The 55,278-nt window shown below is 48.9% G+C and carries 57 protein-coding genes, 1 tRNA gene and 1 pseudogene (2 of these 59 cut by a window edge); 36 read left to right on the top strand and 23 right to left on the bottom strand.

Features of this window, described 5'->3' with window-relative positions; all coding sequences use genetic code 11:
* A protein-coding gene (locus tag Q1B04_RS10625) for a tyrosine/phenylalanine carboxypeptidase domain-containing protein (protein ID WP_299758790.1) crosses the window boundary here: on the bottom strand, nucleotides 1-325 show its 5' portion. It extends 1,523 nt beyond the left edge of the window; only the first 325 of its 1,848 coding nucleotides appear in the window; its start codon is at nucleotides 323-325; its stop codon lies off the left edge, out of view.
* Between the two features lie 114 nt (nucleotides 326-439).
* Nucleotides 440-1,240 (bottom strand): N-formylglutamate amidohydrolase, encoded by an 801-nt coding sequence (locus tag Q1B04_RS10630; protein WP_299758791.1) that lies wholly within the window; start codon nucleotides 1,238-1,240, stop codon nucleotides 440-442.
* 127 nt (nucleotides 1,241-1,367) lie between these two features.
* Between Q1B04_RS10630 and Q1B04_RS10635 the strand changes: the two genes are divergently transcribed.
* From Q1B04_RS10635 to Q1B04_RS10645, 3 genes are all read left to right on the top strand, one after another.
* On the top strand, nucleotides 1,368-2,927 hold the full coding sequence (locus Q1B04_RS10635) for a rhomboid family intramembrane serine protease (protein ID WP_299758792.1): 1,560 nt from the start codon (nucleotides 1,368-1,370) through the stop codon (nucleotides 2,925-2,927).
* 159 nt (nucleotides 2,928-3,086) lie between these two features.
* Complete coding sequence (locus tag Q1B04_RS10640; protein WP_299758793.1) at nucleotides 3,087-3,263, top strand: hypothetical protein; 177 nt, start codon at nucleotides 3,087-3,089, stop codon at nucleotides 3,261-3,263.
* Between the two features lie 40 nt (nucleotides 3,264-3,303).
* A complete protein-coding gene (locus Q1B04_RS10645; RefSeq protein ID WP_299758794.1) occupies nucleotides 3,304-3,504 on the top strand; it encodes a zinc-ribbon domain-containing protein in 201 nt (66 codons plus the stop codon).
* Between the two features lie 3 nt (nucleotides 3,505-3,507).
* Here Q1B04_RS10645 and Q1B04_RS10650 read toward each other — a convergent pair whose 3' ends face one another.
* The 4 genes from Q1B04_RS10650 to Q1B04_RS10665 all read right to left on the bottom strand — a co-directional run bounded on the left by Q1B04_RS10650 (nucleotide 3,508) and on the right by Q1B04_RS10665 (nucleotide 6,674).
* A complete protein-coding gene (locus Q1B04_RS10650) occupies nucleotides 3,508-4,230 on the bottom strand; it encodes a LytTR family DNA-binding domain-containing protein (RefSeq protein ID WP_299758795.1) in 723 nt (240 codons plus the stop codon).
* A gap of 2 nt (nucleotides 4,231-4,232) precedes the next feature.
* Nucleotides 4,233-5,282, bottom strand: coding sequence for a histidine kinase (locus Q1B04_RS10655; protein WP_299758796.1), 1,050 nt, complete (start codon nucleotides 5,280-5,282; stop codon nucleotides 4,233-4,235).
* Between the two features lie 81 nt (nucleotides 5,283-5,363).
* On the bottom strand, nucleotides 5,364-5,750 hold the full coding sequence (locus tag Q1B04_RS10660; RefSeq protein ID WP_299758797.1) for a hypothetical protein: 387 nt from the start codon (nucleotides 5,748-5,750) through the stop codon (nucleotides 5,364-5,366).
* Between the two features lie 9 nt (nucleotides 5,751-5,759).
* Nucleotides 5,760-6,674, bottom strand: coding sequence for an alpha/beta hydrolase (locus Q1B04_RS10665; RefSeq protein ID WP_299758798.1), 915 nt, complete (start codon nucleotides 6,672-6,674; stop codon nucleotides 5,760-5,762).
* Nucleotides 6,675-6,840: 166 nt separating this feature from the next.
* On the opposite strand from Q1B04_RS10665, the gene Q1B04_RS10670 reads away from it, so the two are divergent.
* From Q1B04_RS10670 to Q1B04_RS10680, 3 genes are all read left to right on the top strand, one after another.
* Entirely contained in the window at nucleotides 6,841-7,206 is a 366-nt protein-coding gene (locus Q1B04_RS10670; RefSeq protein WP_299758799.1) for a magnesium citrate secondary transporter, read from the top strand.
* Between the two features lie 145 nt (nucleotides 7,207-7,351).
* On the top strand, nucleotides 7,352-8,077 hold the full coding sequence (locus tag Q1B04_RS10675; RefSeq protein WP_299758800.1) for a head GIN domain-containing protein: 726 nt from the start codon (nucleotides 7,352-7,354) through the stop codon (nucleotides 8,075-8,077).
* Between the two features lie 128 nt (nucleotides 8,078-8,205).
* The gene (locus Q1B04_RS10680; RefSeq protein WP_299758801.1) at nucleotides 8,206-8,472 is read left to right on the top strand and encodes a hypothetical protein; all 267 of its coding nucleotides are present in this window, start codon (nucleotides 8,206-8,208) and stop codon (nucleotides 8,470-8,472) included.
* Nucleotides 8,473-8,617: 145 nt separating this feature from the next.
* Here the strand turns inward: Q1B04_RS10680 and Q1B04_RS10685 are convergent, their stop codons facing one another.
* From Q1B04_RS10685 to recF, 5 genes are all read right to left on the bottom strand, one after another.
* On the bottom strand, nucleotides 8,618-10,000 hold the full coding sequence (locus Q1B04_RS10685; RefSeq protein ID WP_299758802.1) for a M28 family metallopeptidase: 1,383 nt from the start codon (nucleotides 9,998-10,000) through the stop codon (nucleotides 8,618-8,620).
* 609 nt (nucleotides 10,001-10,609) lie between these two features.
* The gene (locus tag Q1B04_RS10690; protein WP_299758803.1) at nucleotides 10,610-11,167 is read right to left on the bottom strand and encodes an acyl-CoA thioesterase; all 558 of its coding nucleotides are present in this window, start codon (nucleotides 11,165-11,167) and stop codon (nucleotides 10,610-10,612) included.
* Between the two features lie 56 nt (nucleotides 11,168-11,223).
* Complete coding sequence (locus Q1B04_RS10695) at nucleotides 11,224-11,547, bottom strand: DUF721 domain-containing protein (RefSeq protein ID WP_299758804.1); 324 nt, start codon at nucleotides 11,545-11,547, stop codon at nucleotides 11,224-11,226.
* A 63-nt stretch (nucleotides 11,548-11,610) separates the two neighbouring features.
* The gene (locus Q1B04_RS10700) at nucleotides 11,611-12,534 is read right to left on the bottom strand and encodes an HTH domain-containing protein (protein ID WP_299758805.1); all 924 of its coding nucleotides are present in this window, start codon (nucleotides 12,532-12,534) and stop codon (nucleotides 11,611-11,613) included.
* Nucleotides 12,535-12,578: 44 nt separating this feature from the next.
* Nucleotides 12,579-13,691, bottom strand: coding sequence for a DNA replication/repair protein RecF (gene recF, locus Q1B04_RS10705; RefSeq protein ID WP_299758806.1), 1,113 nt, complete (start codon nucleotides 13,689-13,691; stop codon nucleotides 12,579-12,581).
* A 141-nt stretch (nucleotides 13,692-13,832) separates the two neighbouring features.
* Here recF and pdhA point away from each other — a divergent pair, with 141 nt between their 5' ends.
* The 3 genes from pdhA to ribH all read left to right on the top strand — a co-directional run bounded on the left by pdhA (nucleotide 13,833) and on the right by ribH (nucleotide 16,353).
* Nucleotides 13,833-14,879, top strand: coding sequence for a pyruvate dehydrogenase (acetyl-transferring) E1 component subunit alpha (gene pdhA, locus Q1B04_RS10710; protein ID WP_299758807.1), 1,047 nt, complete (start codon nucleotides 13,833-13,835; stop codon nucleotides 14,877-14,879).
* A gap of 120 nt (nucleotides 14,880-14,999) precedes the next feature.
* Entirely contained in the window at nucleotides 15,000-15,713 is a 714-nt protein-coding gene (locus Q1B04_RS10715; RefSeq protein WP_299758808.1) for a tetratricopeptide repeat protein, read from the top strand.
* Between the two features lie 163 nt (nucleotides 15,714-15,876).
* On the top strand, nucleotides 15,877-16,353 hold the full coding sequence (gene ribH, locus Q1B04_RS10720; RefSeq protein ID WP_299758809.1) for a 6,7-dimethyl-8-ribityllumazine synthase: 477 nt from the start codon (nucleotides 15,877-15,879) through the stop codon (nucleotides 16,351-16,353).
* A gap of 73 nt (nucleotides 16,354-16,426) precedes the next feature.
* On the opposite strand, the gene Q1B04_RS10725 is transcribed toward ribH, so the two are convergent.
* Complete coding sequence (locus Q1B04_RS10725) at nucleotides 16,427-17,020, bottom strand: DUF3575 domain-containing protein (protein ID WP_299758810.1); 594 nt, start codon at nucleotides 17,018-17,020, stop codon at nucleotides 16,427-16,429.
* 347 nt (nucleotides 17,021-17,367) lie between these two features.
* Here Q1B04_RS10725 and Q1B04_RS10730 point away from each other — a divergent pair, with 347 nt between their 5' ends.
* The 11 genes from Q1B04_RS10730 (at nucleotide 17,368) to recJ (ending at nucleotide 30,392) form a co-directional block, all read left to right on the top strand.
* Nucleotides 17,368-17,757 (top strand): TraR/DksA C4-type zinc finger protein, encoded by a 390-nt coding sequence (locus Q1B04_RS10730; protein ID WP_299758811.1) that lies wholly within the window; start codon nucleotides 17,368-17,370, stop codon nucleotides 17,755-17,757.
* An 11-nt stretch (nucleotides 17,758-17,768) separates the two neighbouring features.
* Nucleotides 17,769-18,332 carry an SMC-Scp complex subunit ScpB gene (scpB, locus tag Q1B04_RS10735; protein WP_299758812.1) on the top strand — a complete coding sequence of 188 codons (564 nt, stop codon included), beginning with the start codon at nucleotides 17,769-17,771 and terminating at the stop codon, nucleotides 18,330-18,332.
* Nucleotides 18,333-18,434: 102 nt separating this feature from the next.
* Nucleotides 18,435-20,090: a pseudouridine synthase gene (locus Q1B04_RS10740; RefSeq protein ID WP_299758813.1), complete on the top strand. Its 1,656-nt coding sequence runs from the start codon at nucleotides 18,435-18,437 to the stop codon at nucleotides 20,088-20,090.
* Nucleotides 20,091-20,093: 3 nt separating this feature from the next.
* The gene (locus Q1B04_RS10745; RefSeq protein WP_299758814.1) at nucleotides 20,094-20,813 is read left to right on the top strand and encodes a type III pantothenate kinase; all 720 of its coding nucleotides are present in this window, start codon (nucleotides 20,094-20,096) and stop codon (nucleotides 20,811-20,813) included.
* On the top strand, nucleotides 20,806-22,101 hold the full coding sequence (locus tag Q1B04_RS10750; protein ID WP_299758815.1) for a hypothetical protein: 1,296 nt from the start codon (nucleotides 20,806-20,808) through the stop codon (nucleotides 22,099-22,101). Before Q1B04_RS10745 ends, Q1B04_RS10750 begins: the two co-directional genes overlap by 8 nt.
* A gap of 123 nt (nucleotides 22,102-22,224) precedes the next feature.
* Nucleotides 22,225-22,764 (top strand): LPS export ABC transporter periplasmic protein LptC, encoded by a 540-nt coding sequence (gene lptC / locus Q1B04_RS10755; protein ID WP_299758816.1) that lies wholly within the window; start codon nucleotides 22,225-22,227, stop codon nucleotides 22,762-22,764.
* The gene (locus Q1B04_RS10760) at nucleotides 22,761-22,934 is read left to right on the top strand and encodes a hypothetical protein (RefSeq protein ID WP_299758817.1); all 174 of its coding nucleotides are present in this window, start codon (nucleotides 22,761-22,763) and stop codon (nucleotides 22,932-22,934) included. The genes lptC and Q1B04_RS10760 overlap by 4 nt, the downstream gene beginning before the upstream one ends.
* Before the next feature lie 22 nt (nucleotides 22,935-22,956).
* Nucleotides 22,957-24,258, top strand: a complete 1,302-nt coding sequence (locus tag Q1B04_RS10765) for a hemolysin family protein (RefSeq protein WP_299758818.1) — start codon at nucleotides 22,957-22,959, stop codon at nucleotides 24,256-24,258.
* Between the two features lie 75 nt (nucleotides 24,259-24,333).
* On the top strand, nucleotides 24,334-26,439 hold the full coding sequence (locus tag Q1B04_RS10770; RefSeq protein ID WP_299758819.1) for a SurA N-terminal domain-containing protein: 2,106 nt from the start codon (nucleotides 24,334-24,336) through the stop codon (nucleotides 26,437-26,439).
* Between the two features lie 180 nt (nucleotides 26,440-26,619).
* Nucleotides 26,620-28,440 carry a tetratricopeptide repeat protein gene (locus Q1B04_RS10775; RefSeq protein WP_299758820.1) on the top strand — a complete coding sequence of 607 codons (1,821 nt, stop codon included), beginning with the start codon at nucleotides 26,620-26,622 and terminating at the stop codon, nucleotides 28,438-28,440.
* Nucleotides 28,441-28,685: 245 nt separating this feature from the next.
* Nucleotides 28,686-30,392 (top strand): single-stranded-DNA-specific exonuclease RecJ, encoded by a 1,707-nt coding sequence (gene recJ / locus Q1B04_RS10780; RefSeq protein WP_299758821.1) that lies wholly within the window; start codon nucleotides 28,686-28,688, stop codon nucleotides 30,390-30,392.
* A 251-nt stretch (nucleotides 30,393-30,643) separates the two neighbouring features.
* On the opposite strand, the gene Q1B04_RS10785 is transcribed toward recJ, so the two are convergent.
* On the bottom strand, nucleotides 30,644-31,459 hold the full coding sequence (locus Q1B04_RS10785; protein WP_299758822.1) for a GH25 family lysozyme: 816 nt from the start codon (nucleotides 31,457-31,459) through the stop codon (nucleotides 30,644-30,646).
* Nucleotides 31,460-31,649: 190 nt separating this feature from the next.
* Here Q1B04_RS10785 and lptB point away from each other — a divergent pair, with 190 nt between their 5' ends.
* From lptB to Q1B04_RS10800, 3 genes and pseudogenes are all read left to right on the top strand, one after another.
* Entirely contained in the window at nucleotides 31,650-32,381 is a 732-nt protein-coding gene (gene lptB, locus Q1B04_RS10790) for an LPS export ABC transporter ATP-binding protein (RefSeq protein WP_299758823.1), read from the top strand.
* Between the two features lie 47 nt (nucleotides 32,382-32,428).
* A pseudogene (locus Q1B04_RS10795) lies at nucleotides 32,429-32,809 on the top strand (four helix bundle protein).
* Nucleotides 32,810-32,872: 63 nt separating this feature from the next.
* Complete coding sequence (locus Q1B04_RS10800; RefSeq protein WP_299758824.1) at nucleotides 32,873-34,366, top strand: GH3 auxin-responsive promoter family protein; 1,494 nt, start codon at nucleotides 32,873-32,875, stop codon at nucleotides 34,364-34,366.
* A 265-nt stretch (nucleotides 34,367-34,631) separates the two neighbouring features.
* Here Q1B04_RS10800 and Q1B04_RS10805 read toward each other — a convergent pair whose 3' ends face one another.
* The 3 genes from Q1B04_RS10805 to gltX form a co-directional block, all read right to left on the bottom strand.
* Nucleotides 34,632-35,399: a TIGR00266 family protein gene (locus Q1B04_RS10805; RefSeq protein WP_299758825.1), complete on the bottom strand. Its 768-nt coding sequence runs from the start codon at nucleotides 35,397-35,399 to the stop codon at nucleotides 34,632-34,634.
* Between the two features lie 132 nt (nucleotides 35,400-35,531).
* Complete coding sequence (locus tag Q1B04_RS10810; protein WP_299758826.1) at nucleotides 35,532-35,897, bottom strand: hypothetical protein; 366 nt, start codon at nucleotides 35,895-35,897, stop codon at nucleotides 35,532-35,534.
* Between the two features lie 131 nt (nucleotides 35,898-36,028).
* A complete protein-coding gene (gene gltX / locus Q1B04_RS10815; protein WP_299758827.1) occupies nucleotides 36,029-37,570 on the bottom strand; it encodes a glutamate--tRNA ligase in 1,542 nt (513 codons plus the stop codon).
* A gap of 189 nt (nucleotides 37,571-37,759) precedes the next feature.
* Here gltX and Q1B04_RS10820 point away from each other — a divergent pair, with 189 nt between their 5' ends.
* Entirely contained in the window at nucleotides 37,760-38,779 is a 1,020-nt protein-coding gene (locus Q1B04_RS10820; protein WP_299758828.1) for a YihY/virulence factor BrkB family protein, read from the top strand.
* 275 nt (nucleotides 38,780-39,054) lie between these two features.
* Here Q1B04_RS10820 and Q1B04_RS10825 read toward each other — a convergent pair whose 3' ends face one another.
* Entirely contained in the window at nucleotides 39,055-39,435 is a 381-nt protein-coding gene (locus Q1B04_RS10825) for a RidA family protein (RefSeq protein WP_299758829.1), read from the bottom strand.
* Nucleotides 39,436-39,483: 48 nt separating this feature from the next.
* Between Q1B04_RS10825 and Q1B04_RS10830 the strand changes: the two genes are divergently transcribed.
* Nucleotides 39,484-40,161: a 3-hydroxyacyl-CoA dehydrogenase family protein gene (locus Q1B04_RS10830; RefSeq protein ID WP_299758830.1), complete on the top strand. Its 678-nt coding sequence runs from the start codon at nucleotides 39,484-39,486 to the stop codon at nucleotides 40,159-40,161.
* Nucleotides 40,162-40,520: 359 nt separating this feature from the next.
* Nucleotides 40,521-41,147: a hypothetical protein gene (locus Q1B04_RS10835; protein ID WP_299758831.1), complete on the top strand. Its 627-nt coding sequence runs from the start codon at nucleotides 40,521-40,523 to the stop codon at nucleotides 41,145-41,147.
* Nucleotides 41,148-41,207: 60 nt separating this feature from the next.
* Here Q1B04_RS10835 and glmS read toward each other — a convergent pair whose 3' ends face one another.
* Both glmS and Q1B04_RS10845 read right to left on the bottom strand, forming a co-directional pair.
* Nucleotides 41,208-43,043 carry a glutamine--fructose-6-phosphate transaminase (isomerizing) gene (glmS, locus tag Q1B04_RS10840; protein WP_299758832.1) on the bottom strand — a complete coding sequence of 612 codons (1,836 nt, stop codon included), beginning with the start codon at nucleotides 43,041-43,043 and terminating at the stop codon, nucleotides 41,208-41,210.
* A gap of 294 nt (nucleotides 43,044-43,337) precedes the next feature.
* Nucleotides 43,338-44,150 (bottom strand): glycogen/starch synthase, encoded by an 813-nt coding sequence (locus Q1B04_RS10845; RefSeq protein ID WP_299758833.1) that lies wholly within the window; start codon nucleotides 44,148-44,150, stop codon nucleotides 43,338-43,340.
* Nucleotides 44,151-44,288: 138 nt separating this feature from the next.
* Here Q1B04_RS10845 and panC point away from each other — a divergent pair, with 138 nt between their 5' ends.
* The 7 genes from panC (at nucleotide 44,289) to Q1B04_RS10880 (ending at nucleotide 50,256) form a co-directional block, all read left to right on the top strand.
* On the top strand, nucleotides 44,289-45,143 hold the full coding sequence (gene panC, locus Q1B04_RS10850) for a pantoate--beta-alanine ligase (RefSeq protein ID WP_299758834.1): 855 nt from the start codon (nucleotides 44,289-44,291) through the stop codon (nucleotides 45,141-45,143).
* Between the two features lie 96 nt (nucleotides 45,144-45,239).
* The gene (panD, locus tag Q1B04_RS10855; protein WP_299758905.1) at nucleotides 45,240-45,587 is read left to right on the top strand and encodes an aspartate 1-decarboxylase; all 348 of its coding nucleotides are present in this window, start codon (nucleotides 45,240-45,242) and stop codon (nucleotides 45,585-45,587) included.
* Nucleotides 45,588-45,596: 9 nt separating this feature from the next.
* Nucleotides 45,597-46,640 (top strand): lysylphosphatidylglycerol synthase transmembrane domain-containing protein, encoded by a 1,044-nt coding sequence (locus tag Q1B04_RS10860; protein WP_299758835.1) that lies wholly within the window; start codon nucleotides 45,597-45,599, stop codon nucleotides 46,638-46,640.
* Nucleotides 46,624-47,115, top strand: coding sequence for a D-glycero-beta-D-manno-heptose 1-phosphate adenylyltransferase (gene rfaE2 / locus Q1B04_RS10865; RefSeq protein ID WP_299758836.1), 492 nt, complete (start codon nucleotides 46,624-46,626; stop codon nucleotides 47,113-47,115). The genes Q1B04_RS10860 and rfaE2 overlap by 17 nt, the downstream gene beginning before the upstream one ends.
* Nucleotides 47,116-47,130: 15 nt before the next feature.
* A complete protein-coding gene (locus Q1B04_RS10870) occupies nucleotides 47,131-47,811 on the top strand; it encodes a zinc metallopeptidase (RefSeq protein WP_299758837.1) in 681 nt (226 codons plus the stop codon).
* 219 nt (nucleotides 47,812-48,030) lie between these two features.
* Nucleotides 48,031-49,170, top strand: a complete 1,140-nt coding sequence (locus Q1B04_RS10875; protein ID WP_299758838.1) for an acyl-CoA dehydrogenase — start codon at nucleotides 48,031-48,033, stop codon at nucleotides 49,168-49,170.
* Nucleotides 49,171-49,329: 159 nt separating this feature from the next.
* Nucleotides 49,330-50,256: a helix-turn-helix domain-containing protein gene (locus Q1B04_RS10880; RefSeq protein WP_299758839.1), complete on the top strand. Its 927-nt coding sequence runs from the start codon at nucleotides 49,330-49,332 to the stop codon at nucleotides 50,254-50,256.
* On the opposite strand, the gene Q1B04_RS10885 is transcribed toward Q1B04_RS10880, so the two are convergent.
* The 3 genes from Q1B04_RS10885 to Q1B04_RS10895 are packed head-to-tail and all read right to left on the bottom strand — an operon-like array spanning nucleotide 50,239 to nucleotide 51,996.
* Complete coding sequence (locus tag Q1B04_RS10885) at nucleotides 50,239-51,003, bottom strand: geranylgeranylglyceryl/heptaprenylglyceryl phosphate synthase (protein WP_299758840.1); 765 nt, start codon at nucleotides 51,001-51,003, stop codon at nucleotides 50,239-50,241. The two genes, Q1B04_RS10880 and Q1B04_RS10885, sit on opposite strands and share 18 nt — an antisense overlap.
* Nucleotides 50,993-51,613 (bottom strand): hypothetical protein, encoded by a 621-nt coding sequence (locus Q1B04_RS10890; protein ID WP_299758841.1) that lies wholly within the window; start codon nucleotides 51,611-51,613, stop codon nucleotides 50,993-50,995. The genes Q1B04_RS10885 and Q1B04_RS10890 overlap by 11 nt, the downstream gene beginning before the upstream one ends.
* Nucleotides 51,610-51,996, bottom strand: coding sequence for a phage holin family protein (locus Q1B04_RS10895; protein ID WP_299758842.1), 387 nt, complete (start codon nucleotides 51,994-51,996; stop codon nucleotides 51,610-51,612). The genes Q1B04_RS10890 and Q1B04_RS10895 overlap by 4 nt, the downstream gene beginning before the upstream one ends.
* A gap of 159 nt (nucleotides 51,997-52,155) precedes the next feature.
* On the opposite strand from Q1B04_RS10895, the gene Q1B04_RS10900 reads away from it, so the two are divergent.
* A complete protein-coding gene (locus Q1B04_RS10900; RefSeq protein ID WP_299758843.1) occupies nucleotides 52,156-53,259 on the top strand; it encodes a DnaJ domain-containing protein in 1,104 nt (367 codons plus the stop codon).
* Between the two features lie 276 nt (nucleotides 53,260-53,535).
* Here Q1B04_RS10900 and Q1B04_RS10905 read toward each other — a convergent pair.
* A tRNA-Phe gene (locus tag Q1B04_RS10905) sits at nucleotides 53,536-53,611 on the bottom strand.
* 168 nt (nucleotides 53,612-53,779) lie between these two features.
* On the opposite strand from Q1B04_RS10905, the gene Q1B04_RS10910 reads away from it, so the two are divergent.
* The gene (locus Q1B04_RS10910; protein ID WP_299758844.1) at nucleotides 53,780-55,153 is read left to right on the top strand and encodes a (Fe-S)-binding protein; all 1,374 of its coding nucleotides are present in this window, start codon (nucleotides 53,780-53,782) and stop codon (nucleotides 55,151-55,153) included.
* Between the two features lie 95 nt (nucleotides 55,154-55,248).
* Nucleotides 55,249-55,278, top strand: the start of a protein-coding gene (locus Q1B04_RS10915; protein WP_299758845.1) for a (Fe-S)-binding protein. 789 nt of this gene lie beyond the right edge of the window; only the first 30 of its 819 coding nucleotides appear in the window; it begins with the start codon at nucleotides 55,249-55,251; its stop codon lies beyond the right edge, outside the window.

Raw genomic sequence — 55,278 nt, forward strand, 5'->3', positions numbered from 1 at the left:
CCGTGGCATTGGCAGGCGCAGCCATCAGCTCAATTATCATAAAGGCGCCAAACTTGTCGGCCATGGCCTGGGCTATACTTTGTACTAGCGGGCGCAGTTCTTCTGTGCGTTCCTCATGAGAGATGATGTATGCCGCATTAGCTTTCAGAAAGTCGGCAGTGGGGTGGTCGGGCTGGTTGGCCGGGTGCCGGAAAAGTATAAGGAAGGGCAGGGGGCGGTCTATATACAGCAACCCGCCATCAGGCAGGCGGCGGTGAACCTGCTTTCCCCGCTTCAGGCTCCGGGTAATCTTCTTAACAAAGCTATCAGTTATACTTTCTATCATTGCATATTTAAGTGGATAGACAAAGAACAGGCTGGCAACGGGCAGAAGGTTTTTAGAGCGTCTCCGGATGCCCTACATGTTATTTTACAGCCTGTGTTTTGCCCAAAACTATATTTAACACACCTGCTCCAAAGCTTTGAGTACGGGATGTGTACTCTGCTGCAGCGCCTGCCGTATCTCCTGCACCTGCGCCTGGTCGGGCTCCCCGGTCCACTCATCCATAAAGAATTTTTTAAACTCGATGCTCATCACGCATACGCTGTCGCCAAAGGTGTCGTGGATCCAGCGCATAAAATGCCCTCCCTTAAACTTCACGTTCTCGCGCACATCCAGCTGGCGACCTTGGTAGTTATAACTGCTGAGGCTGTTTATGAAAGCATCCACCACCGGTGCCCACTTTTCGCGGTTCATGTTGCCGGTGCCAATGTTCACTTCCGGGTTTTCGTCTGGGTTGGCAGCTGGCCCGGACTGCCCTTCGCGGCGGTGGTTGTAAGTATGAAGGTCGTAGATAACCAGGCAATCGTGCTTTTCCAGAAGTCCGGTCAGCATTCGCTTTACTTCTTTATAAAATTGGTCATAGCGCTTCATCGATTCCTGCGCCAGTTCCTCCGGAAGTTCGTCCTTCCACACCTGCAGCCCCCAGGCATCCTCTGGCTTGCGGTAAATGGCTTTTTCAGGCGAGCGGTTCAGGTCAAGTTCAAAGCGGGAGTAGTGGCCTACAATCTGGTTATCGGTTACGGCCACCCAATCGGCTGTGAAGGGATCCTCTTCGCGCAGCCGCTCCTCGGCAGTCAGGTTGTACAGGCCTTTAAGGTTGGGGCGCACCTCATGGCCGTTGTGTATGGCAGTGGCTACTAAAGGGCTTTCGCCAGGGGTAATGGTATAGTATGCAGTATCTGTTTTTGTCTGGGTCATAGCTAATATTATTGTGTACCGTTTTACCCTTTCCGGCTGCTGAAGGTTATAAACAAGTAGCATGTGCAGGTTGGGTTTTGCGTATGGCTGCTGCTTTTCTATTTTTGTTGCTCATAAACCATAACACATGAAAACAGACTATGCCGCACAGGCCGAGGCGCTAAGCACAGAAGAACTTCAGAGCCTTTTACTACAGTACAAGGAATATGACGCAGAGGCAGTACTGGCCGTGCTTGATGAGCTGGAGCGCCGCCAGGTGGAGGTGCCGAACAGCGAGCAGCTGAAACACGAACTGCTACAGGCCCAGGAGCCTCCACAACCCGAAACGCTGGCGCAGAAAGCCAAAAACTTCCTGCAGCTCTTTGTGCCGCAGCCCCACTACTTTGTAACGCCTATTTTGCTTAACCTAAACCTGCTGGTATTTGTAGTGGGAGCTCTGCTGGGGCTGCACGTGCTAGACCCTGATGCGGAACGCCTGGTGGACATGGGCGCCAACTTTGGCCCTTACACGCTTACCGGCGAATGGTGGCGACTGTTTACAAGTATGTTTCTGCACGGCGGCCTGCTGCACCTGCTCTTTAATATGCTGGCGCTCGTGAACATCGGTACGCAACTAGAGGCGCTGGTGGGAAAGGTGCAGTATACTATCGCTTATGTATTAACCGGCCTGGCAGGCAGTATTGCCAGCCTCTGGTGGACCAGCCCTGAGATTACAGTATCCGTAGGAGCCTCCGGAGCTATTTTTGGTTTGTTTGGTATGTTGCTGATGGTGTTTCTGCTGGAGCGCGAGATGGACTGGAAAAGCAAGCGCGGTATTTTGGCCAACATGGTTTTCGTGATCGGTATAAACCTGGCTTACGGTATGCGCGGCGGCATCGATAATGCTGCGCATATTGGAGGGCTGGTGGCTGGCTTGCTTTACGGTGGGGTGCTGCTGCTGCGGTCTGGCCGCTACATCACGCAAACGTATGGCACGGTAGGCAATGCCGTTACCGTGGCGGTAGGTGTGCTGGTGCTTTTTATTGGGTTCAGTCAGATCTCGTTTACGGGCACGGCGCGCTATGTGTATACCTGGGAGGTGATCGGGGAGAATGAGCAACAGGCGCTGAAGGCAATGTTTGCCATGGATAAAGCCGGCGACAACCCGGACGTAGAAGAAATAGTGCCGCTCCTGGAGAATGGCATACAGCTGTGGGAGGAGAGCGAAACCTTACTGGAAAGTATAGATGATGCCCCGGAAAGCGAGCAAGCCAGGGTAACCGCTGTGCTGGATTACGTGCGCCTGCGAAAGCTGTCTTACCAGATGCTGCGCGATGATTTACAGGCCGGTCGTCCGCTGCTGCACGAGAAGCAGCAGCAAATGCTAAGCGCTATAAACCATTACGCCGTGCAACTGCAGAAAAATGATTTCTCTGATCCGGCCAGTGCTCCCGTAGATGCTGAAATAGAAAAATCGATGCGGGAGTTTGAGGAAATGGCCCCAGACTCAGCAGCTATGGCGCAGGTGTTTGTTGTGTTAGACGGTGTGGAGGTAGGGAAAATGTCTGAGGATGAGGTGAAGCACAAAATGCAGCAAATCTCGCCTTATTTAATTAAAAGCGTAAAAGTTCTAAAAGGGCCGGAGGCTGTTGCAATTTATGGAGCAAAAGCCGCCGCAGGTGCTATTTTAGTATCCACACAAAAGTAAACCAAGTATAACGGAAAAAGGTGCTTGCACATATGCTTCAACGCTTATCATGCTGAATTTGAGGTATATGTGCAAACATCATTTGTGTGAGATGATTGGATTTGTGTAACTTGTTAGTAGATAATAAAGTATAGGTATTTTATTATACTTGATTTGCCTATGACTAGACTATACAAATCTATACTGTATGCTTTTGGAGTGTTTTTACTTGGGCTGCTGATGTATTGCCTGCGACACGATACCGTAGAAATTTCAGCGATGCAGCTGCTATCGTTGGTGCTACTGTATGCTACAGGGCTGGTGGTGGGCTTGCTTAGCAAGCCTGTGGTAGAGTAAAAAAACGGCTTTTTTTACTTCAGACGCGTATCTTTGTAGCATGGCTACTCCCGAAACCCCTACAACCAAGGTCTGCCCCAACTGCGGAGCTACAGTGCCGCGCAAAACAAAGCAATGCCCCGAGTGCGGACAGCTGCTCGCTACCCCTAAGCCCGAATGGTTTAAAAACCTCACACCTGTCGAAATTTTCCTGCTGGTGCTGGGCGGCATTATGCTGGCAATAGGGTTTGTGGCGCTCTAGCGGCTAAAAGCTCATCAGTTCCTTAAACCGCTGCGCCTGCCGTCTGGAAACTTCTACTTCTTCACCCTCCTGCAGGTATAGCTTCAAGCTGCCGCTGAACCAGGGCTCAATGCGCGATACCTTCTTCAGGTTAACCATGTGCTGCCGGCTAGCCCGGAAAAAAACTTTTGGGTCCAGGCGCTGCTCCATGTAGTTGAGCGTGCGCTGAATCAATGGCTTTTCGGCATCAAAATATACCCGTGTATAGTTGCCGCATACCTCCAGCAGGCGTATCTCCGAAAGCTTTACAAACCAACATTTCTCCCCATCTTTCACAAACACCTGATCGTGCTCTTGCAGGTAATCACGTGGTTGTTCCTGAACGCTTTTACTGTTGGTTTGCTGCTCTTCCAGCTTAGACAAGGCAACTTGCAGGCGCTGGGGCTGTACAGGCTTTAGCAGGTAATCAAGTGCGTTATATTCAAAGGCTTTAATGGCATACGTATCGTAGGCGGTGGTAAAGATAACCTGCGGCACCTGTTCCAGCTGCTCCAGCAGTTCAAAACCGCTTTTGCCAGGCATCTGTATGTCCAGAAAAAGCACGTCAGGCTGTAGCTGCTCTGTTAGCTGCAAAGCTTCTTCGGCATTTTGAGCTTCGCCTACCACCGTCAGGTGCGGGTGCTCCTGCAACAGGCGGCGCAGTTCGTTGCGGGCCAATCGCGAATCATCAACAATAAGAGCTCTCATACTTATACTTGTAGGGCTAAGGGTACAGCAAACGAAGCAGAGACAGTATCCGGGGTTTTGTTAAGGAGCTGCAGGGTGGAGCGGCCAAACAGCAGGCGCAGCCTTTCCGAAGCATTGCGCAGCCCGATACCTATATCCGGCTTCTGTACGGCTGCTAGCTGTCCGGTATTGGTAACCTCTACCTGCAGCTGCCCTTCCTGCACATAGGCTTTTATGTGGATGGTGCCACCTTGTGGCAGCTGTGAGATACCGTGTTTGATCGCGTTCTCTACCAATAGCTGCACCGACATAGGCGGAATCTCCACCTGCAGGGCCTCCTCATCCACCTCAAACGTATACTGCAGCCGCTCCTCCAGTTGTATCGACTCCAGCAGTAAATAACTTTGCACCACCTCCAGCTCACGCTCCAGCGGCACGCGTTCCTGTTGGGTATACTGCAGGCCATAGCGCAGCAGTTCTGACAGGTTGGTGATCATTTGCCGCGCCCTTTCCGGATCTTCGCATACCAGCGAGCGAATGTTGTTGAGGCTATTGAACATGAAGTGTGGGTTAATCTGAGTGCGCAGCGCCTGCAGCTCGGTATCTTTTAAAGATGCCTCTAGTTTCCAACGGTCTACCTCCTGCTGCTGCCGCTGCCTGAACAAAGTTACCGACACATAGAGCGAGGCCCAGAGCAGCAGGATAATGTAACAGTAGAACACATAGCCCCAGTAAGCCACAAAGCTGGTTTGTGCCAGCGTATACAGGTGTACCACATAAACCATAGCCAGCCACATAACCAGCTGCGATGCCATAGCCAGGAGCAGCAGGGAAGGCAGCAAACGTAGCAACAGACCCGATAACGGTAGTGAAAGCCACTGTCGCCGCTTTAATTGGAGGCGCAAGAGGTGCGTGAACAAGATCATCAGGCCAATAAAAATCATGTTAAATAGCAGCAGCTTTAAGTTTAAGGTGCTTGTACCCTGAAATATCCGAGAGATAGTCAGGCTAAATAACCCGTAAAGGCCCCAGCCCGAAAGCTGGCAAATCCAATATACTTTAGTGTTTCTCATGATATGTGGTGTGGCCTGCTGTGCGCTTACTAAAATAAGTATAAAATGTGTATTTATGCAGCCCTGCTACAAACTAAAAGCCTATTTTTGTTGTGGTACCGGATGCCTGAAGAGGAGATGCGCAAAGCAGAGGGCGAAAATCAGGTAAAGTATACTCAGGCACAAAATGGCAACAGACGTGGTGGAGAAGGCTACTTTTAAAAGTATAGCCGCGCCACTAAAGAAATGTGCCAGGTTGCCGATAACGATGGGGCGGTTGTAGATGCCGCCAACCAGGCTGCCCTTGGCCATCCAGTTGGTGGCTGCGGCTGCAAAGTATAAAGCACCCATCAGCTGTAAAACCAGTGCAAGTATGGCCGTCGGAGAAGTATGGAAACAAGCCTGGATTTCCTGCGGAAGGAAAAGCAGGCTTACTCCTGCAGCGGCCATACCTAAGGCGCTGGCCATCATGACAGCTCTGGTAAACATGTATTGCTTTTATTTACCCGTTTTTGCCATAAAACCATCAAGAGCTGAGAAGAAACCTTCCTGGTCATCCCACATGATAAAGTGCTTGGCTTTGTCGTTGATGACCAACTCATAGTTCGGTAGCTTAGCGAGCTGTGCGGTATAGTTAGCTTTAGTGGTCTCGTGCGTGGTGCCGTAGTCTTTATAGGCTACCCAGGCAGCTACAAACATGGCAGGTGTCTTTATATTGGCCATTTCCGGGCGCAGGTCAGTGGTGTAAAGTTCATACATGGCTTTTGCCACAGTGGGTGCGTCAGAGGCAAGGTTCCACTCCAGGGCCTGTGCTATTCTGGCCTCGTCTGAGATCATCATCTTAAGCACTTGTGGCTGAGACTGGCGCAGTTGCTCTGGTGTTTGGCTAAGTATGCCTTGGCGCATTTGTGCAGCCATAGGCTTCATGGTTTCTGGGGTAGCCACAGGCGAGATAAGCGCAGGCAGAAACGGGGCGGCATCTACTACCACCAGCGAGCCAATTAAATCAGGCTCCTTTGCACTGAGCCAAATACCTAAGAATCCACCTAGGCTATGACCTATGACCATCGGTTTTTTGATGTTGTTCTCACGGATGTACTTGGCCAGGTCCAGGCGAACGGTTTCGAGGAAATTATCTGCCTTGATAGCAGGTTGTCCTGCAAAACCTGCCAGCGTGAGCACGTGCAGTTCGTGGTTCTTTTTGTAGCGGTCTACCGTTTCCTGCCACACATCGCCTGAGCAGGAGAGGCCGGGAATCAAAATAATAGGGCTGCCTTTGCCGATAATTTCCACCTTAAAGGCGGTAGGCGTATACTTTGGAGTTGCCTGTGTTTGCAAAAGTACCAGCAGGAGCAGCAGTATACTTGTGGCGGAGGTTTTGATCATACTTCTCATAATTCTAAATTGGCTCATGGTTTTATACTTGTTGTTGATGTACAGTACAAGTATACCATAGCTTTAGGCCCTTGGCCAGGGAATTATGACGAGTGGTAAAAGCGGAGGGCGAGCGGCACATGCAGTCTTATACCAGCTGGCTTTGCGATAATTATATGACAGCCGCGGACGTAAATTCTGAAAAATGCAGACATTCCGAAACCCTGTTTTTATACTTTGCCTCCTGCTGGCCGTTGGCAATCAGGCACTGGAGCTAAGCAAAGTATACATTTGGCCGCTGCACACGCACCTGGATGATCTGCTGGCACTGCCCCTGACACTTACTGTTGCCCTTGCCGCCGAGCGGTTATACTTTAAAAACCCATACTTTGTGCTGCCGAAGCAGTATACTTTGCTGGCGCTGCTGCTGTTTAGTGTGGTGTTTGAGGGCCTGCTGCCCCGGCTGCACAACAAATACACCGCCGATGCGTGGGACGTGCTCGCTTACATGGTTGGCGCATTGATCTTTCAGGTTTGGCTGAATAAACCTTTAGCAAGGCAGCATGTGTAGCAGCAGTTGTTCAGCAGCTTTTGTAAGGTTGAGGATGAACGGAATTGCGCACCTAAAAAGATTTTTGCTTCCTCAGGCAACCTTTCTGAGAAATCGGCATCTTTTGTGTATATCCACAAAAAGTCACTAACTAAAAACTTATACTATGAAGATCAAGAATTTACACACAGCTGCTTTTGGTATTCTGTATTTTGCTTTTCTGCTGATGAATGTATCGGTGGCTGAGGCGCAGAACCTGCGGGGCAACGGCAAAATTACAACACAGAATAGAAGTGTGTCTAACATAAAAGGCATTGATGTGAGTGGTGGTTTTGTAGTAGAACTAACCCAAGGCAGCAACGAAGGCGTGCGCCTGGAGGTAGAGGAAAACCTGATAGACTACGTGAAGACGGAAGTTCGAAACGGCGTGCTGCACATCTATAACGAGAAAAGCATCAGCACAAGCAAAGGAATGAAGGCCTACGTAACGCTGCAGGACCTGGAGAGTATTGACGTGAGCGGTGGCGTAAAAGTGGTAGGCAATTCAACATTCAAGCCTGCTACGCTTAAGATGGATATGAGTGGAGGCTCTAGCATTAAGCTCTCCGTTAACACGAAGCAAGTAAAAGGAGACATGAGCGGCGCCAGCAAAATTGAACTGGTGGGTAAGGCTGATGAAGTGATTATAGATATGTCTGGAGCTTCTAGAGTAGATGCCTCAGGCTTGGAGGCTAACGAGGTAAAGGTGCAGGCGAGCGGTGCCAGCAGCGTAAAAGTGTTTGCCCAGAAGTCGCTGGATATTAATGCTTCCGGTGCCTCAGTGGTGTACTACAAAGGTAGCCCAAGCATTACTTCCGATGTGTCAGCGGCGGCCCGTGTTGGCAAACTTTAGCAGAGAGAATACAACCTAATTTATAGTGAAAAAGCAGCCTCACGATGGGGCTGCTTTTTTGTTGCTTATCCTTAAGGCAAAGCAGCCCGTATAGGTATACTTCAGAAAACAAACCTAAAAGTAAAGCTATGAGCGAATCCAAGAAAACAACAAACCATAAAGAGATACAGGAATGGGCCGAAAAGCATGGCGGCGTGCCCAGCGTGATTAAAGGCACCGAGAACGACGGCAGCGGCGAAGGCGTACTGCGCATCCACTTCCCGAAGAAAAGCGACGATAACGGCAGCTTTGATGAAATCAGTTGGGAAGAGTTTTTCGATGAGTTTGACAACAATAAGTTAGCCTTGCTCCACGATCCGAACGGCAATTTTAACAAGCTCGTTAAAAGAGACTAACAAAAAGCCCTGTACGTTTACGCACAGGGCTTTTTTGTGTATCAAGTATTCTTATGGCTGCTTTTGCTCCTGTGCCAGCAAAGTATAGGCAGGCAAGAGGAGCAGCAATGGCCACAGAAGTCTTTTCATCATCCGCTAAATGGAATTAACGCACCGGCGTTGGCAATACAGGCAAGCTGGCGTGCCCATCCTTATCCACTGATTGTACTGCAAAGAAGTAATTGTCTTTGGAGTAAGGCAGTGTCGCTTTGGTGTCGGTTACGTAGAAGCGTTTCTCCCAGTTAGAGCTATTCGTTTCACGCATCAGTACATAATAGCCAGCTGGTTTGGCTCCTTTAGCGGGAGCGTTCCACTGCAAGTCAGTTTTATTGGTAAGGTTAGAGGTAAGCACACCCACTTTCTCAGGGGCCGCAGGTGCCCAGCCAAGGCTTGCCATACTTGCCAGGTTAACGCCGGTGTTCTTGCGCAGGTACTCAAAATCCATGAACTCGGGTAAATCGCCGTACTGCTTGCCATCTTCTTTGCGCACATCCTGGTGCTGGTGGTCAAAGTCCTCGTTCATCTCGCTCATGCGCACAGCCGTAAAGCCCTGCCTGTTAAATGGCGTATGGTCGCCGCCACGTAGAAAGCGGTCGGTGCGGTGCACGAGTATCACATCAATCTGATCTACATACTTTTCGCCTACCAGCTCCATGTAGCGGGCCAGGTTACGGCTTGGGCTATCGTTTTCGGTGCCAAGGAGCTTACGCATACGCGCCTGCTCCTCGGTTTCGTTGGCAGGCGTGCCTTCGCTGAAGATGCGTACTTTCGTATTATCATGCAGGCCGGTTTCGGCGGAATAAGAGTTGCCTACAATGTCGTTGTTTTGCATGGCAATAAGGTTCCAGCCTTCTTTCTTGGCGCGCTCGGCTAAGTATGTTGAGCCGTACAAGCCTTGTTCCTCACCCTGGAAAGCTACAAATATCAGCGTAGCCGGAAATTGCTTTGGCGCCATTACGCGAGCCATTTCCATCACCATCGCTACGCCAGAGGCATCATCGTTAGCGCCCGGAGCTTTACTTTTAGCGTCCATCACGTCGGTGGCGCGGGAGTCGAGGTGGCCGCCCACAATAATCACGCGGTTGTCGTTCGGGTCAGTGCCTTTCAAGATAGCCATCACGTTTGCCATTTCGGTATCCTGAGGCACGCGGCGGCCGTCGGCTTTTATCACAAAGCGGTCCATTTCCACAGTCATGCGGCCACCGGAAGCTTGGGCATACTTTTCGAATTCAGATTTCACCCACTCGCGGGCCGCGCCAATGCCTTCTTTTTTGCTGGTGGTTGTGCTTAAAGTATGGCGCGTGCCGAAGCTTACCATTTTGCGAACCAGTTGCTCCAGGTTCTCCGCTGAGATCTGGTTTACCATTTTCTTGATATCGTCGTCCTGGCGTACAGTTTCCTGAGCTATACTTTGGGTAGGCGTAAGTATGGGTGCTCCGGCCAGCAGAAACAGCGCCAGCAGGGCTTTAAGGTTAGGTTTGATGGTCATAAGTATGTTTAAGGTATAAAAACGATGTTACAAGTTACAAAGGAAATGGCGGAAATGGGAATTGCGGGTTTCCATAATGCTTCTTTAGCCTCTGCTTTCTTTAGTTGACACAGGCGATACTTTCTAGCTCCAGTTCATCCCTCGCCTTACATTCAGCTTGTTTCATTTCTGGCTTTGGCTCCCTCAAGGCGGGGGTAGGGGCCCTCTTTAAGGGAGGCCTCGTCTTCCCGCATCGCGCTGGGAGCTTTTCCTGCAGGGGTAGGGGCCCTCTCCTCGTGCCTCGGGTTGCCTCACTGCGTTTGTCACCGGAAAAACTCCATAGGCGCTCAACGGAAAGACTGAAAATTATTTTGATAGCTTCCGCTGACGGAGCTTCAACAGAATTCCCCGCCTTGGACTAGTGAGAACGAGAGTTCGAAACTAGCGAGCGTAGCTCTAAGGGGTGGTTGGATGATACAGTTGACAAAGCTTGAACCGAATTTCCTCCCCTGTTTTGGGAATAGGGCCTTGGATAAAAGGGGAGGGCCGGGGTAAATCAGGGGCAGTTAGACCCGGCACTGCAGAAAATCCTGTACATCCACTAATCCTGCAAATCCTGATTCAGGCAATTTAAAAAGCCACCTTGCAACGCTCCTGCTGCAACTGATGGAGTTCCTGCTCTACCTGAAGTATGGTTTTGGAATTGGCGAGTTCGGTTTCGTAACGGCGTGAGAGCTCCCGGCGCCTGATGGCCTCCAGAAAGCGTCGTCCGTCTTCGCGGGTTTCCAGTATTAGGCCTGGCACTTGGGCGGGTTTGTCGTCATCGCCTTTGGCAACCATCGTGATGTAAGAGGTGTTGGTATGCTTTACAAGGCCGGTTTTCACATTTTCGGCAATAACCCGGATGCCCACCATTAAGGAAGTGTTACCCACATAGTTTATCGAAGCCTTCAGGGATACCAGATCGCCCACATCCACGGGTTGCAAAAAGTGAACGCCCTCCACCGAAACCGTCACGCAGTAATTTCCTGCATGCTTGGAGGCGCAGGCATAGGCCACCTTATCCATCAAGGAAAGAAGTATGCCGCCGTGTATTTTACCCCCAAAGTTGGCGTAACTCGGGATCATGAGTTCTGTGAGGGTGGTGCGGGAGTAGGAAACGGGGCGGAAGTTCTGATTATCGGTCATGAGCAAATATAGCTATTCAAGAAAAACTATACTTGTTTTCGGGCCATGCCGTTGCTTTACAGGAAAATGATGTCCTTCACCACATCGGTGCCAGCCTCGGTGTTCAGGATCTCAACCACCTTGCTTTTAGACATGTTAAGCTCATGCTTGAGCGGGGCTGAGGTCAGTTTCACAAACAGTTTTCCGTCCTTAAAGTATAACTGCTGCGTTTTCAGGGCGATGGGTTTGCCCATGATTTTCTCCCAGTTCTGTACTAGTTGCACCTCGCTCAGCTTGCCGTCCAGGCGGTAAGCCTGCATCAGCGCCTTCAGGCTCTCCCCAATGGGTTGAATGTCTGCCTTGCGTTTATCAATCGCCTCTTTCTTCTTGTAATAGCGCATGGGATTTTTTTTGGGTGAGTGGGTGGATTAGTCCGCGTAATAAATAGTACTTAAGCTATCCTATTAGCTACGCTTTATTCTTTTTAATAAGTCTTCAGATTCAAATATTTTATCATATTTTTCCTTTCGTACTTCTTGGCTTGTAATATCAACTCTGATTCTTTTTAGGAAATCCTCAAAGTCCTTATTCATTGCCAACTTATTAATAGTTTCCCAATCTAAACTTTCTTTAAACTTGGCAGGAAGAATTATTTGAGTTGAATTCGGATCATCTAAATTCAAATGAATAACTCCAATACCAAAAGCTGATGATAGCCTTGTTAACTCATTTATGAAATCTTCATCTTTAGAGATTTCTGCAGCAACTAAATAGCCTTCGTTAGCCCATGAGGAATTTGAAACTGTTTGAAAAAAGCTTTCTCTCAAATTTGAAAAGTTTAGTTGCCTTTTAAGCTCAAACGAAAGTATTCTAATGGAAATGTTGCCAATTGCGGAGCTAAGCTCTAAAACGTTGCTCTTCCATTCATCTATTGGGAAATAACATCCAACAATGTCCGGGTGTACCCATTCTCCAAACTCTTTCTTCCCTGATTTTGAATGATTAATAGTCGTAGTATAGCACCTTAAAAAGAAAAAAGCATAATAAGTCAGAAAAGCATGAAGGTCTTTTTCTAAATATTCTTTCTTTTTAGATTGGATGTTTTCTGTATCCTCTGATCCGTCTTCATATTGTTTTAAATCAATAGCTTTCTTGAGCTTCTTTAAGTAGAACCGTTTAGGTCTAGCACCAACCACACCAAAAGGTGTTTTGTTATTATCTCTTGCATTTACATAAATTTGGGCACCTAAAGTAGCCCATGGTGTTTTACCTTCACTATTAAGAAGCTTATCTAAACCCTTATCCGTTGCGAATTTCCAAATTTCATTGGCAGTTAAGGGTGATTTTTGCTCATTAAGAACTTGTTCAGCTAGCTCAAGAAACGTCATAAGGCCTTCGTGTCAAAAGGATTAATATTTAAGTGTTAGAGTACCTACAACTCCCCAATCACCTTCACCTCCCCCTCCCTCACTTCAAATCTACGGATACTTTCTGAGAGGCCTTCGAGTATTTTGTCGGTGCGCTCCAGGTGGGTGTCGGTCAGGAAGATCTGGCCAAACGTATGGGCGGCTACCATTTGCATGAGCTTGGTGATGCGCTTCTCGTCAAGGCGATCGAAAATATCGTCGAGCAGGAGCAGGGGCTTGTGGTGCTGCCGCTGGTCCATTACCTCAAAGTGCGCCAGCTTCAGGGCGATGACGTAGCTTTTCTGCTGCCCCTGCGAGCCGAAACTTTTCACGGGGTTGCCATCCATCAGAAACACAAAATCATCCTTGTGCGGGCCCACGGTGGTGCGCTGCAGGGCCAGGTCCTTGCGCTCGGCCTGCTGCAGTTTGTAGGAAAAGTCGCTGCCCTCCAGCTGGCTTTTGTAGGTAAGCGATACTTCTTCGTGGCTGTCGGAGATGTGGTGGTAGTGCTTCTGGAAGATCGGCACGAAATCCTGCAGGAAACGCTGCCGCGCCTGCACCAACTCCTCACCGAAAGGCACCAGCTGCTCGTTCAGGATCTGCAGGTAATCGCGGTCGTAGTAATGGCGTTCGGCAAACTGCTTTAGCAGGGAGTTGCGCTGCTTTAGCAGGTAGTTATACTGTATAAGCTGCTCCAGGTACACGTGGTCGAGCTGCGACATCAGGCTGTCGAAGTACTTGCGGCGCTCCTCGCTGCCCTCGCGTATCAGGTCGGTGTCGTAAGGCGAGATAAGCACCACCGGGAAGCGGCCGATGTGGTCGCTGATTTTCTCGTAAGGCGCCTTGTTGTGCGTCACGGTCTTTTTCTGGCCGGGCTTCAGGCTTACCTGCACCGTGTGGTTATTGGCGGCCACGTCAAAGCGGCCCTTCACCATGAAAAAATCCTCGCCCTGTTTTATACTTTGCACATCGGTGCCCGGAAAGGCGCTTTTGGTCATGGAGAGGTAATGGATGGCATCCAGCAGGTTTGTCTTTCCGCTGCCGTTATCGCCTATAAAGCAGTTGATATGCTCCGAAAAGCTAAGCGCGGCTTCTTCGTAGTTTTTGAAAAACAACAAACTGAGATTTTCGAGGAGCATTTAATTTCTACTTTGATATCTTTTTCCTTAATTTCGCATGCTAAACCGTTTGTGGCTTATATATTTGCCGCAGCGCTAAGTGGTTAAAGCCGCTAAGTATAAAAAACGGACATCTAAACAAACGCACATAGACTATTACTCATGGCTGATACGAAAGATAAGGCAAAAGCGAAGTCGGCGACAGCAAAGGTACAGGCTGAACCAAAGTTTTCAAAGGAAACATACATGTGGTGGTATGAGTCGATGAAACTCATGCGCCGCTTCGAAGAGAAGTCTGGCCAGTTATATGGCCAGCAGAAAATCAAAGGCTTCTGCCACCTTTACATCGGCCAGGAGGCTTGTGCTGCCGGTGCTGCCTCTGCCCTTGAAAAAGGAGATAAGTGGATCACCGCTTACCGCGACCACGCACACCCGCTGGCATTGGGTACTAGCCCGAACGCTATTATGGCCGAGCTTTTTGCTAAAGCAACAGGTTGCTCTAAAGGCAAGGGCGGCTCTATGCACATTTTCGATAAGGAAGTGGGCTTTATGGGTGGCCACGGCATTGTGGGTGCGCAGGTGCCAATGGGCGCAGGTATTGCCTTTGCCGAGAAGTATAACAAGACCGGCAAAGTATGTATTTGCTACATGGGCGATGGTGCGGTGCGCCAGGGTGCTTTCCACGAGGCCCTGAACATGGCCATGACCTGGAAGCTACCAGTAATTTTTGTGATCGAGAACAACGGCTACGCTATGGGTACCTCAGTACAGCGTACTTCTAACGTGGTGGAGCTTTATACATTGGGCGAGAGCTACGATATTCCTTCTGAGCCGGTTGACGCGATGGAAGTAGAAAGCGTGCACGAAGCTGTGGCAAGAGCCGCTGAGCGCGCCCGTGCAGGTGAGGGACCAACTTTGCTTGAGTTCAGAACTTACCGCTACAAAGGCCACTCCATGTCGGACCCTGCCAAGTATAGAACTAAAGAGGAGCTGGAAGATTACAAGGGCCGCGATTCTATTGAGTCTGTAAAAGCAACTATCCTCAAAAATGGCTGGGCAACAGAAGAAGAACTCGACCAGATAGACGATAAGATTAAGCAGCAGGTAGCAGAGTCGGTGAAATTTGCCGAAGAATCTCCGTATCCGGAGCCGGAAGAGCTGTACACAGACATTTATATTGAGCAGGACTATCCATTTATAATGGACTAAGTCGCATTTTATCAGCAAATTAGGAATTAAAACCGCTAAATTTGATGTTCAGCATCTAGAAGTATTGATTCTAATTGCTTTTAATTCCTACTTTTGAGATTATAATTTATTAACACACTGATGGCAAAAGAAACAGTTAAGAACCACAGCGAGTTTGAAGAGCTGGTTGAGAACCCTGATGCACTGGCAGACCGCCTGTACGGATCAGAGGACTTTGTGAAGAAAAACAAATCAAAGCTGCTGGGAGTATTTATTGCCATCGCTGCTGTTATTGTGGGTGGTTTCCTGTACTATAACTACCGCAGCACACAAAACGTGGAGGCGCAAAACGCCATGTTCCAGGCTGTGTATTACTTTGAGGCTGATTCTCTTGGTAAAGCCCTTAACGGCGACGGCCAGAGCCTTGGCTTGTTAGAGATAGCGGATGATTACAGCGGTACAGATGCCGGAAATCTGGCCAACTTCTATGCTGGCGTAGCTTTACTGAAGCAGGGCCAGTTTGCAGAAGCTGCAGATCGCCTGGAAAATTTTGAGTCTGAGGATTACCTGTTGCAGGCCCGCGCTCATAGCCTTACCGGCGATGCGCTGCTGGAGCAGGGCAAGCACAGCGAGGCTGCCGATATGTATAAGCAAGCTGCTAACCACAACGCAAATCCGTTTTTCTCTCCGCAGTACCTCATGAAGGCAGGCATTGCTTACGAGGCCGAAAACAATTACAGCGCTGCGGCTGAAGTATACGATCAGATCATCAAGGATTATGTGGCTTCTGCGGAGGTTACAGATGCCAAGAAGTTTAAGGCGCGTGCCGAGTTACTGGCAGGTGCTGCTAACTAAAGTATAAAGAGGCTATGCCTAAAGTATAAAAAAGCGCTTTTGCCTATGGCAGGAGCGCTTTTTTGTTGATATTGTATAACAATCGTGAGGCTAGAGTTGGCAGCCTGAAGCAGCTGCTGTCGCCAGAGTATCACGTATAAAAATGAAGAGCAGAAATTAAAGTATGGCTACAGCATTAAAGAACCTGAGCGAGTACAGCCAGGAAAAATTTACAGATATTTCCGAGAAGACATTTGGCATAGTGGTGGCAGAGTGGCACGATGATATTACCAGTGTGCTATGCCAGGGAGCTATAGATACGCTTCTGAAGCACGGTGCTAAAAAAGAGAACATCTACATCAATACAGTGCCCGGCAGCTTTGAGCTGACACTGGGGGCGCAGTTTTTGGCCCTGCAGGAGGAGATAGATGCAGTGATTTGCATTGGAGTAGTCATAAAAGGTGATACAAAGCATGACGACTACATTAACAATGCCGTTGCAAACGGTCTTACAAACGTGGCTCTGAAGTTCAACAAACCTGTGTCGTTTGGGCTGGTAACTACTAACACGTTAGAGCAGGCACTGGACAGAGCAGGAGGCAAACACGGCAATAAAGGCGTAGAGGCCGCCGCAGCTGCTATCGGCATGTTAAGTTTCTAAAGTATAAACTGTATAAAACACAAGCCCCGTGCTATACTTAAATAGCACGGGGCTTGTGTTTTATATGGGAGGATTAAAAACTATAACCAACCGTAATGCCCGGCCTAAAACGCACGCCACTCCCAACCAGGTTCAGGAAACCAAGGTCAAAATCCTCTTCAGAGCCGGAGTTTACTTTCAGGCTGCCCCCGTTCACGCCAAGACCCATAAACAGGTCCAGTGAAATACCGCTGTTAAAGATCCATTGGTTACCGGCGGCCAGACCTGCTCCAATTGGAGCGTAGGTGGCCTCATAAGTTTTGCCTTCTTCTTTATCTTCTACGGTCAGTTTGTAATTCAGTATGCGGCCGTAACCGGCTACATACACACCCCTTGGCGCCTCTTTGGTGTCAGAGAGATAATAGCGTACTTCGGGCGTAAAGCCATAGCCGCTGAACTCCACATCTTTATAAGAAGCCCCTGTCGTGAACGCGCCAAACTGAGCGCTCATGTGCGGTGCAAGCGCAAATTCAACAAAGCCGGAAGCCGTTAAAACAAAGGGACTCAGTACATTGGCCTTTAGCACAACACTAGGGGAATTTTCAGTCTGGCGACGCACCTGCGCAGAGGCCGTAGATGCTGCAGCTACTAAAAGTATAGCAGAGAGTAACAAGGTAAATTTCTTCATAAGTAAATATATAGGCTCATTATAGTATAGCCAACCGGCTGTAGCTGCGAACTGCAACTATTGTTCCAATTGCGGACCGCTAAAATGAAAGTGGTTACGGTTGAGAAAAAAAGGTTAAATAATAGTCATCAATAGTAAAGTATAAAGAATACTCTTATTTTTGCAGCAATTTTAGCAGCTTACTTAATTGAAACAAAGGTTTTTGGCTAAGATTTTGTAAGAACAAACAAAGTTAAACTATATATGTGCATCTGATGTTATGACACAAATGACGTATTTAGTCTTTAACACAAAGATACTCCTGAAACTAAGAGGTTAAAACTATATCACAGTTCTAAAACAGCGTAATGAATACAAACGAAGAGAGACAGCGTTATTCCAAAGAGGATCTGGCTGAGTTTGAAGAGATCATCCAGGAAAAGCTGACAAATGCACGTAAGGAGGTAACTTTTATCAAGGAGACCCTGAGCCGCCGTAACGATTCCGGAACGGATAACACTGCTTCGCAATCCAAAATGCTGGAAGACGGTGCTGACACAGCCGAAAAGGAAAGCCTGAACCAGTTAGCCTCACGGCAGATGAAGTTTATCCAGCAGTTAGAAAATGCTCTGATCCGGATCAAAAACGGTACTTACGGTGTTTGCATCGTAACAGGCAAGCTGATACCTAAAGAAAGACTGCGTGCGGTACCGCACACACAGCACTCTATCGAAGCAAAACTTCAGCGTAACGATTAGTACTTTTACTTTTGGATATACTTCAAAACCATATTCAGGCACTGGTTTTCTGTGCCCAGTCACCTATTAGTATAGAAGAGGTCCAGCGTTGCCTTCAGGAATCGCTCGGTATGGAAGAGATACTGGTAAGCGACGTGCTGGAGGCCGTGGAGGCTATTAACGAACGGTTGCAGGAGCAGAGCTTCGCTTTCCAGATCTACGCGATCGGAGGCGGCTACCAGTTCCTGACCAAGCCCGAGTACCAGGATACGGTAAGCACTTATCTGAAACACAAATCAAAGAAAAAACTGTCGGCGTCTGCACTGGAGACGCTGGCAATAATTGCCTATAAGCAACCTGTTACCAGAAGCCAGATGGAGCAGATTCGTGGTGTTGGCTGCGATTATGCCGTGCATAAGCTTCTGGAGAAAGAACTCATCGAGATAAAAGGCAAAGCCGAAACCATTGGGCGGCCGGTGCTTTACGGCACGTCGCAAAAGTTTATGGACTACTTCGGTATCAACCACATCAAAGACCTTCCGCAGCTTAAAGATTTCGCCATCGAAGAAAACACCATTGGCGAAGCCGCCGATTAGCCCGCTGGGCATCAGCATTACATTGAACTATAGTTTTAGCAATTCCATTATTACTGCACAACCAAGGTACAGTAGCGATACTGCATCGATAAATATTTAGCAATGGCAAAATTTAACGAAAGGCCTGACCGCGATGACGCTGGCGCAGGCAGAAGAGGTGCTGACAGAGACCGCTCTGACAGACCAAGTAATGACCGCGAAGGCAAAAAAATCTTTAACAGAAGAGATAAATACGACAAATCTGACGAAAGAGGAGAAGGACGCGGAGAGGGCCGCTCGTTCGGAGACAGACAAGATAGAAGAGATAACGACCGCAAACCGTTTAACAACGACCGTCGCGATGATCGCCGTGGAGGAGAAAGACGCGAGGACGGAGAAAGGCGCTCGTTTGGTGGCGATAGAAGAGAAGGCGGAGAGCGCCGCTCTTTCAACTCTGACAGAAGAGAAGGCGGCGAACGCCGTAGCTTTGGCGACAGACGCGAAGGCGGTGAAAGACGCAGCTTCAACAGCGACCGATCAAACCGTGAAGGTGGGGAGCGCAAGCCTTTTGGCGACAGAAGAGAGGGCGGAGAAGGCCGCTCGTTTAACTCAGACAGGCCAGAAAGACGCGATAGCGACAGAAGAAGCTTTAATACTGACAGACGTGACGACCGCCGTGGAGGTGATCGCCGCGAAGGTGGAGAAAGACGCACGTTCGGTGGCGATAGAAGAGAAGGCGGAGAGCGCCGTTCTTTCAACACTGACCGTCCGAGCCGTGAAGGTGACGAGCGCCGCAGCTTTAACCCGGATCGCCGTGATGACCGCAGAGGCGGAGAAGGTAGAGACAATGACCGTCGCTTCAGCCGGGACGCTAAGCCAGCGTTTGGCGACAAGCGTGGCCCACGCGAGGACAGAGGCGCCGGAAGAGGTAAAGACTTTAGCCCAAGAGGCCGTTCCAACGACCGCTTTCGAGGCAACGAGGAAGAGCCGAAAACACCAGATTACAACCTGAGCCGCTACAAGAACAACCCGCGTGTCAAGAAAAGCAACCGTGAAGAAGAGGAAAACGACGGCACAGTTCGTTTGAACCGCTACATCGCGAATGCAGGCGTATGCTCACGCCGAGAGGCTGATGTGCTGATCGAATCAGGGGAGATAAAGGTAAACGGCGAGGTTGTAACAGAAATGGGCTACAAAGTGCAGCCTACTGACAATGTATACTACGGCAAGAAACTACTTAGCCGCGAAAAGATGGTGTACGTGTTGCTAAACAAGCCGAAGGACTTCCTGACGACAACGGATGACCCGGAAGGACGCAAAACGGTAATGAGCCTAGTAGCTAATGCCTCGAAAGAGCGTATTTTTCCGGTAGGCCGCCTGGACCGCAACACAACTGGCCTGCTGCTGTTCACTAACGATGGCGAGCTGGCGCAGAAGCTGACGCACCCATCAAACAACATCAAAAAAATCTACCAGGTAGAGCTGGATAAGCCAATCACCAAAGCGGACTATGTAAAGGTTGCAGAAGGTGTGGAGTTAGAAGATGGCAAAGCCGTAGTGGATGATGTAGCTATACTTGGTGAGTCTAATAAGTTCCTGGGGCTGGAGATCCATATTGGCCGTAACCGTATTGTGCGCCGGATTTTCGAGCACCTAGGCTATGATGTGGTATCGCTGGACCGCGTGCAGTATGCCGGCCTTACCAAGAAGGACGTGCCGCGTAGCGAGTGGCGCTACCTGACCGAAAAAGAAGTGATCCAGCTGAAATACTTCATGTAAAAAATGCGCAACGTCGCCATCGACATCGGTAATACCGGCACAAAGTATGGCATCTTCGAGGAAGGTGCTTTAGTAGAGCATCGTTATTTTGAAGGGCAGGACAAACTGCCGCCAACGCTGCTAAACCATACTTTTGACAATGCCATAGTTGCCTCGGTAGGCGTAAGTGCACAAAGTATAAAGGAGAGGCTGTCTGTGACAGGTAAGCTAATGGAGCTTACCCCGCAGGCAGCCTTGCCTGTTATTAACCTTTACAAGACCCCACACACCCTTGGGGCCGACCGGATAGCCGCAGCCGTGGGAGCCAATTACCTGTTTTCAGGCAGGAGTTGCCTCATATTTGATGCCGGCACCTGCATTACGCACGATTTTGTGGATGCGCAGGGGCAGTACCATGGGGGAGGCATAGCGCCTGGGCTACAGATGAAATTCAAGGCCTTGCATACTTTTACAAAGCGACTACCGTTAGTACAGCAAACTGAAGTAAATTTTCCGCTGACGGGGCAAAGTACGCAGGAGTCTATACTGAGCGGCGTATTGGCTGGCAGTGTAGCCGAGCTCAACGGTTTTATCCAGTCTTACACAGAAAAAGCAGCAGATTTAGTGGTTATACTTTGCGGGGGCGATGCAGGATTTTTTGAAAGTAAGTTAAAAGGACGCATCTTTGTAATTCCTGAATTGGTCTTGATCGGGCTTCACAGAATATTGACACATAATGTATAAGACACTCCAAGTACTGATAGGCTTCGCAGCGCTATGCCTGGCGCATACTGCTCAGGCGCAGCTTATTGGCAATACACCCTATTCCCGCTACGGTATGGGAGAGATCAACGAGAATTACGGCAGCATCCGTGGGGCTGGTATGGCAGGTGCAGGCATCAGTGCCGGCAACAGCTTTCAGCCAAACACGGCTAACCCTGCGCTGCTATACTATAATAGCATCACCAACTTCGATTTCAGCGGAGCGGGGCAGTTTAAAAACGTAAAGAGCCAGCAGGCATCGCAGCTGGATGGCAACGCTAACCTGTACAACCTGTCGCTGGCGCTGCCAATTTCTAAGCGCTGGAGTACTGCTGTGGGGCTACGGCCATTTTCAACAGTAAGCTACGAAATCAATGCTTCTTCTGAGGTAGAAGGCAATCCGCAGGCAAACATCCTGCGCCGCTATACTGGCGAGGGAGGGCTTTCAGAAGCTTACTTTGCACACGGCATCAGGCTGTTTGGCGGGCTTACCATAGGTGGTAGTGCCTCCTACGTGTTCGGTAATACCATTACCGAAACGAGCAGCACTGTGCAAGATCCGGAGCAGGCGAGTGCTAGCCTGGTAAGCGTAACGCAGATTAACCGCACTACTTACAGAGACTTTATGTACCGTGCGGGCATCAACTACAGGCAGCAGCTAAAGGAGAAACTTCACGTGAGTGTAGGAGGTGTTTACAGCTTTGCCACAGACCTGGACGCCGAGCGCGATATTTCGTTTGAGCGCCGTAGCCTGGATGGCAGCCTGCTGGCAGCGCCAATGAATGAAGACACTGTTAGTAGCTCAATTCATCTGCCGGCTAACTGGCGTGCTGGCATTAGCATAGACAATGGCAGCAACCTGACGGTTTCAGCCGATATTATCACGCATGAGTGGTCTAAATACAGAGGCTTTGACGGAGAAAGCGACAACCTGAAAGATAGCTATAAAATGGCCGTGGGAGCAGAGTATACGCCAAACGCCAACGCTATCGACAGTTACTTTAAACGCATTACCTACCGCGGCGGCCTGTATTACAACGACACTCAGTTTCAGCTCAACGGAGAAGATATAAAAGACATGGGTGTAACAACCGGCTTCACATTCCCGCTGGGCCGTGGCACTATGTATGATCTTTATTTGTTAAACCTATCGTTAGGCTATGGCCAGCGCGGCACCACCGACAACGGCCTGATTCAGGAAAATTACTTCCAATTTGGCTTAGGCTTTACGGTAAACAGCCGCTGGTTCCTGAAACGACGAATAGAGTAGAAAACAAGTATAGCTAAAGTATAAAGGCCGTTCTTGGAGCGGCCTTTTTTATGATAGGTGCCTGCTGAATTTTAAAGCACTTAAAATTTGCTAACTTCACAGAAACCGAAGTATAAAAAACAGATGCGAAACGCATATATAACCACACTGGTACTGGTGCTTGCTATTGCCAGCTTTGGCTGCGAACGAGAAATCAAGAACCCGGATGAAGAGGAGCGTTACACCGGCCCAACCATAGAGAACCACGATATAACCACGCTGTACAGCGACTCTGCACAGCTGCTGATTAAGCTGCAGGCACCGGTGCAGCAGGAGTTTGAGAGCGGAGATGGGGTGTTTCCGGAAGGGTTTTATATTGAGTTTTACGATAAAGACGGTAAGCTGGAGTCTACGCTAAAGGGCAACTATGGCAAACAGGACCCCAAAAAGAGCCTCTACTATGCAAGGGGAAACGTGGTAGTGGATAACCTGAAGAAGCAGGAGAAGCTGGAGACAGAGGAGCTGTACTGGGACCGTAACAAAGCCAAAATTTACACAGATAAATTCGTGAAAATCACCTCGCCAGAGGAAATCCTGACTGGTAAAGGTCTTACGGCTAATCAGGATTTGTCGCGCTACTCCATCAAAAAAGTTACTGGCAAGTTTAATTTTAGTGAAGAATGAACCGACGGCTTCTTTATATAATTCTGTTATCCCTGGCCTTTGTAGCCATGGTGATAGGTGTGCACCGCAGTATAGTGGAAGATGACATCGCGGGCAATTACTGGATCTTCATGATCGGGTTTGTCTTTTACATTGTCTACAGTTATGCTAAAAAGAAAGACCGTGCCTAAGTTAATTTGTGTCTGTTAAACGATGATAGACCCCAGTCAGATCATACTCTTAAGCATAGCACTGCTGTTTTCTGCCTTCTTCTCTGGCATTGAGATGGCGTTTATGGCTGCCAACAAAATCCAGATAGAGCTAAGCGATAAAAACGGAGTGCTCTCCGGGCGTATATTGTGGCGCCTGCTGCAGCATCCGGCCCGCCTGATGGGCACCACGCTAATCGGCAACACCCTGGCGCTGGTGCTGTATGGTTTCGGAATTGCCGGTGTGCTGCACCAACTGCTGTACACTTACCTGCCCGACCCGCTGCAGAGCAGCTTGCTCATACTTGTACTTCAGGTGTTCATTGCGTCTGTAGTGGTGCTGTTCACGGCTGAGTTTCTGCCGCGCAGCCTGGCTGCTATCAACCCAAACAAGCTGCTGCAGGTATTGGCTTTGCCTATTCTGCTGATGTACTACCTGTTGTGGCCAGTGGTTTTCTTTATAGTAGGCCTGAGCAAGTGGGTGGCTGAGAAAGTGTTCAAGATCGGGTTTTCGGAGGAGAAGCCTGTGTTTGGATTTACAGACCTTAACGCTTTCATCAAGAACCGCCTTTATCACCCGGAGCAGGAGCATGCCCCCGAGGTAGACCCCCAGATTTTCCATAATGCCCTGGAGTTTAAAACCGTAAAAGTGCGCGAGTGCATGGTGCCCCGCACCGAGATTGAGGCAGTGGAGGCAGGGGAGCCGCTTGAGGCGCTGCGGCAGGCCTTTATCAGCACCGGTCATTCCAAAATTTTGGTGTACGAGGATAGCATCGATAATATTATAGGCTACTGCCACCAGCTGGATATGTTTCGGCAGCCGCAAAGTATAAAAGAGGTGTTGGCGCCGGTAAGTATGGTGCCGGAAAGTATGCTGGCCAGTGAGCTGTTTGTGAAGTTTGTGTCAGAGCATCGTAGCGTGGCTGTGGTGGTGGATGAGTTTGGCGGCACCTCTGGCATAGTTACTGTGGAAGACGTGATAGAAGAAATACTCGGCGAAATACAGGATGAGTACGATGTGCGCAACGAGCTGATGGAGCAGGCTATTCCGGATAAGGGGATGTATATCCTGAGCGCACGCCACGAGATAGATTACCTGAACGAGAAGTATGAGCTGGGCCTGCCGGAGGGAGACTACGAAACGCTTGGAGGGCTGATCTTTTCAGTGTTTGGAGAAATACCAATGCCGGGCGACAAAGTAGAAGTAGTGCCTTTTACTATTACGGTACTAACCATGGACGAGAACCGCATCGATGCCGTGAAGCTGCTAAAAAACACAGATTTTCAGGCAGATGCCGCAAGTTAAACAGCGAGATAAAAATTTTGAATTTTAGCTTGATTAACCTTATTTTGCACAATCCTTTTATAAGTTACATAAAGAATGGCATTAATTAACAAGATTAGAGAGAAGTCTGGTTGGGCTGTAGGCGCCATTGCCATAGGGCTTGGTGTATTTGTGGTAGGCGGTGACCTGCTAGGGCCAAACTCAAGGCTGCTGGGCAACAATGCAAACACTGTAGGCGAAATAGCCGGTGAGGAGATTGACTACCAGGAGTTTGATAACGTTCTGCAGCAAGTAAAGGCTGACTATGAGAACCGTGTAGGTCGTGCTGCTTCAGAAGCAGAACTGGCGATGCTGCGGGAGCAAGCCTGGAACCAGCTAATCTTTAAGATTGCTTTGGAAAAGGAGTATGAGCGCCTGGGCCTTGAGGTAACAGACGACGAGTTGGTTGACATGGTACGGGGCAATAACATCCATCCTGCCGTAATGCAGGCTTTTGCCAACCCGCAAACCGGCGAGTTTGACCCTAACCAAGTGCAGCAGTACCTGCAGAACTTGGATGCAACAGGTACCCGCGACATGTGGATGGGCTTTGAGCAGAGCATCGCTGAAGACCGTCTGCAGAGCAAGTATGCAAACCTGATCAGCAAGACAGTATACGTAACAAGTGCTGAAGCAAAGAGCTTTTATCAGGCGCAGAACTCAGCCGCCAGCCTAAAGGTGCTGTTTGTGCCTTACGATGCTATCTCTGACTCTGCTGTATCTGTAACAGATGCTCAACTGAAGGATTACTACGAGCGCAACAAAGATCTTTACAAGGTAGAAGACGGTCGCACTGTTGAGTTTGTAACCATTCCGGTAACAGCCTCTCAGGAGGACAGCTCATACTATAAACAAGAGATTGCCACTATTACAAAGCAGTTTGCAAGCACGTCTAACGACTCGGCTTTTGTAAACGCTAACTCTGATGTGCCTTTCAACGGAACATACGTAACGCCAGGCGACCTGCCGGAAGAGCTGCGCAAGCAACTGCCGTTGCAGGAAGGCAAAGTATACGGCCCGTTCACCAACAACAACACAGTAGCGCTGTTTAAAGTAACTGACGCTAAAACTGCTGATAAGAGCGCTGCCAGAGCAAGCCATATCCTAATCCGTCCGGAGAGCGATACGCCAGAAGCTAAGGCTGCCGCAAAAGCGAAAGCGCAGGATGTACTGACTCAGATAAAGAACGGCGCTGACTTCGCTCAGATGGCCGTACAGCATGGCTCAGACGGAACTGCCTCTCGTGGCGGTGACTTGGGTTGGTTCCCGGAAGGGCAAATGGTAGGAGATTTCGACAAAGCGATTTTTAGCTTTAACGGTACTGGTTTGCTGCCTAACCTGGTAGAAACAGAGTATGGCTACCACATTGTAAAGGTAACAGAGCCTAAGACAAACGAATCTTACAAGATAGCCGCCGTTGAGCGTACTATCGAGCCAAGCGAATCCACCCGCGATGCTGCGTATGCCGTTGCCGACGAACTGGCCGGTACAAGCGGTAGCACAGATGAGTTCCAGGAGAACATAGGTAAAAACAAATCGCTGGTAAAAGAGACATCTGCCAACATCGGTAAAAACCAGGTGCTGGTAAACAACCTGGCTAACGCCCGTGAGCTGGTACGCTGGACTTACGCCAAAGACACAGAGGTAGGTGATGTATCGCCAGTGTTTGAAATCAATGATCAGTTTGTAGTGGCAACTCTTACCGGCAAGCGTGAGAAAGGCTATGCATCTGTAGATGATGTGCGTGAAGAACTGACAGCCGCTGTGCGCGATGAGCTAAAAGCAAAGCAGATCATGGAGAAACTGCAGAGCCAGAAAGGTTCTTTAGATCAGATTGCTGCAGCTTACGGTTCAGATGCTATGATAAGAACTGCTGATAACGTAACATTCGCCTCTGCTTCCATCCCAGGTGTGGGTGTAGAGCCAGTGGCAGTAGGCAAAGCCTTCGGTTTAAAGCCGGGTGCTCGTACAGCTCCATTTGAGGGCCAGGCCGGTGTTATGATGGTAGAGCTTACAAGCCTTAACCCAGCACCTGAAATTGACGACCTCTCTAACGTGAAGCAGCAAATCCTGGCTACGCGCGCAAGCCGTGCAGAGACAAAAGCTTTTGAAGCCATCAAAGAGAAATCCGAAATCAAAGACAACCGCGTACGCTTCTTCTAAGCCACCCGGTATACTTTATACAAGAGCCGCTCCCATAAAGAGCGGCTCTTTTTTATGCTCTAACGTGCAGCCATACTTCTCATTTGGAAATCAGCCCGCCAAAACCAAACTGATTCTGTATATTCATAGTTAAGAAAGAAGACATACAAAGAGTTGCAGGCTTTTCGTTTTACAAGAACTATGCGCAGGATTATACTTTATACTTTACTGCTCTCGCTGTTGGTGCTTATGGTGGCCCCGGCGGCTAAGGCGCAGCAGCAGCAAGATCTTGAGCTGGCGCGGCAGTACTTTAGCCAGGGAGACTATAACAAGGCGGAGGAACTGTACGGCAGGCTGATCGATAACGAGCGGCTGTTCCATGCCGTGTACCCTGATTACCTGAAAACGCTGTTGGCCCAACGCAACTACAAAGAGGCTGAGAAGCTGGTAAAGAGAACAGTCAAACGCTTTCCGGATAACCCAAACTATGAAGTAGACCTGGGGCGCGTGTACCAGGCTTCCGGTAATAAATCAGATGCCGAAAAGCAGTTTGATAAACTCCTGGGAAGTATGAGTGCGGAGGCTGTGATTATAGTGGCCAATGCCTTTATGCAGCACGAGATGTTCGACTATGCCGAAAAGACCTATCTGCGCGGCCGCCAGCTCAGCAACGACCCCACATCCTACACCCGTCCCCTGATCGCGCTGTATGCTTACCGGCAGAAGAACGATAAACTGATACCCGAGGTGCTAAACCTGCTACAGGAGAACGAGAGCGAGCTGGGCTATGTGCAGAGCCGGCTGCAGAACAGCCTGAAGGAGGAGGAGAACTTCGACCTGTTGGAGAAAGAGCTTATACTGCGGGTGCAGCAGAATCCTGATAAGCTGGCCTACAACGAAATGCTGATCTGGCTCTACATCCAGCGGAAAGACTTCTACAGCGCCCTGATGCAGGCCCGCGCTGTGGATAAACGCACCCGCACCGGCGGCACTCGCGTGATGGAACTGGGTGCCATCAGCCTGAAGAACAACGATTACGAGGGAGCCATAGAGGCATTCCAGTACATTGTGGAGGAGTACCCGGAGGGGCCTTATTACCTGGTGGCGCGGCAGCGGCTGATAAATGCCCGCGAGGAGCAGGTGGAGAATACCTTTCCGGTAGATAAAGAGAAAATACAGGCGCTGATAACGGACTACGAAGCCCTGCTGAGCGAAGTAGGCCGGCGCCCGGAGACGGTGGAAGTGCTGCAGCATATGGCGGGGCTTTACGCGTTTCATCTGGATGATAAGGAAAAGGCCATTGAGTTATTGCAGGAGGCTATTAATATGCCGCGCGCTAACCCAAGTATGGTAGCGGACAGCAAGCTGACGTTAGGCGATATTTACCTGCTGAAAGGGGAGCCGTGGGAAAGCACTTTGCTATACTCACAAGTAGAGAAATCGCATAAGGAAACTCCGATAGGCCATGAAGCCAAGCTGCGCAATGCCCGCCTGAATTATTATAAAGGCGATTTTGAGCTGGCGCAGGCGCACCTGGATATTCTGAAGATGGCCACCAGCCGCGAGATCGCCAACGATGCCATGGACTTGAGCCTGCTTATCACCGATAACACAGGCCTCGATACCTCCACCGTGGCTATGGAAGCGTACGCCGCTATCGACCTGCTCATTTTTCAGAACAAGCTGCAAGACGCTTTAACGGCGTTGGATGGTATGTTGCAGAAGTACCCCGGCCATAGCCTGACGGATGAAATATACTTTCAGAAAGCCAACATTTATGAACGAATGGGCGATTTTGACCAAGCGGTGGAGAGCCTGCAGAAGATTGCGGGTAACCCGCAGTATGATATCCTGAGCGATGACGCGCTGTATCGGATGGCCTTTATTTTAGAGGAAAGCCTGAATGATAAAGAGAGGGCGCAGCAGCTGTACAACGAGTTGCTGGTAAAGCACCAGGGCAGTATTTACGCAGCCGAGGCACGCAAGCGCTTCCGCAACCTGCGTGGCGATAAGCTGAATTAACGGTGCTGTGCTAAGCGAAGAAGATAAAGAGGATAAGTATAAAAAGTATAAAGAACCCATACATGATCAGGTCCAGGGAGTAATTTTTATACTTTTTGAAAAGGTCTCTGAATCGTTTCACCACTAATCCTGTTAATCATGGCAAAAGTACGAAAATAACCGCGAAGGTGCACAGGCCTCTGCAGGTGCAGGTTAAATTAGCTACCTTTGCGGCAGAACAAGTATAGCGGCACAGTTAAGAATTTATGGAGAAAAGGTGGGTAATTAGTCCGGAGGCACCGGCAGAGATAGTACAGCAACTTACAGATGAGTTGAAAATCAGTTCTACGTTAGCTTCTATACTTTGCCAGCGCGGTATCTGCACTTTTTCCGAAGCAAAACATTTTTTCCGACCTTCGCTGCAGGACCTCCATGACCCCTTTCTGATGAAAGACATGGATCTTGCCGTGAATCGCCTGAACGAAGCCCTGCACCGCAATGAGAAGATTCTGGTGTACGGAGACTATGACGTAGACGGCACCACCTCTGTCGCGTTGATGTATGGCTTCCTGCGCAACTATACTTCTAATATCGACTTCTACATTCCGGATAGGTACAGAGAGGGCTACGGCGTGTCGAGCCAGGGTATAGAGTGGGCCGCAGAGCATAGTTTTTCGCTTATCATCAGCCTCGACTGCGGTATAAAATCTGCGGATAAAGTGGCGCTAGCCTCTGAAAAAGGCATCGATTTTATCATCTGTGATCACCATTTACCCGACGAAGATATTCCGAAGGCGGTGGCGGTACTGGACCCGAAGCAAATAAATTGCCCGTATCCTTATAAAGAGCTTTCGGGCTGTGGTGTGGGCTTTAAGCTGCTGCAGGCTTTCTGCATGCAGAACGATATAGAGCAGGAAGAAGTGTACAAATTGCTGGACCTGCTGGTAGTAAGTATAGCCGCCGACATTGTGCCTATCACCGGCGAAAACCGCATACTAGCATACTTTGGGCTGCAGCACCTGAATAGTCCGCAGCCAATGCGCCCAGGTTTAGAAGCCTTGCGGGAGCTGGCAGACATCCGCAACGAGATGGATATCACCAGCATTGTGTTTGGGTTTGCGCCGCGTATCAACGCTGCCGGGCGTATGGGCGATGCCAAGAATTCTGTGCGGATGCTGCTGGCCCAGACGAAGGAAGAAGCCTTTAAAATGGCCGATATCATTAATGAGTCTAACAAGGCACGCCGCGACAAGGACAGCAACATTACCAAAGAGGCGCTGCAGATGATAGCCCAGGATGATTTTCTGCGCACGGCCAATTCTACTGTTCTCTTCAAAGAAACCTGGCACAAAGGCGTGATCGGGATTGTGGCTTCGCGCTGCATCGAGCATTATTACCGCCCTACTATCATACTTACGCAGTCCAACGGCAAGGCATCAGGCTCGGCCAGATCGGTACATGGCTTTAATGTGCACAATGCCATCGAGAGCTGTTCGGACCTTTTAGAGCAGTTTGGCGGGCACATGTATGCAGCAGGCTTAACCTTGCCAGTTGAGAATGTGCAGGCGTTTCGGGAGCGCTTTGAGGAAGTGGTGGCCAGCACCATTACCGAGGACCAGAAAATACCGCAGATAGAAATTGACGCACCGTTAAACCTGAAGCAGATCACCCGTAACTTCTACAACATTGTGCGGCAGATGGAGCCGTTTGGCCCAGGCAACATGCGCCCGGTGTTCGTATCGGAGTGCGTGTATGATACCGGCAGTGTGCGCGTGGTTGGCGACTCCCACCTGAAGCTGCGCCTCACCCAAGACGGCTTTACCAGCATCGACGCCATCGGCTTCGGGCTCAGCGATTACTACGACAGAATCAGCAAAGGAATTCCGTTTGACGTGTGCTATACTATCGAGGAGAACATTTATCGGGGTGTTATCACGCTGCAGCTCCGCATCAAAGACATCCGCATAAAATAACAAAAGGATCCCGGTAAAGGAGCCTTTTATACTTACAGAAGCAGTTTACAACTTGGTTTATCTTTAGGAGAGGTAATTGTAGGCCATAATGGCGAAGCTACAAATAACATACACGGCAAGTATAAAGTTGTTCCTTTTCAGCTTCCGGTTCTGCTGTTTTAGCTTTTTAAGTGTTTCCATAGATCTCTTATATGATATAAGTTATACTTTGAAAAAAGCTATGACTTAATAAGCAGCAACAAACACTAATACTATGGCAGCGGCTGCAGGTGCTTTAGCTGCGACAGTGGGCTTTCGCGGTCGTAACGGCTGTTGGCCATAAACTCTGGCACACATAGCTGGCCCAACTGCTCAAAGCTTCCTGCAAAAAAGTTGATGTCTACAGCGGAGTTGATGCCGGCAATAGAGCCGCGGTCGGTGAACTGCCAGAACATCCAGCTGTCGGTATGGTGAATCTCTGGTTTTACGTCGCTGTAGCGGGCAATCCAGAAATGGTACTCCGGAAAATGGCCTTTCAGGTAGCGGCGATAGTAATTCTGGCCAGTATAGATGATGGGGCGCACGCCATAGTGGGCCGTAACCGCCTCCAGCCACGTACGCACATCCTTCCGCAGTTGCTCAGGGCTCACGGTTCTGTCCGTCACCTCCAGGTCCAGTACAGGCGGCAGGTCGCCGGCCTCCAGCGTTACGGTGCTCGTAAAAAGCTTAATCTGCTCCTGCACCGGCGACTCCGGCTTATAAAAATGATACGCGCCGCGCTTTATGCCATGGCGCTTAGTCTCTTCCCAGTTGCGGGCAAAAAACGGGTCCAGCCTGTAATTGCCCTCAGTAGCTTTTATAAATGAGAAGGATACTTCAGATTGGCTCACCATTGTCCAGTTTATCTCACTTTGCCATCTCGAAACATCAATGCCTTTTACAAGTATTGTAGTGTTACTGCTGGTAGAAGTAGCTTTAGGATTGTTGTTATCGGTGCCAGAGGCTGTTGCTACAGCTATACTGCTGCAAACTAACAGGCCGGAAAAGGCAAGCCTCCGGCAGGCTGAAAAGAGTAAACGTAACATCATAAAGCAAGTAAGGTTGTAGATTGTAAGCGTGTATCAAATTAAATATTAATATGTCACCATGCAATACCTGATTATAAGGATTATATAGTTTGTTAAATTTATTTTAATAGGAATCTTCTAATATTGCAGAAAAGCTGCGCAACCGGCAGGCACGTTGCAGGATGCAGCCTTTATGTGTAATTTAGCCACGATGATACTGAGAGCAGAACACCTGATAAAAAAGTATAAATCACGCACAGTTGTAAATGATGTGAGCGTGGAGGTAAACCAAGGCGAGATTGTTGGTTTGCTGGGCCCCAACGGAGCCGGTAAAACCACTTCTTTCTACATGATTGTAGGTTTGGTGAAGCCCAACACAGGCAAAATATTTTTAGACAGCGAGGACATAACAGACCTGCCGATGTACAAGCGGGCCAAGCGCGGCGTAGGTTATTTGGCGCAAGAGGCCTCTGTTTTTCGGCAGCTGACGGTGGAGGAGAACATCCTATCGGTGCTGGAGATGACCAACTTGCCCAAAAAGGCGCAGCATGAGAAGGTGGAGGAACTGCTGGAGGAGTTTTCGCTGACGCATGTGCGTAAAAACAAAGGCATTGTACTGAGTGGTGGCGAGCGCCGCCGCACCGAGATTGCCCGAGCCCTGGCCGTAGACCCAAAGTTTGTGCTGCTCGATGAGCCTTTTGCCGGTGTAGACCCAATCGCTGTGGAGGAGATCCAGAGTATTGTGGCCAAGCTCAAGAATAAGAATATTGGTATCCTCATTACTGACCACAACGTAAACGAAACGCTTTCTATCACTGACCGCGCTTACCTGCTGTTCGAAGGCAAAATACTGAAAGCCGGCACCGCTGAAGAACTAGCTGCCGACGAGCAGGTGCGTCGCGTATACCTTGGCAAACACTTCGAGTTAAAAAGAAAGATATAAAATGTTGAATTGATAATTGCTGGTTGCTTTTTCTCGTATGCGGTCCTATGCAAGAGAGAAAGCATTTGCAGTTAGATGACTTGGAGGCATATAAAGTAGCATTTGCCTTAAGCAATTTTGTTTGGGCTAGGGTAGAGCAGTGGGACTATTTCGCAAAGAAAAGTATAGGGATACAATTTGTTACAGCTATAGATAGTGTCTCAGCGAACATTGCTGAAGGATTTGGCAGGTAAGGTAAAAAAGATAAGATTAAGTTTTACCGATATGCCAGGGGTTCTGTTTACGAATGCTTGGATTGGAATGAGAAAAGCCGTGTCAGAAAGTTGCTAGTGCAGCAGGACTATGACCATATCTTTGTTGCTTTACAAAAATTGCATAAGCTAATAAATGGTTTGATAAAAGTAACCAACGACAATCTTAGCAATTAGCTTAAAAACAATTAACAATCAGCAATCACCTTGGAAATAATAAACTCAATAGTAACGTGGGTGATGAAGAAGCGGATCCATGACATTGATCTGTTTCGGAAATATCCGCATGAAGTGCAGCTGGAGCTGTTTCAGGACTTAATCAGCACGGCCAAGGGCTCCGAATGGGGTAAGAAGTACGGCTACGGCGATAGCCTGAGCGTACGAGAGTTTCAGGAGCGGGTGCCCATAAGCACCTATGAAGACCTGTACCCACACATTGAACGCATAATGAAAGGGGAGCAGAACCTGCTGTGGCCAAGCAAGATAGAGTGGTTCGCCAAGTCATCGGGTACCACCAACGCCCGCAGCAAGTTTATACCTGTTAGCCCGGAGTCTTTGGAAGACTGCCACTACAAGGGCGGCAAAGACATGCTCTCTATCTACGTTAACTTATATCCGGAAACCAAACTTTTCACCGGCAAAGGACTCTCTATTGGCGGCAGTCACCATCCTAGCGAGCTAAATGCCAACGTAAACTGCGGCGATGTGTCGGCGGTGATTATGCAGAACCTGCCTATTTGGGCCGAAGCAATGCGTACTCCTCCACTAAAAGTGGCTTTGATGGATAAGTGGGAAGAGAAGATTGAGAAAATGGTGGAGCTGACGGTGAAGGAGAACGTAACCAGCCTGAGCGGTGTGCCCACCTGGACCTACGTACTGTTAAAACGCATACTAGCAGAAACAGGCAAAAAGAACATTCTGGAAGTATGGCCTAACCTGGAGCTGTTCACGCATGGAGCTGTGGCCTTTGGCCCGTACCGCCAGCTGTTCCGGGATATTATCCCATCTGACCAGATGAACTACTTGGAGGTGTACAATGCCTCGGAAGGATTTTTCGGGATTCAGGACCAGATTGATACGGAAGACGAGATGCTGCTGATGCTGGATTACGGCGTATACTATGAGTTTATCCCGATGGACCAGTTCGACGAGGAGCAACCTAAAACATTGACGCTGGACCAGGTGGAGGTGGGTAAAAACTACGCCCTCGTTATCTCGACCAACGCCGGCTTGTGGCGCTATAAAATCGGGGATACCATCCGGTTTACAAGTATAGATCCTTACCGCATTAAGATTTCCGGGCGCACCAAGCATTTTATTAACGCATTTGGCGAGGAGGTAATCGTGGAGAATGCCGAAGAGGCGATTACCGCTGCCTGCAATGCAACTGATGCCGTTATCTCTAACTTTACGGCAGCTCCCATTTACCTAGAAAGCGACAAGCGCGGCGGCCACGAGTGGCTGATCGAGTTTGAGAAGGAGCCAAATGATTTAAAGCGCTTCACGCAGGTGCTGGACGAAAGGCTGCGCGAGGTGAACTCCGATTACGACGCCAAACGCCAGAACAACATTGCCTTGCAAGAGCCGCTGGTACATGCCGCCCCAAAAGGAACCTTCCTGAACTGGCTCAGCCACAAAGGCAAACTGGGCGGCCAGAATAAAGTGCCCCGCCTCAGCAACACCCGCGAATACCTGGAAGAAATTATGCAGGTAAACGGAATGCTGGAAAGTTAGAAAGTTAGAAAGTTAAAAGGTTAGAGAGTTATACTTCTAATATTGCAAGTTTAGCGCGAGCGTAACTTGTGGTTTTGAGTGGCTGCAAGTTGACTCTACTGGAGAATCTTTGGTTTACTAATAGTAGGCTTATTGTTTATACCTCACCAATCATACTTCAAAGTATGATTGGTGAGGTATATCTTTTGCGAATTAAGATAACAATTTTGTAGGAGCATCCGCATAACTCCCATTTCTAATTCCTAACTTAAACTGTAGCAAACCGCTACTCCAGGAAACTACTCATAAAGCCACCTTCCTTGTTGGCATTTTCGCCGCGTGGCATCAGTGCCTCAATCAGCTTCTTAACTGGCATAGACTGCAGCCATACTTTGCCTGTGCCTCGGAGCGTAGCTAGAAATATACCTTCACCGCCAAAAATCATCGACTTTAAACCTCCGGCGCGCTGCACGCTAAAATCAATACCTTCCTCAAACGCAACCACACAGCCGGTATCTACGCGCAAGGTTTCATTGTTCAGTTGCTTCTCTACAATGGTGCCACCGGCGTGCACAAAAGCCAAACCATCGCCCTGCATCTTCTGAAGTATAAATCCTTCGCCGCCGAAAAGTCCGGAGCCGAATTTTTGGTTAAAGTGGATGCTGAGCTTTGTGCCCAAAGCCGCTGCCAGAAAAGCATCTTTCTGCGCAATCAGGCTGCTATTACGCATGGTGCTTAGGTCTATGGGTAGGATTGTGCCCGGGTAAGGAGCCGAGAAAGCCACGTGGCTCTTGCTGTGCCCACGGTGGGTAAAGTGCGTCATAAACAGCGATTCGCCCGTAATCAAACGGCTACCTGCTGATACCAGCTTGCCGAAAAAGCCTTGGCTGGGGTTAGAGCCGTCGCCCATTTTAGTTTCAAAGTCGATGCCCTCCTCCATGTATACCATGGCGCCAGCCTCGGCAATTACCGTTTCATTAGGATCCAGCTCAATCTCCAGCACCTGAATATCATTTCCGAAAACCTTGTAATCAATCTCGTGAGAGTTTCTCATAGTTGTAATAGGGGGTTTAGTGATAGTAGAAAGATAGTTGAAATATAGTATAAACGACAAAGAAGCCGTGGTTTATACTTTCTAGCCAGGCTTCTTTGTTGCTTATTTTATGCTTCTTTGCTAGGAGATCAGTTAATCCTCCTCCTCATCGTCTTCTTCACCTTTCTTGCGGCGTTTGGCTTTAGGCAGGTTTTTATCGTCTTCCTCGTCAGAAGTGGCATTGGTGTTGCGCACAAAATCCTCGTCAGTCTCCTCGGCTTCTTCATTTTCCTCTACATGAAAAGCCTCTTCCTCTTCGCGTTTTGCTTTCTCGGCGGCATCGCGCTTCATCAGCTTTTTGTCATCCACGTTTTGGTTCAGAAAGTCATTAATCTTATCGATGCTGTAGTTGGATATGATCTCGCCGTGCTCATTCACTTTAATCTCAAAGCCCTCTAGGTCCTTGTGCACCCGCGACTTTTTCTTCTCGCTTTTACTTTCTTTTTTATTTTTAGCCATGATGTTGCTCGTCTAGTTATACTATAGTTGTATAAGCAAGGCAAGGGTAATTTGTTGCAGCGGCTAGGCAAAGGGCAATAAAAAAGGCCAGCCACGGGGCCAGCCTTTTTTATACTTCAGTGATTTATGTGTTATTCTGAAACGTAGCTGCTCAGCTTGCTGATAGCGGTTTCGATGCGCTGCATGGTTTCTTTGCGGCCAATAACCTCGATGATATGCATCAGGTCCGGGCCAGCCTCGGCGCCGGTTACAGCCAGCCTAAGCGCCTGCATAACCTGCCCAATCTTCATGCCGTGGCGCTCCAGTACGTTTATCAGCAGCTCTTTTACAGTGTCAGCGTTGAAATTTTCCAGTGATGGTAGCTCGTTCTTGAAATCCTCGAAAACGGCAACCGACTGGCTGTTCCACTTCTTAGAAGCCACTTTCTCGCTATACTCCTCCGGCGCTACAAAGAAGTACTCAGCCTCTTTCCAGAAATCCTGCGGAAACGACACGCGCTCTTTCATCAGGCCGGCAATTTTCTCGGCTTTTTCCGGAGTAGTGCTCATGTTATGCTCCTCCAAGGCCTTGAGTAAGTAGCCTGCCAACTCGCTGTCTGGCTTGGCGCGCAGGTACTGCTCGTTAAACCAACGGGCTTTTTGTATATCGAAACGTGTACCGGACTTACCGATGCGCTCTACGGTAAACTCCTGAATCAACTCATCCATTGAGAACAACTCCTGCTGTGTGCCTGGGTTCCAACCTAAAAAGGCCAGGAAGTTGGTAAAGGCTTCCGGCAGGTAGCCGCTCTCACGGTAACCCGACGATACCTCGCCGGTGTTCGGGTCTTGCCAACGCAGTGGGAACACCGGGAAGCCCAGTTTGTCGCCATCGCGTTTGCTTAGCTTGCCGTTTCCGTCTGGTTTTAAAAGCAGTGGCAGGTGCGCAAACTCAGGCATGGTGTCTTCCCAGCCTAGGTAGCGGTACAACAGCACGTGCAGCGGCGCAGACGGTAACCACTCTTCACCACGGATTACGTGCGTTATCTTCATCAGGTGGTCATCAACGATGTTGGCCAGGTGGTAGGTCGGCATGCCATCAGACTTCATCAATACTTTATCGTCTATGGCAGAAGAGTGTACCATTACCCAGCCACGGATCATATCTTTCAGGCGTACTTCCTCTTTGCGGGGCACCTTCAGGCGGATCACATACGGGTCGCCGGACTCCAGGCGCTTGGTTACCTCATCCTCAGGCAGCGTGAGCGAGTTTTTCATCGTCATGCGCGTGATGGCGTTGTATTGCGGCGTGGCAACTTTGGCAGCCTTCAGGCGCTCGCGCATTTCCTCCAGCTCCTCAGCCGTGTCGAATGCGTAATAGGCATGGCCGTCGTTTACCAGCTGCAGGGCATACTGCATGTACATGGGCTTGCGCTCCGACTGGCGGTAAGGGGCGTAAGGGCCGCCTTTCCAGGGGCTTTCGTCCAGCTCAATGCCGCACCACTCCAACGACTCGCGGATGTAATCTTCGGCGCCGGGCACAAAGCGGTTCTGGTCCGTATCCTCGATGCGCAGGATCATTTTGCCGCCTGTTTTCTTGGCTAGCAAAAAGTTATAAAGGGCAGTGCGCACACCACCGATATGGAGAGGCCCGGTTGGGCTTGGGGCAAAGCGTACTCTAACTTCTCTTTCCATGTATAGTTGTCTGATTCAGATCGTTCAAATTCGGTGCAAAGGTACAAAATAAAGTATCGTTTCGGTAACGGTAAAATACTGCGTGCGTTGCAAAAGGCTAATTGCACGTATGCAGGCAGGGGCGTGGCTATAGATAGTATAAACATAGTGGCCCGATTGCGTATCAGCAAGTAACAAAAGCCGCAAAAAATGGTTAAGAAGCGTGCATGGTTAATCTGGGGCCTGTTAAAAGAAGCCGGGCTTGAGTTTGTCGACAACAACTCCTTTCAGAAGGGAGCGGCGCTGGCCTACTACACTATTTTTGCGCTGCCGCCCATGCTCATCATCATTATCAGCGCGGCAGGTTATTTTTTTGGAGAGCAGGCTGTGTCTGGCGAGATTTACTACCGCATTAAAGAGCTGATTGGTACGGAAGGAGCCTACTCGGTGCAGAAGATGGTAGAGAACGTGAACGAGTTTGGGGCCTTTAACTTGGCGGCGTTGGTAGGAGCCTTTGCCCTTTTTATAGCCGCCACGGGTGTTTTTATCTCCCTGCAAGACTCCCTGAATGAGATCTGGCATGTAAAGCCGGTGCCCAAGCGCGGCTATGTAAAGCTGGTACTAGATCGTGTTCTTTCTTTCGGGATGATCCTGACCATTGCTATTGTGCTGCTGCTCTCGCTGCTGGCCAATACCATCCTGGTGGCTATCGGCGATTTCCTGACGGCGCGCTTTTCGGGTTGGGTGGTGTATATAATTCACTTTGCAAACTTTGCCTCGGCTTTTCTGCTGATGTCGTTTCTGTTTGCCTGCATCTATAAGTTTTTGCCGGATGCCAAGATAAAGTGGCGCGACGTGGGGGTAGGGGCATTAGTCACTTCGCTGCTGTTCGTACTGTTTCGTGGCCTGATCGGGTTTTACCTCGGCAAAAATGATATGGCCTCGGTGTACGGCGCGGCCGGTTCGGTGGTGATCATACTTACATGGGTGTTCTTTACCTCACAGATCATCTTTTTTGGGGCGGTATTTACGTTTGTGTACTCACGCAAGTATGGCCATAACATTTATCCGGCAGAGTATGCCGTGCGGGTAATACGGCAGGAGGTGGAAGTAGGCAATTCGGCAGTGAACGCAGAGCCCGGTAAGCACGAGCGCGAAGTATACGGTGAGCCGGAGGAGGAGGAAGAACCAACCAGCGAAAGTGATGCCGCCAAGGGAGCGAATATTTAGGGGTTAAGGTTGTGCTTTAATCTATATTGATGAGCCTCATTTGGCGTAAGCGTCCGCTTATGTCTTTGCTGCTTCGGCTAATGCAACTTAAACCAAGTCCCCCTTGGAAAGGGGCAGGTCGATGACTCCGGATAGCTCAAGCTACAGAGCTTATACTTGCAGAGCAGTACTTACAAACTCCCCTCCTGAGTAGCAAAGGATAAATACTTTATGCAAAAGACAGAGAAGCTATACTTTCCTCCCTGTCTTTTGCGTAAAAGTATTTATCCTGAAAACTACTTCGTAGCGATACAGGAAATCTCCACGTTTACATCCTTTGGCAGGCGGCTAACCTCCACGGTTTCACGGGCAGGCGGGTTGCTGGTAAAGTAGCTGCCGTAAGTCTCATTGATCTTTCCGAAGTTGTTCAGGTCTTTCACGAAAATGGTGCACTTAAGCACGTTGCTGAAGTCCATGCCGGCCTCGGTAAGTATGGCCTGAAGGTTCTGCATCACCTTGTGCGTTTCATCTTCGATGCTGTCGTTTACCAGGTTGCCGCTCTCCGCATCCAGCGCAATCTGGCCTGAAACGTATAATGTTCCGTTTGCTAAAGTAGCCTGGCTGTATGGCCCGATAGGAGCCGGTGCTTTGGAAGAGTTGATGATGGTATGTGCCATAGAGGTTTGGTTTTAGTTTGTATCTTTACCATCAAAAGTACAGAAAATATGCACATTGTTGTTTTGTCTGGCCCGGAAATGGCCGCCGAGTTCGAGCAAAAGTTTCAGGAGGAAAGAGAAGGCGTAAGCTATACTTTCCTGAAAAGCCATAACCTGCTGGATGAGCAGCTGAAACCCTCTGACGTGGTATTTGACTTCCTGTTGCACGAGCATCCGGAGCGACTGAGCCTGTATGCGCCGGGGCAGGTGGTTTTCTGCAATGCCGTTACCATCCAACTGGCTGCGCTGGTGAAGCAAGCTTATATGGAGCAGCCCTGTACTTTGATTGGCTTTAACGGCCTGCCAACACTCTTTAACCGCCCGGTGCTGGAGGTGAGCCTGCTGCACCAGGAGAGCGAGGCTAGGCTACAGGAAGTATGCCAGGCACTGGGAGCAGAGTATCTGCTGGTGGATGACCGCGTAGGTATGGTAACGCCCCGCATGATCTGCATGATCATCAACGAAGCCTGTTACACATTGCAGGAGGAAACAGCCGGCATAAATGATATAAACCTAGGCATGAAGCTCGGCACCAACTATCCGAAAGGCCCTTTTGAGTGGGCTAACCAGATCGGCGTAAAGAACGTGTACGAGGTGCTGCAGGCGTTGTATGAAGATACCAAAGAAGAGCGCTACAAAATCTGCCCGCTGCTAAAGACAAAATACCTGAAAAGGGAGAGCTTCTAAAGTATAAAATCATACTTTAAAACCATCTGGCGCAGGCAAATGCCTGCGCCTTTTATACTTTACTTAAGTATAAATCTGCTCCTGCCCCTCCCCAAAAATCACTAAAGTATAAAACGGCACCTTCAGCTTTGTTATGAAGCCGTTTAGAGTTTTTAGTTATAGGGCCTACACCCGCCATTGTTGGTGTTTCTCACCAACAATCAAAATGCAGATGCTGTTAATCTTGCTGGTGAAAACACGCAGCAAGTCCAGGCAATGTAGTATTAATAAATTCTAAACAGGCTCAATTTAAACAACTCTATACTTCTATATTCCTGCTGCATTCTCTATCTTGAGCGTTTGTACTCTACCTTAACTCAATGAGAACAGCTTTACTCGTATTATTACTGAGCCTTGCAGGTGCCGGAGCCACGGCACAAACCAGCGAAGCAGCCAACTACCAGATCATCGTAAATGGTAAACTACAGGATGTGGCTTTAGGTGAAGAGTACAAAATAAGGCTTGCCAGCGGCGAAGAGGTTACGGTAGCTGTAAAGCAGAAAGATGTTCTCACGTACCAAGACGATTGGATTTCACTACAATACCCGAAAGGTCTGCATCCAGCGCTTTCCACCCCCGATCCAGATTTGGAGCAGATTGCATTGGTAACAGCAAACGGTAACGGCTTTCTGGTGCAGAAGTATAAAACAGTTAACCCTGCCGAGCTGGTGGACCTGGTGCTGAAGGAAATGACAAACGAGGAGGTAAGCTTCGGCTACAGTATAACCGAGCAGCCTTTTGAGCGGAAGCTGAAGTCGGGGCAGCAGGTAAAAGGCAAATTGGTGCAGCTGAAGTACGGAAGTGATGTGCAGCAATACACGGTGGCAGCCCTTGGGGGCGATAACGGAGGAATTATGTTTGTCACGATGCTGAACACCGAGTATAACCACGACGATAATAAAGTAATTCAGCTGTTCCTGGATTCGCTGGCTTATAGCCGCAATTAATAGGCAATAAAAAAGGGAACCGAACTGGCTCCCTTTTTCTGTAATCAATTTCTGTTGATATTATTCTACCGTAACAGACTTAGCCAGGTTACGTGGCTGGTCTACGTTACAGCCGCGCATTACCGCAATGTGGTAAGACAGCAACTGCAGCGGAATAACGGACAGCAGCGGCATCAGGTGCTCGCTTGTCTCCGGAATCTCAATCACGTGGTCGGCCATGGCTGGGATGGTAGTGTCGCCTTCGGTTACAATGGCAATAATCTTACCCTTACGGGCTTTCACCTCCTGCACGTTCGATACGATTTTCTCATAAGAGCTATCTTTGGTAGCGATAACTACCACAGGCATTTGCTCATCAATCAGCGCAATCGGGCCATGCTTCATCTCTGCAGCTGGGTAACCTTCAGCGTGGATATAAGAAATTTCCTTCAGCTTAAGCGCGCCTTCCAAGGCAACCGGGAAGTTATAACCACGGCCAAGGTACAGGAAGTTAGTGGCATCTTTGTACTGCTCAGAAATACGAACAATTTGGTCGTTCAGCTTCAGCGCCTCTTCTACCTTGCTCGGGATCGTTTCCAGCTCCACCATCAGCTCATGCAGCTTGGTAGTCTCCAGGGTGCCGCGCTTGCTACCGATGATCATGGCGATCAGCGTCAGCACGGTCACCTGTGCTGTAAAGGCCTTGGTACTGGCTACACCAATCTCTGGGCCGGCGTGCGTATAAGCTCCTGCGTCTGTTGCTCTTGCAATAGAAGAACCCACTACGTTACAGATGCCAAATATTGTAGCACCTTTCGATTTTGCCAGTTCAAGCGCCGCTAGCGTATCCGCTGTTTCGCCAGACTGTGATATGGCAACTACAATATCTCTCTCGTTTAAGATCGGGTTACGATAACGGAATTCAGAAGCATACTCTACTTCTACAGGTATGCGCGCCAAGTCCTCGATTAAGTACTCCGCTACCAAGCCTGCATGCCACGACGTGCCGCAAGCTACAATAATGATTCTGTTTGCGTTCGCGAACTTGTTCTCAAACTCGCGGATGCCGGCCATCATCAGGTGGTTGCTCTCGGCAATCATACGGCCGCGCATGCTGTCAAGTATAGAGCGTGGCTGCTCAAAGATCTCCTTCAGCATGAAGTGCTCATAACCGCCTTTCTCAATAGACTCCAGCTCCATTTCCAGCGTCTGCACATACGGTGTCTGCTTCACATCTTCTTTCGTGCGGATGTCAAGTTCCCCGTTGTTGATGATCGCCAGCTCGTAATCGTTCAGGTATACAACTTCATTGGTATACTCGATGATTGGCGTAGCATCAGAGGCCAGGAAATACTCGCCCTCGCCTACACCTACTACCAGCGGGCTGCCTTTACGTGCCGCAATCAGCTGGTTCGGGCTATCTTTGGCCAACACAACAATGGCGTAAGCTCCAACTACTTCGTGCATAGCTAGGCGTACTGCCTCTGGTAGCGTGCAGTTGTTGTTCGCGCGTATATCTTCAATCAGGTTAATAAAAACCTCAGAGTCAGTGTCAGACTGGAAAGTATGGCCTTTCTCTACCAGAAGCTTTTTCAGAGAAGCATAGTTCTCAATAATGCCGTTATGGATGATGGCGATGTTGCGCGAAGTAGAGTAGTGCGGGTGTGCGTTCACATCGTTCGGCTCACCGTGGGTTGCCCAGCGGGTGTGGCCCATGCCAATAGAGCCGTGCGTATCCTGCTCAGCAATAAAAGCTTCCAGTTCGGCTACCTTGCCTTTTCTTTTATAAACGTTGAGGTCACCATTCATTAGCGCGATGCCTGCGCTGTCATATCCTCGGTATTCAAGCCTTTTAAGGCCTTTAATAATGATTGGGCTGGCCTCTCTGTGCCCAACGTAAGCTACAATTCCACACATAAAATTTCTTTATTTTCTCTTATAGAAACACATAGGTAACCGCAAATGTACCCAATTCTTAAATATCTCTATAATTTCTTCGCTGTAGTGTTGTGTTTTGAAGAGCGATGATAAGCTTAAGCGATTGGGCGACAGTTTTTTATACGTAAATAAAAAAAGGCTGCCGTTTATTTACAAAAATGTAATCTAAACGGCAGCCTCTTGTAATATTATAGTATACACAAACTGATAAATATACTTCTGGTGCTTTTTGCTTTGAATAAAGTGCAAAAAACGCAGGAAAAGGGGTCAGCTTTATTTGCTCAGTTGGTTATACAAGTTGTAATAATTGTCCAACAGAGTGTCGTCGGCGCATACGGTGCTGATGCTCTTCTTTTTCATGAAATCGTTGAACAAGGCGTTGATGTTATCGCTAAAGTCCTCGTTGGTTTTGATGACAGCATCGGCATACTCCATTCCGCACTTAATAAATGCGTTGGTGTCGGCAGACTCTAGGTGTGTCAGCATGCTGTCGTCAATATCCAGCATCTTAACTTTTTCCAGCAGGTCTTCGCTAAATTTGTGCGCAAAGCTGTTGTTATACACCGTAAACATCGATTTAGAGTCTTTAAAGATAGGATCCTTTTTGTAAGTCGTCTTCAGGTACATCGGAATCAGACCTGTCATCCAGTCGTTGCAATGCACAATGTCCGGGGCCCATCCTAATTTCTTAACAGTCTCCAGTACGCCTTTGCAGAAGAAGATGGCACGCTCATCGTTATCCTGGTGAAACTTGTTGTTTTTATCTACAAAAACTGACTTTCTGTGGAAGTAGTCTTCGTTATCAATAAAATAAACCTGTAGCTTCGCGTTCGGAATAGAGGCTACTTTAATAACCAATGGCTTCTCGTCGTCGCCTACGGCAATGTTGATACCGGACAGGCGAACCACCTCATGCAAACGGTTTTTGCGCTCGTTTATCAGGCCGAACCGCGGAACAAAGATGCGGATCTCCATCCCTCGTTCCTGCATACCCTGCGGCAGCGTCTGTAAAAACTCGGCTACTTTTGTGGTCTGTAAGAAGGGATTGATCTCGGTGGCGGCGTATAGGATTCGCAATTTTGACATGGGTATGAAGTTAAAAATTAATTAGCAACAGTAATGGGACGTGCAAAATTAGTATTTTTTATTCTGATTTTCAATTTAAAACGTTATAACTTACTTTTACCGGCTTTTCAGAGGCGTTAATACAGACACACCACCGACATGGAAGTTATAGAGCAGGTTAGTATCATCCGGGATCGTATTAAAGCGTTGCGTTGCGACGGCAAAAGCATTGGCTTTGTGCCGACAATGGGCGCTCTGCACGAGGGGCACCTACAGCTGCTGCGCGCCTCGGCGCAGGAGAACGACGTAACTGTTTGCAGTATCTTCGTAAATCCTACTCAATTCAATAACCCGGACGATTATAAGCACTACCCCCGCACAATGGAGCAAGATGCCGCGCTGCTGAAAACAGTTGGCTGCGACATTCTGTTTGCCCCACACGCAGAGGAGGTATATGTACAACAGCCGCTCTTGCAGTTTAGTTTCGGGCCACTAGAGACGGTAATGGAAGGGGAGCACCGTCCGGGGCACTTTAACGGGGTGGCGACTATTGTAAGTAAGCTGTTTCATTTTGTGCAGCCGCACCGCGCCTACTTTGGCCAGAAAGACCTGCAGCAGGTGGCTATTGTAAAGCAACTGGTGCAGGCGCTGAGCTTTGATGTGGAGGTGGTGCGCTACCCAACTATACGCGAGGCTAACGGACTGGCAATGTCATCCAGAAACAGGCGCCTTGACGCAGCGCAGCAGCATACGGCCACTATACTTTACAGTGCTTTGCAACTAGCCAAAGAGCAACTGGGCAAGAAGCCAGTCTACACTATAAAAGCCACTGTAGAGGCTTATCTTGCCAATGTAGACCAGGTGCAGCTGGAGTACTTTGAGATTGTGCACCCTGATACCCTGCAGCCGCTCACCGACGTGCAGCCGGGGCAGGAGGTGGCGCTGTGCATTGCTGCCTTTGTAGGCCCTGTGCGCCTGATTGATAACATACTGGTGAATTTTAACAAAGTATAGATTGTTGGGAAGGCAGATAAGCTAAAGCTGCTATAGCGCGTTGGTAGTTATTATGCGGCCAATTGTCTAACTTTGCGCTCCAATACAAATTACACCATGTATATTGAGGTTTTAAAATCAAAAATCCACCGTTGTAAGGTAACCCAGGCCGAGCTGCACTATGTTGGCAGCATCACTGTTGACGAGGACCTGATGGACGCCGCTAACATTGTGGAGAATGAGAAAGTACAGATCGTGAACATCAACAACGGTGAGCGCTTTGAAACTTACGTGATTAAGGGAGAACGCGGAACCGGTACTATTTGTCTGAACGGCCCTGCGGCCCGTAAGGTGCAGGTAGGGGATGTGGTGATCCTTATCTCGTACTGCAGCATCAAGTTCGAAGAAGCTAAAAACCATACGCCTACGCTTGTATTCCCTGATCAGCACAACCGGCTGGTATAATTCCGTTGCATGAATAAACTGCTCTCGTTCCTGAAGTATGTCCTGCTGCTGGGTGTATCTGCATTTCTGATGTGGTACGCGCTGAAGGAGCTGGACTTTCAGAAAATGTGGGCAGAGTTTCTGGGTGCCAATTACGGTTGGGTAATGGTATCTGTGCTGATGGGCGTGCTTGCTTACCTGAGCCGGGCTATGCGCTGGCAGATGCAGATAAAGCCTACCGGGTACAACCCGCCGCTCCGCAACACCTACAACGCCATGATGCTGGGTTACCTGGCCAACCTGGTGCTGCCCCGCATGGGCGAGGTGGTGCGCTGCACAATGCTGCGCCGCTCCGATAATCTGCCGCTCAACACAGGCTTCGGCACCGTAATAGCAGAACGCATTATCGATATGGTTATGCTATTGCTGGTGGTGGGGCTTACTTTTCTAATTGAGTTCGGCCGAATCCGTGATTTCTTTCTGAGTCTGATAACAGATAAGTATACAAACCTGGAGCAAAGTATAAGTTCGCTGTACTGGGTGTTTTGGGTAATGCTTCTCTCGGTAGCGGTGCTGCTGTTTATGGGGCTGCGTTACCTGAGCCTTTTGCGCAGAAATGTTTACTTCCGGAAGGCGGTACGTTTTGCAAAGGGGATGTTGAAGGGCGTGTTCAGCATCACCAAGCTCGAGAATCAATTAGCCTTCTGGGGACATACCATCTTTGTGTGGCTGATGTACTACGGCATGAGTTTTTCTGTATTTTACGCTTTGCCGGCCACTGCCGATTTAGGATGGGGCGCTGCGCTATCGGTGCTTCTGGCGGGCACGCTGGGCATGGCGGCGCCGGTGCAAGGCGGTATTGGCGTGTACCACCTGATGGTGCAGGCCACCCTGCTGCTTTACGGCGTGCCGAAAGAGGCTGGTATGGCTTATGCACTACTGGCGCATACATCTCAAACTCTTTTGGTAGTTGTAATGGGAGTGATTAGCTTTATGGCAAGCATGCTGCGCCGCGCAAAGCCGGTAACACAGCAAAGCCATGCTTCTGCTAACACCCATGAACTCAAAAGATAAAATTTACACACTTCCGCAACTGCAGAAACAGGTGCAAAACTGGCGCAACCAAGGCCAGAAAATTGTCTTCACCAACGGCTGCTTCGACCTGCTGCACCTTGGCCACGTCGACTATTTAGAGAAAGCCAAACAACTAGGCGATAAGCTTGTTCTAGGGCTGAATACTGACGCCTCCATTAGCCGTTTAAAAGGACCCAGTCGTCCTCTACAGGACGAAATGTCACGTGCACGCGTTATGGCATCTCTTTTGTTCATAGATGCCGTAGTGCTCTTTGATGAAGACACACCTCTAAAGCTGATCGAAGCTGTGCAACCGGATATACTGGTTAAAGGCGATGATTATGCTGTGGAGCAGATCGTGGGGCACGAGGTGGTGCAGGCGCGTGGCGGATCGGTTAAGACCGTGCCGCTCGTAAAAGGCTATTCTACCACTAACATCGTAAAGAAAATAGAGAACAGTAATAACCCTAAATAAAGCTAACAAAAGACAATGCTCGGAATATATTTTATTGGTATCGTATTCATGCTGATCAGTATGGGAGTAAGTGCCCGCCTGAAAAGCAAGTTTAAGAAATACTCCCAGACACCATTGAGCTCTGGCCTTTCGGGCCGTGAGGTAGCGGAGATGATGCTGCGCGACAATGGTATAACTGATGTGAAAGTCATGTCGGTGGCAGGCCGCCTGACAGACCATTACAACCCGGCTGACAAAACGGTGAACCTGAGCGAGTACGTGTACGAGGCCCGCAGTGCCGCCGCCGCCGCCGTAGCTGCTCACGAATGTGGCCACGCCGTGCAGCATGCTAAAGCTTACAGCTTCCTGAAGTTCAGGTCAGCTATGGTGCCTGCGCTAAGTATAGCCTCACGTTACATGCAGTGGATTATCCTGATTGGTATACTTCTGTTACAGACTACGCCAGTGCCGCTGGCCATTGGCGTGGCGCTGTTTGGCCTTACCACCTTGTTCAGTTTTATAACACTGCCGGTGGAGTTTGATGCAAGTAAGCGTGCGCTCGCCTGGATAGACCGCCGTGGCATCGTAACAACGCAGGAGCATGATATGGCAAAAGACGCTCTGAAATGGGCTGCCTTAACTTACGTAGTGGCTGCGTTAGGCTCTTTGGCTACGCTGCTATACTATGTGTCGCTGCTGATGGGGCGCCGCGACTAAAGAAGTATAAACTGCCTGATTATGAAAGCGCCGCCTGTTGCACACGCACGGGCGGCGCTTTATTTTTGCGTTAGATAGCAACATCTAGCAGGCAAAAAAGTACAAAACCACGGTTTATCACAACAATTAATAGAATATCAGGTTGAATTAATGCAACTGAATTTCATAGTTTTGCACTGGAATTAAAATTAATCAAATATCGTCCTTTAGATAACGCATATGAATTTTCAATTAACAGAGGAACATTTGGCAGTACAGGCTGCCGCCCGCGATTTTGCCCAGACAGAACTTTTACCAGGCGTTATTGAGCGCGATGAGCACCAGAAATTCCCTGCTGAGCAGATCAAGAAAATGGGTGAGCTAGGCTTTATGGGTATGATGGTAGACCCGAAGTACGGCGGCGGCGGTATGGATAGTGTCTCTTATGTGCTGGCCATGGAGGAAATCTCCAAAGTGGATGCATCTGCGTCTGTGGTAATGTCGGTAAACAACTCGCTTGTATGCTGGGGGCTGGAGCATTTCGGTACGGAAGAGCAGAAGCAGAAGTACTTGACTAAGCTGGCAACCGGTGAAATTATCGGTGCATTTTGTCTTTCTGAGCCTGAGGCAGGGTCTGATGCTACATCGCAGCGCACAACCGCCGAAGACAAAGGCGATTATTATTTGTTGAACGGTACAAAAAACTGGATTACCAATGGTAGCACAGCTTCCGTTTACATAATAATTGCACAAACTTACCCTGAAAAAGGCCACCGCGGCATTAATGCGCTTATTGTAGAGCGCGGTATGGAAGGATTTGAAGTTGGACTAAAAGAAAATAAATTAGGAATTCGTGGCTCAGATACTCACTCTTTAATGTTTTCTGACGTAAAAGTACCAAAAGAGAATAGAATCGGGGAAGATGGCTTCGGATTTAAGTTTGCGATGCAAACACTAGCTGGAGGGCGTATCGGTATCGCTTCTCAGGCTTTAGGTATCGCATCAGGAGCTATGGAGCTAGCTTTGAAATACTCTAAGGAGCGCAAGGCCTTTGGCGTAGAGATCGCCAAGCACCAGGCTATACAGTTTAAATTGGCCGATATGGCAACAAACATTGAGGCTGCCCGCCTTTTATGCCTTCAGGCCGCTTACGACAAAGACGAGCACCGTGATTACGGTATGTCAGGTGCTATGGCAAAGCTGTTTGCCTCTAAGGTGGCTATGGAAACAACCGTGGAAGCAGTGCAAATACATGGTGGCTACGGATTCGTGAAAGAATACCATGTAGAGCGTTTGATGCGTGATGCAAAGATTACACAAATTTACGAGGGCACTTCCGAGATACAGAAAATAGTAATTTCGAGAGAACTGCTTAAGTAAGATCAGGCCTAAAATGCTGTTTCCATGTGAATTGAGCGATAGATAGTCTTTATTGAATTAAAATAAATTTTAATATTAGTTTTGAAGTTTATAAAGATTAGTCTTAGCTTTAGGCCAAAATTAAAGGGTTTATAGTATAAAAGTTAGTTGGTAACACACATGGAAGATTACAATAAGATTATTGAATCGCTTGGGGTGCGGTTCATTAAGGCTAAAAATCTAGTGTTGCAACAGCCGTTTACGGTGCGCAATTACTACGATGTAGGAAACAATTTGATCCTGCTACATAAGGGCAGTATCTTTTTTGGTGACGAGGAGCAGGCAGTAGAAGAAGGGGAACTTCTATTTATACCTGGTGGCCGAAGCACCAAAGTGACCTATGGCCCGTCTGGTGAAGGGAAAGCCATTACAAATGATGACCTGATCACCAACAGAGAGAAATTCTTTAAAAGCAACAACGACCTAGATCTGATCGGTGATGCTGAGGAAAGCCATACTTATGTTAGCTTTGAGGCGAAAGTTTTTGACTCGGTTAACTTTTTTGCTTCATTAGATCTGCCGGCATTCCTGATCTCTAACAATTCTAAGCTCGCCAACCTGGTAATCAAAGTGGTAGAAGAGAGCATGCAGGAGCTGCCAGGAAAAGAGCGCCTGATTAACCTGTACACGGAGCAGATTGTAGTGGAGATTGTGCGCCATATCCTGAAGAACAGAATGTTCGTGGAGCAGCTGGCAACAAACAGCACCTACTTCAAGGACCCTCGCCTCATAGACCTGTTCAACTACATTAAGGAGAACCTGGGTGGCGATCTGTCAAACAAAGTGCTTTCTAACGTAGCCAATGTGTCTGAGGATTATGTAGGCCAGTATTTCAAGATGCTGACTGGCATTAACCCACAGGACTATATTGAATATCAGCGTATGGAGCGTGCAGTATTCTTGCTGCGCACTACCAAGAAGAGCATCCGTGAGATCGGTAAAGAAGTTGGGTACAAAGACACGGCTTACTTCTGCCGCCGCTTCAAGATGATGTTTGGTATACCTGCCGGTAAGATGCGTCGCCGCGAATCAGCGATGAACACCTAAGGAAACGTTGTACGATGCAACAATAGAAGAAACCTCGGCCAAAAAGCCGGGGTTTTTTTCTATGTGGTTGCCAATAACAATTATATCTGCGCCTGCCTCAAGCGCTGCCGTGGCTTTTTCTGTTGTGTCGATGCCGCCGCCTATTATAAGGGGTAACTCCACGGCCTCGCGCACAGCCGCAATCATGTCGGCAGATATCGGCTGCATAGCTCCGCTGCCACCATCCATATAAATGTACTGTAGCCCCAAAAGCTCACCGGCCATGGCTGTGCAGGCGGCAATAGCGGGTTTATCAAAAGGTATAGGCGTGGTACCGCTCATATAAGAAGCAGTAGTTTGCCTGCCGGTGTCTATCAGCATATAGCCGGTAGGGTATACCTGTAGTTGGCTGGCCTTAAGTACGGGTGCCGATATAACATGCTGCCCGATTAAAAAGTCCGGGTTGCGGCCCGAAATAAGGGAAAGGAGCAAAATGCCGTCGGCCTGTGTGTCGATATGCTGGCTGCTGCTCGGGAAAAGTATAACCGGTATGTTGCTGTGCTGCTTCAGGAGGCTGATGATACCTGCCTGGTTCTGGGAGGTGATGAGACTGCCGCCAACAAAGAAAAAATCCACTAGGTGGGCTTCGGTGAGGGCGATGAGGTTCAGGCAGGAGGCATCCGTCAGGTTGTCGGGGTCGAGCAGCACGGCGAAATGCTTCCTGCCTGCGTGAAACTGTGGTTTGGGTGGTTTTGTATTAAATGGCATCCTTCTCCGGAACGATATACTCGGTTGTCTCTATCTCAGTAACCGCTACTACAGGCTCAGCCGCAGTGGGTTTAACCGCAATATCGTTATTTTCAGAGACACTGTTTAAGTATTCTTCCAGCTTTTTGGTGCCATACATTACCAGCAGCGCTAATACCTGCTGCTGCAAGGCCTTGCCTAGCTTGGATGTGAGAAACGGCTCAGGCTTTTTTTTTACGTCCTCCGACTGGTTGGCGTGGGGCATACGCTCCGAAGAGATAGTATAAGCATCCTCCTGCTCATGCACGTAAGAGTCGTAATCTATAAGCGGCGTTGAAGTATAGGCCGGTGAGGCTGTGGCTACAAACGTGCCTTGAGATTCACTTTTGCCTCTTCTTCTTTTCTTTGTTTTGGCTGCTTTTTCTTTTTTCTTGCTTCCGCCAGAGAACAAGCGCTTCACCAGCAAGCCGGCCAGCAGCACGCCGCCAGCTATGGCTGCTTTCTTGCCTATTTCCTGCCCCTGCGACTTAAGTTGATCAACATCGCCCATCAGCGCTCTTTTATACTCCTCCTTCTGCCGCTCCAGGAAGTCGCGCTCATTATTAAAAAGTGGGTTGTTTAATTCGCTCATATGTGTTTTTCTCGTTTGTCTGATTTATAGATGGTATTATCGAAAGCCTTGTCGGCCACGCCTTGAAAAATCTTTTTATCCAAGCCTATTACAAGTATAACCAAGAGTATGATGTAAAACAGCGCCACAATGCCAAACCCCCAAAAAGAGCTGTCGAGGAGGTGGTTGAGCAGCAGGCCCAGAAAGATGTTGACGAAGATAAGGACCATGAAGGCAATCACCCCTAGCAGCACGCCGTGTATGGTGCCTACAAAAGCAGCCTTCAGCTTTTCCTGTATCTCCAGACGTATAATGTCTATGCGGGTGTCAATATACCCCATCAGGTTCTCCATCAGGTGGGGGTTCTTTTCACGGGTTCCGTTATCTTCTTGTTGTAGCGCCATGTTTCTTTTTCAGCTTTTATAAAACTTGTTTTATATACGAGGGTAGATTAAAAAATTTACGTAAAGTATAACTTGTTAAAACTGTAGTACGGATTTTGAGGTTAATTGTATAGGTTTAGTTAAATTTAAGAAAGATCTAACCCATAGATTTAAATATACTTGAATCACAACCACTACCAGGTATTAGGTATAAGCCCAACGGCCTCTGCTCAGGAAGTGAAAGCGGCATATAAGCGGCTTGCCATAAAGTATCACCCGGACAAGAACCCTGGTAACTTGCTTGCCGAGGAGCTGTTTAAGCAGGCGAACTCTGCTTACCAGATACTGTCTAACCCGAGTAAGCGTGCCCTCTACGACCTTCGGCTGCAGTACCAGCGCGAGCAGCAGCAGCGTGCCGTTATGCAGCACCAGCCGCGGCGTTACGAACCGCGCCACTATACCACCCGCGAGCCTGCCGGCGTGTCGGAGCGGGGCTATAAAAAGCGGCAGTCCAAAAGCAGCAGCTTCTCACGCAAAGACTGGTACATTACCTTAGCCTTCGCTGGCGGACTCATACTTTTTAGCCTGTTGCTCAAAACCGTGATGGACCATATTGCCGGCGAAGACAAGTATAAAACTGCTTTAACATACATTGCTGATGGCAAATACACCAACGCTCACCGCCTGCTGACAGACGCCATCCACTTTAAACCAGACAAGGCCGCAGCGTATGAGGCCCGCGCCATGATTGAGCTGGATGTGTACGAGAACTACTCTGGGGCGTTACAAGATCTCAATAAGACTATCTCACTGCAGGAGCGGCCTTCGGCACAAGTATACTACATGCGTGGGCGAAGTTTGCAGCAGCTGGCCCAGTACCGCCAGGCTGAGCAAGACCTGACAAAAGCGTTGGAACTGAACGACCGGCTATGGCATGCTCACCTGAAGCGAGGGGAGATTCGTCTTTTTTACTTGAAGGAGTATAAGCCAGCCATTGAGGATCTTAATATTTTCCTGCGCTACAGTACTACCGGGCCAGAGCAGGTGGAGGCGCTTACCTTCCGGGGGTTTGCCTACTTTAAGCAGGGGCAGCTAGAGGAGTCAGAGCAGGATTACCGCGCCGGCTTAATTGCCGACCGTGAGAATGGCCGCCTGTACTACCTGCTGGGCCGCACGGAGATGGAGCAGCAGCAGCCAGACTCTGCCTGCGTGCATTTTTCTAAAGCCTATGAGCTAGGGTATAGTGCAGCGCTGCTGGAGCTGCGTGCTAAATGCCAGCCTTAGCCTAACTGCAGCATCTTCTCTATAGTTTATCGCTGTATCAGTTCTTGGTGCCAATATGGGGGCTATGCTGTCAAACTATAGCGCTTCCTATACTTTCATTTTTGATGGTGAGGCAGGGGCAGGTTTTGGTTCTCAGGCTAAAGTATGATACCTAAGCTAAGATTGCGGCTAATCACCCTGCCTGCAAAACTGTGGAGGCATAAACAAAGTATAGGAAGTGCTGGTTAGAAAGACATAAAACAAAAAACCCTTACCTGTTAGGGTAAGGGTTTAAGCTGGTGGTGATGATTGGAATCGAACCAACGACACAAGGATTTTCAGTCCTTTGCTCTACCAACTGAGCTACATCACCAGCTCTTGTTGTGCCCCTTGTTTCTAAAGGGTATGCAAAAGTAGCAACCATTTTTGAAGTAGCAAACATTCAGCAGAAAAATATTTTAAAAAAGTGCGCCAGCGTACATCTTTCTTAATATTCTGCTATCTTTATCTACTAATTAGTATGTATAACGAATAATTTGCCGTGATAGGAATAGAGAACATCATCTTTTTAATTGTGGCTGCCGTTGGCATCGGGCTGTTTATATGGCAGATCCGCAAGATCCGCAAGAACGTGCTGATGGGCCGCGACACAGAGCTCGCTGACAACCCATCTGAGCGTATCAACAAAACTTTACTGGTGGCGTTTGGGCAGCAGAAAATGTTTAAACGCATGCTGCCGGCTGTGCTGCACCTGTTTGTGTACGTGGGCTTCATCGTAATCAACATTGAGGTGCTGGAGATACTGATCGATGGTATTTTCGGAACACACCGTGTATTGGGCTTTGTAGGTCCTTTGTACAGTGGCTTGATGGCAGTTAACGAAATACTGGCGGCTCTGGTAATTGTTGCCTGCGCCATGTTCCTGTGGAGGCGTAACGTAACCAAAGTGCCGCGTTTGGCAACCGGTGTGGAGATGCGCGCCTGGCCAAAAGTAGATGCCAATATCATTCTGGTGGTAGAGATCGTGCTGATGCTGGCGCTGTTCGTGTTCAATATCGCTGACATGAAACGCGTGCTGCTGGCAGGCGAGGAGGTTGTGGGTGCTTACCCGGTTAGCCAGCTCTTTGTAGATATTTTCGGCGAAGACCCTGAGCAGCTGTACATCATTGCTAAAGTAGGCTGGTGGTTTCACATCCTGGGTATACTTGCCTTCATGAATTACCTGCCAAGCTCTAAGCACTTCCATATCATCATGGCTTTCCCGAATGTATACTACTCTAAGCTGCTGCCAAAGGGGAAGTTTACCACTAACCCGGCCATTACGCACGAGATTAAAGCCATGCTGGACCCTAGCTACCAGCCGCCTGCCCCTGAGGTAGACGCCGAGGGTAACCCGATTATGCAGCGTTTCGGTGCTAAAGACGTGGAAGACCTGACCTGGAAGCAGCTGATGGACTCCTATACTTGTACAGAGTGCGGCCGCTGTACTTCTGTTTGCCCAGCCAATTTAACCGGTAAATTGCTGTCGCCGCGCAAGATCATTATGGATACCCGCGACAGGATGGAGGAGAAAGGTGAGAACCCAGCCATCTTTGCGCCAAACCACTACAAGGAAATGGGCGTGGAGCGCGTGGAGACTACAGAGGAGAAAGAATTGCTGCGCGGCTACATCACACCGGAAGAACTTTGGGCCTGCACCACCTGTAACGCCTGCGTAGAGTCTTGCCCGGTAAACATTGACCAGGTGTCTACTATTATGGACCTGCGCCGCTACCTGGTGCTGGAGGAGTCAGCAGCGCCGGCCTCGTTAAATGCCATGTTCACCAACATCGAAAACAATGGCGCACCGTGGGCTTTTCCGGCTTCCGACCGCTTTAACTGGGCCGACGAGCTGTATGTGCCTTCTAAAAATTAATTGTTGATTGCTTATTATTAGTTGCGCGTTGACGGAGATTGCCTGAATAGCAGGAACAACAATCATTCATCAACAACCACCAATTCAAATATCAGATGGAAGAGAATAAAAGATTAGTAAAAGTG

It is taken from the genome of uncultured Pontibacter sp. (genome assembly GCF_947495565.1).
Classification (GTDB): Bacteria; Bacteroidota; Bacteroidia; order Cytophagales; family Hymenobacteraceae; genus Pontibacter.

Bases quoted from the DNA above. Each gene is read 5' to 3' on its own strand.
- Q1B04_RS10715 (WP_299758808.1), top strand. From the start codon at position 15,000: ATGGCAAAAGAAACAGTTAAGAACCACAGCGAGTTTGAAGAGCTGGTT.
- Q1B04_RS10630 (WP_299758791.1), bottom strand. From the start codon at position 1,240: ATGACCCAGACAAAAACAGATACTGCATACTATACCATTACCCCTGGC.
- Q1B04_RS10695 (WP_299758804.1), bottom strand. From the start codon at position 11,547: ATGCGCTATTACAAGAAGAAAGAGGCGATTGATAAACGCAAGGCAGAC.
- Q1B04_RS10660 (WP_299758797.1), bottom strand. From the start codon at position 5,750: ATGTTTACCAGAGCTGTCATGATGGCCAGCGCCTTAGGTATGGCCGCT.
- Q1B04_RS10675 (WP_299758800.1), top strand. From the start codon at position 7,352: ATGAAGATCAAGAATTTACACACAGCTGCTTTTGGTATTCTGTATTTT.
- Q1B04_RS10685 (WP_299758802.1), bottom strand. From the start codon at position 10,000: ATGACCATCAAACCTAACCTTAAAGCCCTGCTGGCGCTGTTTCTGCTG.
- Q1B04_RS10690 (WP_299758803.1), bottom strand. From the start codon at position 11,167: ATGACCGATAATCAGAACTTCCGCCCCGTTTCCTACTCCCGCACCACC.
- Q1B04_RS10860 (WP_299758835.1), top strand. From the start codon at position 45,597: ATGAATAAACTGCTCTCGTTCCTGAAGTATGTCCTGCTGCTGGGTGTA.
- Q1B04_RS10750 (WP_299758815.1), top strand. From the start codon at position 20,806: ATGTATAAGACACTCCAAGTACTGATAGGCTTCGCAGCGCTATGCCTG.
- Q1B04_RS10640 (WP_299758793.1), top strand. From the start codon at position 3,087: ATGACTAGACTATACAAATCTATACTGTATGCTTTTGGAGTGTTTTTA.
- Q1B04_RS10830 (WP_299758830.1), top strand. From the start codon at position 39,484: ATGCACATTGTTGTTTTGTCTGGCCCGGAAATGGCCGCCGAGTTCGAG.
- Q1B04_RS10825 (WP_299758829.1), bottom strand. From the start codon at position 39,435: ATGGCACATACCATCATCAACTCTTCCAAAGCACCGGCTCCTATCGGG.
- recJ (WP_299758821.1), top strand. From the start codon at position 28,686: ATGGAGAAAAGGTGGGTAATTAGTCCGGAGGCACCGGCAGAGATAGTA.
- Q1B04_RS10635 (WP_299758792.1), top strand. From the start codon at position 1,368: ATGAAAACAGACTATGCCGCACAGGCCGAGGCGCTAAGCACAGAAGAA.
- Q1B04_RS10875 (WP_299758838.1), top strand. From the start codon at position 48,031: ATGAATTTTCAATTAACAGAGGAACATTTGGCAGTACAGGCTGCCGCC.
- panC (WP_299758834.1), top strand. From the start codon at position 44,289: ATGGAAGTTATAGAGCAGGTTAGTATCATCCGGGATCGTATTAAAGCG.
- Q1B04_RS10890 (WP_299758841.1), bottom strand. From the start codon at position 51,613: ATGAGCGAATTAAACAACCCACTTTTTAATAATGAGCGCGACTTCCTG.
- Q1B04_RS10725 (WP_299758810.1), bottom strand. From the start codon at position 17,020: ATGAAGAAATTTACCTTGTTACTCTCTGCTATACTTTTAGTAGCTGCA.
- Q1B04_RS10785 (WP_299758822.1), bottom strand. From the start codon at position 31,459: ATGATGTTACGTTTACTCTTTTCAGCCTGCCGGAGGCTTGCCTTTTCC.
- Q1B04_RS10800 (WP_299758824.1), top strand. From the start codon at position 32,873: ATGAAGAAGCGGATCCATGACATTGATCTGTTTCGGAAATATCCGCAT.
- Q1B04_RS10700 (WP_299758805.1), bottom strand. From the start codon at position 12,534: ATGACGTTTCTTGAGCTAGCTGAACAAGTTCTTAATGAGCAAAAATCA.
- Q1B04_RS10885 (WP_299758840.1), bottom strand. From the start codon at position 51,003: ATGCCATTTAATACAAAACCACCCAAACCACAGTTTCACGCAGGCAGG.
- Q1B04_RS10805 (WP_299758825.1), bottom strand. From the start codon at position 35,399: ATGAGAAACTCTCACGAGATTGATTACAAGGTTTTCGGAAATGATATT.
- gltX (WP_299758827.1), bottom strand. From the start codon at position 37,570: ATGGAAAGAGAAGTTAGAGTACGCTTTGCCCCAAGCCCAACCGGGCCT.
- Q1B04_RS10845 (WP_299758833.1), bottom strand. From the start codon at position 44,150: ATGTCAAAATTGCGAATCCTATACGCCGCCACCGAGATCAATCCCTTC.
- Q1B04_RS10770 (WP_299758819.1), top strand. From the start codon at position 24,334: ATGGCATTAATTAACAAGATTAGAGAGAAGTCTGGTTGGGCTGTAGGC.
- glmS (WP_299758832.1), bottom strand. From the start codon at position 43,043: ATGTGTGGAATTGTAGCTTACGTTGGGCACAGAGAGGCCAGCCCAATC.
- Q1B04_RS10665 (WP_299758798.1), bottom strand. From the start codon at position 6,674: ATGAGCCAATTTAGAATTATGAGAAGTATGATCAAAACCTCCGCCACA.
- Q1B04_RS10870 (WP_299758837.1), top strand. From the start codon at position 47,131: ATGCTCGGAATATATTTTATTGGTATCGTATTCATGCTGATCAGTATG.
- Q1B04_RS10895 (WP_299758842.1), bottom strand. From the start codon at position 51,996: ATGGCGCTACAACAAGAAGATAACGGAACCCGTGAAAAGAACCCCCAC.
- Q1B04_RS10655 (WP_299758796.1), bottom strand. From the start codon at position 5,282: ATGAGAAACACTAAAGTATATTGGATTTGCCAGCTTTCGGGCTGGGGC.
- Q1B04_RS10745 (WP_299758814.1), top strand. From the start codon at position 20,094: ATGCGCAACGTCGCCATCGACATCGGTAATACCGGCACAAAGTATGGC.
- Q1B04_RS10680 (WP_299758801.1), top strand. From the start codon at position 8,206: ATGAGCGAATCCAAGAAAACAACAAACCATAAAGAGATACAGGAATGG.
- recF (WP_299758806.1), bottom strand. From the start codon at position 13,691: ATGCTCCTCGAAAATCTCAGTTTGTTGTTTTTCAAAAACTACGAAGAA.
- panD (WP_299758905.1), top strand. From the start codon at position 45,240: ATGTATATTGAGGTTTTAAAATCAAAAATCCACCGTTGTAAGGTAACC.
- Q1B04_RS10820 (WP_299758828.1), top strand. From the start codon at position 37,760: ATGGTTAAGAAGCGTGCATGGTTAATCTGGGGCCTGTTAAAAGAAGCC.
- Q1B04_RS10650 (WP_299758795.1), bottom strand. From the start codon at position 4,230: ATGAGAGCTCTTATTGTTGATGATTCGCGATTGGCCCGCAACGAACTG.
- pdhA (WP_299758807.1), top strand. From the start codon at position 13,833: ATGGCTGATACGAAAGATAAGGCAAAAGCGAAGTCGGCGACAGCAAAG.
- rfaE2 (WP_299758836.1), top strand. From the start codon at position 46,624: ATGAACTCAAAAGATAAAATTTACACACTTCCGCAACTGCAGAAACAG.
- Q1B04_RS10760 (WP_299758817.1), top strand. From the start codon at position 22,761: ATGAACCGACGGCTTCTTTATATAATTCTGTTATCCCTGGCCTTTGTA.
- Q1B04_RS10775 (WP_299758820.1), top strand. From the start codon at position 26,620: ATGCGCAGGATTATACTTTATACTTTACTGCTCTCGCTGTTGGTGCTT.
- Q1B04_RS10765 (WP_299758818.1), top strand. From the start codon at position 22,957: ATGATAGACCCCAGTCAGATCATACTCTTAAGCATAGCACTGCTGTTT.
- Q1B04_RS10880 (WP_299758839.1), top strand. From the start codon at position 49,330: ATGGAAGATTACAATAAGATTATTGAATCGCTTGGGGTGCGGTTCATT.
- ribH (WP_299758809.1), top strand. From the start codon at position 15,877: ATGGCTACAGCATTAAAGAACCTGAGCGAGTACAGCCAGGAAAAATTT.
- lptC (WP_299758816.1), top strand. From the start codon at position 22,225: ATGCGAAACGCATATATAACCACACTGGTACTGGTGCTTGCTATTGCC.
- Q1B04_RS10730 (WP_299758811.1), top strand. From the start codon at position 17,368: ATGAATACAAACGAAGAGAGACAGCGTTATTCCAAAGAGGATCTGGCT.
- Q1B04_RS10670 (WP_299758799.1), top strand. From the start codon at position 6,841: ATGCAGACATTCCGAAACCCTGTTTTTATACTTTGCCTCCTGCTGGCC.
- lptB (WP_299758823.1), top strand. From the start codon at position 31,650: ATGATACTGAGAGCAGAACACCTGATAAAAAAGTATAAATCACGCACA.
- Q1B04_RS10810 (WP_299758826.1), bottom strand. From the start codon at position 35,897: ATGGCTAAAAATAAAAAAGAAAGTAAAAGCGAGAAGAAAAAGTCGCGG.
- Q1B04_RS10740 (WP_299758813.1), top strand. From the start codon at position 18,435: ATGGCAAAATTTAACGAAAGGCCTGACCGCGATGACGCTGGCGCAGGC.
- Q1B04_RS10645 (WP_299758794.1), top strand. From the start codon at position 3,304: ATGGCTACTCCCGAAACCCCTACAACCAAGGTCTGCCCCAACTGCGGA.
- Q1B04_RS10835 (WP_299758831.1), top strand. From the start codon at position 40,521: ATGAGAACAGCTTTACTCGTATTATTACTGAGCCTTGCAGGTGCCGGA.